A 57,671-nucleotide genomic window follows, 5' to 3' on the forward strand; every position below is an offset into this window, starting at 1 on the left:
CCGCGCGCGATGGGCGGCTTTTGCTATCTCAACAATGCCGCGATCGCGGCGCAGGCGATGCGCGATGCCGGGGTGGCCAAAGTGGCGGTGCTCGATGTCGACTATCACCATGGCAACGGCACGCAGGCGATCTTCTATGACCGCGCCGATGTGTTTTTTGCTTCGCTCCACGGCGATCCGGCCGTGGAATACCCGTTCTTTGCCGGCTTTGCCGATGAAACCGGCAGCGGCGCCGGGCAGGGGTGCACTCTCAACCTGCCATTGCCCTGGGGCACGGCGGCCGGGGCCTATCTGGCCGCGCTCGATACAGGCTGCGCGGCCATCGCGGCATTCGGCGCGCAGGCGCTGGTGGTGTCGCTGGGGGTCGATACCTTTGCCGGCGATCCGATCAGCCATTTCAAGCTGGAGAGCGCCGATTTCACGCGCATCGGCGCGCGGGTGGCGGCGCTGGGCCTGCCTACGCTGTTCGTGATGGAAGGCGGCTATGCCGTGGGCGACATCGGCACCAACGTGGCCAATGTGCTGGAAGGCTTTGCCCATGGCTGATGGGGCCGGCACGGGAACTGGGCTGCAGGGCCGATTGGGGTTCTGGCACCTCATCGGCTATGGCCTGGCGCTGATTGCGCCATCGGCGCCGCTCAACACGCTGGGCGTGGTCTGGGGCAAGGCCCACGGGCTGATCGCGCTGTCCTATCTCTTGGGCGGGCTGTGCATGGCGTTCACCGCCACCAGCTATGCCGTGATGGTGCGCGAGGTGCGCAACGCAGGATCGCTCTATGGCTTTGCCCGCGCCGCGCTGGGGCCGTTTGCCGGATTCATGGGCGGCTGGATGATCCTGCTCGATTACCTGCTCATCCCCTCGCTGGTCTATGTGATCATGGCCGTGGCGCTGGGCCAGTTGATGCCGGATGTCGACCGCGCGGTGTGGATCGTGGCGCTGCTGGCATTCACTACCGCGGTCAACTGGTTCGGCATTCGCTCGACCAGCGTGTTCAATGCGGTGAGCGTCATCAGCCAGATTGCCATCACCGTCCTGTTGGTGAGCGCGGGGATTGTCTTCCTGGGGCCGGAGCAGGCGTTTTCGCCGGCACCGGTCTGGGCCGATCCGCTGCCCTGGCGCGGGGTGCTGGCCGGCACATCGGTCTGTGTGCTGAGCTTCCTGGGCTTTGATGCGGTATCGACCCTGGCGGAAGATACCGCCGACCGCAGCGGGCGCACGCTGGGCCGGGCGATATTGGCGGTGCTGGCGCTGGCCACGGTGTTTTTCGGCCTTTCCACCTGGGTTCTGGGCAATGCCATGGTCGGGCGGCACTTTGCCAGCCTGGAGGCGGCCCATTACGATGTGGCGGGCATGCTGCTGGGTGGCTGGGCCAGGCCGGCGCTGGCCTGGTTCACTGCGCTGATGGTGGGCTTTACCAATGCCCTGCCGATGCAGGTGGGCGTGGCGCGCGTGCTCTATGCCATGGGGCGCGATGGCCAGGTGCCCGGCGCCTTTGCCCGGCTGCACCCGCGCCACAACACGCCCTGGGTGGCGATGCTGGCCACGACGGGCCTGTCGCTGGTGGTGGCGCTGGCGTTTCGCGACGCGCTGGATTTCCTGGCGACGCTGGTCAACTTTGGCGCGCTGACCGGGTTTGCCCTGCTGCACGTGTGCGTCTTCGTGCATTTCCGCAAGTCGGCGCGGCGCAACCTGGCGCTCCACGTGGTGTCGCCCGTGGTCGGTCTGGCGGTAATCGCCGCGATCCTTACGGGCATGGGCGCCTGGGCGCTGCTGCTCGGCTGCGGCTGGCTGATCTTGGGGCTGGCCTGGTGGCAAGGGGCAGCGCGCCATGCGCCGCCCCCGGCCAGCGATCTGGCCTATTCGGTATAGGCCTTGCGCAGCGCGGCGATATCGGCGGCGCTGACACCGGCCACCTTGTCCAGATACCCTTCGACCGAGCCATAGCGCGTGTCGATCTCGTCCAGCGCGCTGGCGAGGAACGTGCGGCCATCGGGATCGTGCAGCGGTTGCGGCCGGGCCATCGCCGGGTTGGCCTGATAGCCGGCAAACAGCCGGGCGACCGGATCGCTGGCGGCGGTGGCCGCGTCGATGCGGGGCATTTCCCATTCTGGGCGGCGCAGCGCGGTAGACAGGTCATAGTCCTGAAGGATCACCGCGCGCGGCGTGCCCAGCGCCGAGAGGATCAGCGCGGTCATGAACCCGGTGCGATCCTGCCCCGCCGAGCAATTGTATTCGATCGGGCCGTCATGGGCCTTGAGCCGGTCGAACACCAGGCGCACCTGCGGCGCCAGCAGGGTGGGGAACTGGCGATAGAGCGCCCCGCCATTGCCGGTGACCTTGCCGTGGTTGCCGGCAAACAGCGCCATCATCGAATAGGGCACCGCATCTTGGTGGATCTGGTCCGCCAGGCGGGTGGGCGCCAGGCGGCGTTCCTCGTCAGAGCGCAGGTCCACCATCGTGGTCAGGCCGAGGCCACGCACCATGGCGATATCGGCCGGCGATAGCAGCGGCGTGGCGCCCGACCGATAGATCAGGCCCCAGCGCACCGTCTTGCCATCGGCAGCCGGATAGCCACCCAGATCGCGAAAGTTCGATCCCTGTGCCAGGGGCAGCATGCGTTCGGCCACCGTGGTGACGCGACCATCGGACCGGTCGCGCAGCAGCACGTAGGGGCGCGGCGTGGCTGCGGCCCACACCTTCGCATGGCCGCTGCGCACCGCGCGCGCCACGGGCCGGGCGTTGGCCAGCGGAGCATCGGGGCGGGTCGCCAGATAGACATCGACCGGACCGCTGGCCTGCCAATCGACCAGCAGGGTGGCGGTATCGGTGCGACTGGCGATGGCATCGTGGGCGCGCGCCAGTGTCTGCGGGGCGAGCGCCGGGCTGGCCGCCAGGACCAGCCCGAGAGCCCAGACGCCAAGATGGGTGCGGCGCATCAGAACCGCACCTGTGCTTCCACGCCCCAGGTGCGCGCTTCGTTGAAGAAGCCATAGGTACCGACCAGCGCGCTCGCCGCCTTGTAGAACATATGCTGTTCGTTGAAGATGTTGCGGCCCCAGACCGAGACCTGCATCTTGGCGCCGTTTTCGCCCAGGGCAATGTCAGCCAGGCCGATGCGGCCATTGAACGTCACGCTGGCATCGCCCTTGGGCTGGGCCAGGGTAACGGCGCCCGTGGCGGTATTGAAGCCGGGATCGACGTAGTTGGCGTAGAACCCGCTGTCATAGTTGGCATCGAGATGCAGGCGCAGTTCAGCTGCAGCCACCGGCAGGGTGACGTCCACCGTGCCACTGGCGGCATGCTTGGGCGTATAGACCTGATAGATCGGGATCGGGGTGGTGATGATCACCCCGTTGGCCTGCGGAAACGGGTTCGATGTATTGGGAATCTTGACGCTGGTATAGGCATAGCTGGCGCCCAGCGTCAGCTGCGGGATGGGCTTGACCGTGAAATCAGCCTCGATCCCCTTGAGGCGGCCGGTGCCCGGCGCATTGTGGGTTTCGGTGGTGGTGCGGGTGGTGTTGAGCAGGTTGCCCTGGGCATCATACTGCAGATAGTTGGCGCTGAAATCGAGCTGGATGTTCTTGTAGGTGCCGGTGTAGGCGGCCACGTTGAAGCGGGCGCGCTTGTCCCAGAATTCGGTCTTGGCGCCCAGTTCGAACATCGAGACGGTTTCGGGATTGAACGGGGCATAGGTGAGCGAGCGGGAGTTGGCCCCGCCCGATTTGTAGCCCGTGCTCCACTTGCCATAGAGATGCACGTCTTCGCTGGCGTCGATCGCCAGGTTGATCATCGGATCGACGCGCGACCAGCTGGCGTCGAGCAGGCGCAGCGCGGTGACGCCGTTGACCGAAGGCGTGGCGCCGTTGACGGTGAACAGCGAACCTTCCTTCTTGTCGTGCGTCCAGCGCGCGCCCAACGTCAGGTGAAAGATGTCGCCGGCGAGATCGGGGGTATAGGTGCCCTGGCCGAACACGCCCACGCTGGTGGTGGTGACGTGGCTGGCGCGGTCGATGGTAATGCCATCATAGCTGACATAGGGGATCACCGTGGTGGCGCTGCCGGCGGCATCGGAGAGGGCCATGGTGTAGAACGCCTGGGCGTTGTCCTGGACCTTTTCCTGATACCACATCGCGCCGGCCACGAATTTCACGCGGTCATAATCGCCCAGCAGTTGCAGCTCTTCGCTCGCTTGGTTCTGACGGAACTGGGCCAGGCTGTAGCGCGAAAACTTGGCGCCGGTGAAGTTGCCGGTGGCGCTGATCGCGCTGGTCGTGGCCGAGCCATTGTCATACTGCGACTGGGTCAGTTCACGGTATGAGGCGATCGACTTGACCTGAAGGTGCGGGTCGAGGTGCCATTCCAGCAGCAGGCGGTGGCCATGGGTCTTGCCCACGCTGGGCTGCTGCGTCACCCCGACGGCGGCCGCGTCCACGCGGTTGGGTTCGAGCGGATAGGCCACCGGGCGCTTGAGCGTGCCGGCGCTCACCGTCTGGGCATAGAGCGGGCTCGATGCGTCGTATGACGTGTCATAGGCATAGTCGGCGCTGAAATCGGGCGTGGGCGTCCACAGCACTTCGCCGCGCAGGCCGCGCTTGGTGTAGAAGTTGAAATCGGTCTGCCCGGCCAGCGGGTTCTTGACCAGGCCATCGCGGTGCGACACCACGCCATCGATCTTGGCCGCCAGGTTGCCCCACTTGGGCAGATCGACATGCAGTTCGCCCTTGTAGCTGCCATAGTTGCCGGCGCCGACCAGGGCATTGGCGTGGAATTCGCCGCTGGGCTTCTTCGTCACGATGTTGATCGCGCCACCTTCGGTGTTGCGGCCAAACAGCGTGCCTTGCGGGCCTTTGAGCACTTCGATGTTCTCGATGTCATAGAGCGCGGTGCCCAGGCCCTGGGCGCGGCCGAGATAGACGCCGTCGACATAGACGCCCACGCCCTGGTCACGCGCGGGCTGGTTGCTGTCGGACAGCACGCCGATGCCGCGAATGTTCATGATCAGCGCCGAATTGCGCGAATAGAACGGGGCGACGCGCAGGCTGGGCACGCCGCCCGATTGCAGATCGACCAGCGACTGGATGTGGCGATCGGCCAGGGCCTGGGCATTGAGCACCGAGATGGCGATCGGCGTCTTCTGCAGGTCGGTCTTGCGCTTTTGCGCGGTGACGACGATCTGATCTAGCGTGCTGGTCAGCGTGGGGTCTGCCACGGGGGCAGGGGCCGGCTCCGGCGCCGGTTCGGCGGCGGCCGCATGCGCTAGGACGGGTAGGGCGGCGCCGGCAAGGCAGAGGGCAAGGGCGCTGGCCGTGCGCAGGGCATGCGGGCGCGCACCACGGCGCGTGGCGTTCTGGATAGGCATGGAATGGTTCCCTCACTGGTGTTGGCGCGGCCAGTACGGTGAGGGAATGTCAGGCAGGTGACGCTCTGTGCCGGTTCGTCACTGCGCTGCAACAAGCCGAAAATTTTTTGCAGTTGCGGGCTTTTGGTCCTGAATCTCGGTCAGGCGTGGCAATCAGGCGCGGGGTTGAAAGGCGATGGTCACCTGTTGCGGGGCGGTGCCATCCAGCGCTGCGGCGCTCGACCCGGTGCCCGTCAGCCCGGGCAGCGCCACGGTGCAGGCTTCCTGCCAGCGGTGCACATCGCAGCGCGCGCTGGCGACGGTATCGCTGGCCGCGCCGGCAAGGCGATAGCGCGCTACAAGCTGACCCTGGCGCACTTTGGCGGTCTGCACGCCATGGCGGATCATCGCCACCACGGCGAGGTGATCGCCATGCTGCACCACGCGCGGCGTCGCCACGACCACGCCGGCCGGCGGCGGCGCCAGGCTGACCACCGGCAGAATTGCTGCCGTCTGGGCCGCCACGGGCAGGGCGCCCGCGCCGAGCAGCAGGGCGGCCAGCGGGAGAAGGGCAGGGTGGGGGCAGCGGGGCAAAGCGTTCATGGCGGGTTCCACGGGGACAGGGGCAATCAGACCATTTCTTCCAAGCCGGACCGGCAGCGGGAGTCAAATTCGCTAACCACGTTGCAAACGCGCTGCACCGTTGCGGGACAGCGCGGCGGGTAATCGTTAGGTTGGATGCTCGTCGGTGTCTTCGTCTGCCCAGATCACGTGGGAATCGATTTCCAGCTTGATCAGGCTGCGGATTGCGGCGCTGCGCGCGGCCACTTCCAGGCGCGCCGCCTCGTGCGCCTGGCGGCGGGCGAGCAGGGCGTCGGCCAGGTCGATCGCACCCAGTTGCTGCCCGCGCGCGGTGCGCGTGGCGGCCTGCGCGGTGGAACGGGCCGATGCCGCGATGCCTTCCCACGCGCTGCGCCGGCCGCGCGCATTGGCGAGGTCACCATCGGCCATGGCTTCCACTTCGCGGCGCACATTGGCAAGGTCGAGCAGGCCGGCACTGGCCTGGGCGCCGGCTTCCTCGGCCAGGGCCTTGCGATAGCCACCACCCAGCGGGATCTGCAGCACCAGGCCGCCGCCGCGCTCCATCCCGCCGCGTTCGCTGAAGGCGCGAAAGCCCACGCTGGGATCGGCAGTGCGATCGCGCTCTGCCCGCCGCGCCAGGGTTCCCAGCCGCGCCGCCTCGCGATCGGCCGCGCCGATTTCGTGGCTGCGGGCGATGACCAGATCGCGCAGCGTGGCAAGGTCGTTGGCGGGCGTGGGCACCTCGCCCAGCGCGGGTGGCTGATCGGGCAGGGGCAGGTCGGGAAAGTTGGCAGCCAGCAGCGCGCGCGCCTCGTTCATGTCGGCCGCGCTCATCGCGGCGGTGCCCTGTGCCTGGTCGCGCGCGGCGCGGGCCTGGTCCACATCGAGCGCGGCGGCATCGCGCAACTGCTGGCGGCGGGTGACCGCAGCCAGGGCTTCATCGAGCACGGCGACATTGGCGAGATCGACGCGGTGCAACTCGCCCGCGGTCAGCCAGTCGAACCATAGCTGCGAGAGCAGCAGCGCGGCCTGGTGGCGGCTGTCTTCCATGCGGTTGTGCGCCACGTCCACGCCCAGCACCCCGGCCTCGCGATCGAGCGCAGCCTTGCCGGGCAGGCGGATGGGGCGCAGCACCTGGGTATCGAATTCGGCATAGCGGCGCTCGTTGGTAACGTCGCGCGTCTGGATCGTGCCGGTCACCAGCACTTCGTGGGTGCCCTTGGCCAGCGCGCTGGCCACCGCGCGGGCGGCGGAAACGCGCTGCCCGGCGGCCGAAACCGTGGGGTGGTTGTCCAGCGCGGCCACCACCACCGCTTCGGGCGGCAGGTTGGCCGGCGGCACTTCGGGCAGCGGCGCAGCCCAGGCCACAGTCGGCAGCATGACCGCTGGCAGCAGGGCGGCGGTGAGGAGAAGGCAAGCCAAGCGGCGCATCAGGCAATCCTGCCGTGGGAATGGAGGGGGACTGCATGCCAGCGCACCGGGGCGCGGCAGCGGGCAGCGCGCGCGGCATCGACCACGGCGGCGCAGCGGTCTTGCGCCACGATCAGCGTCAGCGCGGCGCGGCGCAGCAGGCCTTCGACCTGCTCGCCCGTGCCGGCGTCGGCATAATCGTGGCCCAGCACCATTTCGTCGGTGCGGTGCACTGGGGCTGCGGCGGCATCGCGCAGCGCCAGCGCCAGGCCTTCGGCATCGCTGCGCGCGCAGTGGAAGGTGAGCAGCAGATCAGCCATGGTGCGCCTCTGTCGGGAGGTCGGTCTGGTTGTCACGCTCGGCTGCGCTTTCGCCGAAGCGGGCAAACAGGATCGGTAGCAGCACCAGCGTGAGCAGAGTGGAGGTGACCAACCCGCCGATCACCACGATGGCCAGAGGTCGCTGGATTTCCGAGCCGGGCCCGCTGGAAAACAGCAGCGGCACCAGCCCGAAAGCGGTGATGCTGGCAGTCATCAGCACGGGGCGCAGGCGCCGTTCCGCGCCCTGCCGCACCACCTCTGCCATGGGCAGGCCTTCCTCGCGCAGCTGGCGGAAATAGGCGACCAGCACCAGCCCGTTGAGCACGGCAATGCCAAGCAGCGCGATGAACCCGACCGAGGCCGGCACCGAGAGATATTCCCCCGAGAGCCACAGCGACACGATGCCGCCGACCATGGCAAAGGGAATGTTCGCGAGGATCAGCCCCGAAGCGCGCAGCGAGCGCAGCGTGGCCAGCAGCACGCCAAAGATCAGCAGTAGCGCCATGGGAATGACCAGCATCAGCCGCGCGGCGGCGCGCTGCTGGTTTTCGAACTGGCCGCCCCATTGGATGCGATAGCCTGCCGGCAGCGGCACGGCTCGCGCCACTTGCGCCTTGGCATCCTCGACATAGCCGACCAGATCGCGCCCCGAGACGAACGCCTGGACCAGGGCAAAGCGTGAGGCATTTTCATGGTCGAGCTTGACCGGCCCGGCCGTGCGCGAGACGTGTGCCATATCGGCGACGCGCGCCACGCTGCCCGATGGGGTAACCATCTGCATGTCGGCAAAGCGGGTGGGATCGCTGCGCAAGCTGTCATCGCCACGGATCACGATCGGCACGCGCCGCTGCCCTTCGGCGACGATGCCGGCGGGCATCCCTTCCACCCCGGCACGCAGAGTGTCTTCCAGCTGATCGACCGGCATGCCCAGCCGCCCGGCGGCGACGCGATCGATGTTCAATTGCAGGTAATCAACATTGTCGTTGGCCACGGTCAGCACTTCGGTGGCGCCACGCACACCCTTGAGCGTTGCCTGGATACGCGTGGCCAGGTCGGCCAGCACGCGGGTGTCTGGCCCGAAGATCTTCACCGCCAGATCGCCGCGCGCGCCGGTGAGCATTTCGGACACGCGCATTTCGATGGGCTGGGTGAAGGTGGTCTGCACGCCGGGCAGGCCCTCGGTCGCCTTGCGCAGTTCCTCGACCACGAAATCCTTGTTGCCGCGCCATTCGGACTGCGGCTTGAGCACCACGAAGCTGTCGGTTTCATTGAGGCCCATGGGATCGAGGCCGATCTCGTCAGAGCCGGTGCGGGCGATCACGTCGGCCACTTCGGGCACGGTCTTGAGCGCGCGTTGCACTGCCATGTCGATCTGCGTCGATTGCGCCAGGTTGATCGTGGGCAGCTTGGTCAGCTGCACGATGACCGAGCCTTCATCCATCGTCGGCATGAAGGTCTTGCCCACCGCGCCATAGGCCAGCACTGCCACGGCGAGGCCACCGGCAGATAGGGCATAGACCAGACCCTTGCGGGCAAAGGCACCATCGAGCAGGCGGCGATAGCGTGGGGCCAGCCAGCGCATGATCCACGGCTCGCCATGGTGGCCCTGGCCCAGGCCGAACGAGGCCAGCACCGGCACCAGGGTGAGCGCCAGCAGCAGCGAGCCGACCAGCGCGAACACGATGGTCAGCGCCACCGGGGCAAACAGCTTGCCTTCCAGTCCCTGGAGCGAGAGCAGCGGCAGGAACACCAGGGCAATGATCACGATCCCGGCCGAGACCGGCACGATCACGTCGGCCGTGGCGCGGAACACCTGGTTGAGCCGGGGCAGGCTGTCATTCTTGGCCTGGCCGAGCCGCTCCACCACGTTTTCCACCACCACCACTGCGCCATCGACCAGCATGCCGATGGCGATTGCCAGGCCCCCCAGGCTCATCAGGTTGGCCGAGAGCCCGAACAGGTGCATGAGCAGGAACGTGATCAGCGCGGCCATCGGCAGCGTGGTCGCCACGATCGCCGCCGCGCGCCAATCGCCCAGGAACAGCACCAGCAGCACGATCACCAGGATCGTCGCCTCGACCAGCGCTTCTTCCACAGTGAACACTGCGCGGCTGACCAGGTCAGAGCGATCGTAGAACGTGTGGATGGTAGTGCCGGCGGGCAGGGCGTGTTGCAGTTCAGCCAGCCGGGTCTTCACCCCCGAAACCACCTTTTGCGCGTCGGCCCCGCGCAGGGCGATCACCAGCCCTTCGACCGTCTCTGCCTTGCCCCCGCGCGACACCGCGCCATAGCGGGTAAGGCTGCCGGTGCCGACTTGCGCCACATCGCCCAGACGCAGCACGCGCCCTTGCGGATTGGCGATGACCAGCGCGGCCAGGTCAGCCTCGGTCTGGATCGCGCCGACGGTGCGCACGATCAGCGCTTCCTCGCCGGTGACCAGGCGACCGGCGCCATCGTTGCGGTTGCCGCTTTCGATCGCCGCCTTGATCTGCGCGATCGACAGGTGCGCGGCGGCCAGCGCGGTGGGATCGGGGCGCACCTCGAACGTGCGGACAAAGCCGCCCAGCGCATTGACATCGGCCACGCCGGGCACGGTGCGCAGCGCGGGGCGGATCGTCCAGTCGAGCAGCTCGCGCTTTTGCTGAAGCGACAGGGGGCCATCGATGGTGAACATCAGCACGTCGGATAGCGGCGTGGAAATCGGCGCCATGCCGCCGCTGACCGAACCGGGCAGATCGGCCATCACGCCTGAAAGCCGCTCGGCCACCTGGTTACGCGCCCAGTAGATGTCGGTCCCGTCGACGAAATCGATCGTCACGTCGGCAATCGCGTATTTCGCGGTAGAGCGCAGCACAGCCTGGCCGGGAATACCCAGCATCTCGGTTTCGATCGGCGTGATCACCCGGCTTTCGACTTCCTCGGGCGTCATGCCCGGTGCCTTGAGGATGATCTTGACCTGGGTTTGCGCGATATTGGGATAGGCATCGACCGGAAGGCCGATGAAGGCCCAGGTGCCCAGGAGCGCCACGGCCAGCGCCAGCCCAAGCACGAGCAGGCGATACGAGAGCGAGAGCGCGACTAGCTTGCGCAGCATGGGGCGGGCCTGCTCAGTTCGCTTCGGCCAGCGCCTTCAAGGCGCTGGTGCCATGAACGACGACGGCCTCGCCGGCGCGCACGCCATCCCTGAGGATGACCTGGCCATCGGCCGCGCCCAGGCGGTGCACGGTGCGGCGCTGATAGCCACGCGGCGTGGCGACAAAGACCACCTCGTCCACGCCGATCGTGGTCACTGCGCCTTCGGGCACGCCAACCGCCCCGCCGCTGGCCGCACCCCACACGGTGATCGAGCCGACGCGCCCGGCCACGATGCCGGGATCGGCGGGCAATTGCGCCTTGAGCGTGGCGGAACGGGTGGCGGGATCGATCGCGTTGCCGACCGCCGTGACCGTGCCGGTCACGCTGCCACTGCCACCGGCCACTGGCAGGCGCACGGTCTGGCCCACGCGTACCTGGCCGATCAGCCGCTCGGGCAACTGGGCGGTTGCTTCATAGCGGCCGGCCGCGTCGATCACGAACGGCGCAGTGGTGCCATCGACCGGCATGCCGGCCTGGATATCGGCCTTGGTCACGCGGCCGGCGATCGGTGCGGTCAGCGTATAAGTGCCGCTGCTGCCGCGCGCGCCGACCAGCGCCAGGATGCGTGCCTTTTCGCTGACGTCGGCGCCGGCCTCGGCGGCCACGGCGCGGGCTTCGTCGGCGCGGGCCCCGGCGATGATGCCTTCGCGGTTCAATTGCGCCAGGCGTGCCGCGCTCGATTGCGCGACCCCGGCGCGGGCATGGGCGCGGGCGAGGTCGGCTGACAGCGTCATCACGTCGCGGCTGGCGACCACGGCCAGGGCCTGGCCCCGCGTTACCGCATCGCCTTCGACCACCAGGGTGCGCAGCACGGTGCCGGGCAGGGTAGCGGCCACGGCCACGCGGGCATTGGCCGGCGGCGCGATCATCGCCGGTAGATCAGCCAGCGGTGCCTGATCGGCCGCGCGGGCCGGTGCGGTGGCAATGCCAAGCGCCGCCGCCTTGGCCGGATCGACCACGAGCAGGCCATTGGCGGCTGGCGCGCTGGCCGGCGTCTGCGCCGTTTGCGACGTGGCCGGGGCAGGCGCCGGCGTAACCCACCAGGCGCCTGCCGCCGCCACAGCCAAGGCGGCCGCGCCGCCCAGAATCGCCCGTTTCAATGCCCTGTTCTGCATGGGGCCCGGTTATCGTCCCGGCCTGACGAAAACCTGACGGGGTAGCGTTTTGGTGGTGTTTTCTCAGGCCTCGTCAGGCAAATGCGCGGGAAAACGCAGGATCAGTGTGCGCGCTTCCGGCGCGGTGGCCAATTCTCCGCCATGGCCGGCCATGATCCGCTCGACGATGCTCAGGCCCAGGCCGGCGCCATCGCGGCTGGCATGATCGGCGCGGGCATGGCGCCGCGCCAGCCGGGCCAGCGCCTCGGGGGCAAGCCCGGGGCCTTCGTCAGCCACGCGCAGACAGCGGCCCGGCCCGGCCGCAACCCGCACCAGGCCGCCTGGCGGGGTAACACGCACGGCGTTTTCGATCAGGTTGCGCAGCGCGGCGGCCACGGCCTCGCGGTGGCCGTGCACGGTAGTCGCCGCCATCTTGGCTGGCTCGTCCAGCGCGATCTCGCGCCCCTGGGTGATGATCTGTGGGGCGAGCGCGGCCACCACGTCTTCGGCCACGCCGGCCAGGGTAAAGCTTTGCGTGGGTTGCGGGGTGGCGGCCTCCGCCTCGATCTGGGCCAGCAGCAGCAGTTGTTCGACCAGGCGCCGCATCGCCCCGATCTCGCGCCGCAGGTGGGCGCGGTCCAGTGGCTCGGGGCTGTCGAGCTGCATCGCCATGATCGCCAGCGGGGTGCGCAGTTCATGGGCAACATCGGCGGCAAAGGCTTCGTGCCGGGCAGCAGCATCGTCCAGCCGGGCGAGCAGCGCGTTGATCGAGGTGACGAAAGGCGCCACTTCCACGGGCAGCTCGGCATGCGGCAGGCGCAGCCCGCGCCGGGCCGGGGCATGGGCGATGCTTTGTGCGGTACGGTCCAGCGGCCTGAGCGCACGGTTGATCACCCAACTGGTCGCCAGCAAGGTTGGCACGATCACCACCAGGATCGGCAGCAGCACGTGATCGCGTATCTCGCGCCAGGCCGCTCTGGTGTTGGCGCCGGTCAGATCCTGCGGCGTGATGTCGTATTCCCAGAACAGCGCAAAGATCAGCGTCGCCACGGCAAACACGCAGATCACCGCCAGCCCGGCCGACAGCCGCAGGCGGATCGAGCCGCGCCCCTGGCCTAGCGCGGCGATCATCCCTGCTCATCCTGCAACAGATAGCCCAGCCCACGAATGGTGTGGAGCATGCTGCCCAGGCCCTTGTCATCCAGCCGGCGGCGCAGGCGCGAGGCAGCGGCATCGACCGCGTTGGGCGAAACCGCATCATCGAAGTTGTAGAGCGCGTTCTCGATCTGGCTGCGCCGCACCACGCTGCCCGCGCCGCGCATCAGCAGTTCGAGCAGATCCGCCTCGCGCCGGGCCAGGTCGAGCCGCTGGCCAGCGACGCTGGCCACGCGGCTGGCGGTGTCAAAGCGCAGCGGCCCCACCTCGATCACCGGATTGGCGCGCGGGCCGGGGCGGCGCAGCAGGGCGCGCAGCCGCGCCGCGATCTCGGCGGTTTCGGCCGGCTTGACCAGGTAATCGTCGGCCCCGGCATCCAGCCCGCCGATGCGATCATCCAGCCCGCTGCGCGCGGTCAGCACCAAGACCGGCAGCGCCAGCCCCTCGGCTCGGCGCCGTTCCAGCCAGGCGCGGCCATCGCCATCGGGCAGGCCCAGATCGAGCAGCAGCGCATCGAACTGCGCGCAGGCGAGCGCGACGTCGGCATCATCCAGACTGGTCGCGCGATCGCAGACGATGCCGGCGCGCGACAGCCCTTCGCCCATCAGCCCCGCCAGCCGCACGTTGTCTTCCACGATCAGCACCCGCATGGCCGGCGTGTTTAGCCATTAGGCGCCGCCAATGCCATGGTCCTGCAACAATTCCCTGCTGGAGCGGGCCGGCAGGGCACATTCCACTCTGCGATTAATCGCGTGGTGCGTATGACCAATTCTTGACGATTCGCCTGCGCAACCTCTAGCGGGCGCGAAGACTTGCTATGCAACCGGAGTGCGTCCCGTTCGCCAAATCGCTGCCTTGCCCTATCGCACCATCGGTGATGGCCTTTCTGCGCCCATCGAAGTGCTCCTCGTCACCTCGCGCGGGACGGGCCGCTGGGTCATACCCAAGGGCAATTTCGGCAAGAGCGAAGCCGCCCATGCCGCCGCCGCCCGCGAGGCGGAGGAGGAGGCCGGTGTGATCGGGGCGATCTGCCCCGCCGCGCTCGGCCGGTTCGAATACCGCAAGACCCTGCGTTCCGGCGCGTCGGTGATGGTCCAGGTCCAGGTTTTCCCCCTGGCCGTGACCGAGGAACTGCCGCACTGGGCCGAAGGGGAACAACGTACCCGCCAATGGTTTTCGCTTGCTGCTGCCGCCGACGCGGTGGACGAGCCAGACCTGCAGGCATTGATTCGCAGCTTCCGGGCCACGGAATTCCGGGCCCTTGCCACCACCGCACCGCTTGTCCGCCGCTTGGGCAGCGTGAAAGAAAGACTGGGCATGTTTCACTGGTTCCAGAACCTGTTGCCGCGCCAGGGCAACTTCTTCGAACTGTTCGAGGCGCACGGCCAAACCCTGATCGCCGGCAGCAATGCCTTGGCGCGCCTGCTTCAGGGCGGGCCGGGCATGGCCGATCACGTGCGCGAGATTGCCGAGCGCGAGCACGATGCCGACGCGATCACCCGTGAAGTGCTGGTGACCGTGCGCCGCACGTTCCTGACGCCGTTCGATCGCGGGGCGATCACCTCGCTGATCAGCGCGATGGACGATTCGATCGACCAGATGCACCAGACCTCCAACGCGATCTCGCTCTATGAAGTGACCGCGTTCGAGCAGGAAATGGCCGACATGGCCGCGATTATCGTGGAATGCGCGCGCGTGATTGCCGAGGCGCTGCCGCTGCTGCGCTCGATCCACGCCAATGCCGCCCGCCTGCATGAGTTGACCGAGCGACTGGTGCGCCTGGAAGGCAAGGCTGACGAGATCCACGACGCCGGCCTGTCCAAGGCGTTCAAGGCCCACGGCCAGACCGCGCCGATGCAGTTCTTCGTCGCCCGCGAAATCTACAGCCACCTTGAACGCGTGGTCGACCGCTTCGAGGATGTCGCCAACGAGATCGACGGCCTGGTCATCGATCACGCCTAAGGAGCCGGGTTCATGAACCATGTGGCCGTGGCGCTGCCCCTGATCATCGCACTGGTGATCATGGCCTTGGCGTTCGATTTCATCAACGGACTGCACGACGCGGCAAATTCGATTGCCACGGTGGTGTCCACGCGCTTGCTCACGCCGGTGCAGGCCGTGCTGTTTGCCGCGTTCTTCAACTTCGCCGCCTATTTCACCTTCGGCCTGAAAGTGGCCGAAACGGTGGGCAAGGGCATCATCGACAAGGACGTGATCACCCCGCAGGTGATCTTTGGCGCTCTGGTCGGCGCGATGACCTGGAACGTCATCACCTGGTGGCGCGGCATCCCCTCCTCGTCCAGCCACGCGCTGATCGGCGGGTTGCTGGGCGCGGGCACGATGCATGCCGGCACCAGCGCGATCGTGTGGAAAGGGGTGACCTCCACCACCTCGGCGATCGTGCTCTCGCCAGTGGTTGGCCTGGTCGTCTCGATGGTGCTGATGCTGCTGTCGTCTTGGCTGTTCGCCAAGGCCTCGGCGCGCACGGCGGAAAGCTCGTTTAAGAAGCTGCACCTCATTTCTGCGGCGGCCTATTCGATCGGCCACGGTGCCAACGACGCGCAAAAGACGATGGGGATCATCGCCGTGCTGCTCTATTCGCAGGGCATGCTGGGCGGCACGTTCCACGTACCCGGCTGGGTGGTGATCTCTTGCTACATCGCCATGGGCCTGGGCACGCTGTCGGGCGGGTGGAAGATCATCGAAACGATGGGCAGCCGCATCACCAAGCTGTCGCACCACCAGGGCTTCTGCGCCTCGGCCGGCGGCTCGATCATGCTCTTCGCGGCCAGCGCCTTTGGCATTCCGGTCTCCACCACGCACACCATCACCGGCTGCGTGGTTGGCGTGGGCGCGGCGCGCCGTGCCTCGGCCGTGCGCTGGAGCGTGGCGCAGCGCGTGGTCGTCGCCTGGCTTGTGACCATCCCGGCATCGGCCCTGGTGGGCGCGATCTTCTACGAGATTGCCAAGGTTTTTTGAGCGGCTAAGGAGCCGACCGGCTCCCATGGCGTTGCCTGGCCATGATGTATTTCGAACACGCCGTGGTCGCGCTTGCGCTGCAGTTCCTCATTCGCCGCTGCGGCGGATCGTGGTGGCTGGGCGCGGCGATCGCATCTGCCTATTTCATCGGCCGGGAAGTGGCCCAGGCGGAATATCGCTGGATCGAGATGTTCGGCCAGGGCCGGCGGGCCAATATGCCGTGGTGGGGCCCGCTTGATTTGCGCGTATGGCCCAAGCTGGACCAGTGGATTGACTGGATTGGGCCGCTCGTGGCGACCAACGGGCTGGCGCTGATCATGCAGCTGTGGCCGCGCTGGCGCTGAATCCCGGTCGGAACGGTTTCGATCCGCTATTGCGAAGTGTGCGGCGAACGCTATCGCAAACCGTTATGCACCAGCACTCTACGTTGGCGGAGCCAAGCGTGCGAACGTGCGGTCGGAGTTTTGCGTGCCCCCTCGTGAAAAACTTTACCTACCCGAAGTCACTCTCTGCGCCGCCACGTCTGTCAACGTCGCAGCGACCGTGTCAGCCTTGCGGGCAAGCCTCGATCAAGTCGCGGTAGCGGACTGTGTGCTTCTCACGGATGCCGATGTCGATCCGGGCGACAGCCGCATTCGCGTTGCCCGCATCGCCCCGCTGCGATCCTCGGCGGCATACTCCGATTTCATCCTGACCAAATTGCTCGATCATGTTTCCACCAGCCACTGCCTTGTCGCGCAATGGGATGGGCATGTGCTGGACGCACGGCGCTGGCAGCCGGCATTTCTGGATTTCGACTATATCGGCGCCAGTTGGCCGCAATTTGCCGATGGGCATGATGTGGGCAACGGCGGCTTTTCGCTGCGCAGCCGGCGGCTGATGCAAGCATGCCGCGCGGCGCAGTTTAAGCAGGTTCATCCTGAGGACACGGCCATCGGGCGGGTCAACCGGGCCTGGCTGGAGCAACAGGGCATGCGCTTCGCCCCGCGTGAAATGGCCGACCTGTTTGCGGCCGAACGCGCCAGCGATCCCCAGTGCACGTTCGGCTATCACGGGGTTTTCAACATGCCTCGCACACTGGGCGTGGCCACGTTCTGGGATATCTATCAGTCGCTCGATTACCGCGGCACGATCCGGCCAGATTTTTGGCCCCTGGTGCGTGCCGTTAGCGCAGGACGCGGCGGATTGCGGCGCGGTTGGCGCATGATATCCGATCGCTATATCGCGGGCCACTATGCCTGAGCGGTGCAGAATCGAATCTGATGCCGATGGCGCGATGACCACAGGCGTCACCAGGTTGCCGCTGCATCGGCGCATCGCGCGCCGTGTCATGCTGTCTTGGCTGACTTTTCGCGTGTATTGCGACGCGTTCCTGGCTGAGCCAAACCGGTTTGCCACCGCAATCAAGTGGCGCATCCTGGGCAAGCGCGTAAGGGCGCGCAGCCAGCTTGCAGCGCTGCTCGGCCTGTCGCCACGGGCGTACCGACTGTGGGTGCTGCGGCGGGAAACGGGGACGCCCGCCGTGCAAGCCCCGCATTCGTCGCCGCAGATCGTGGCACTCGTGGATGCGGCCGGCGCGCACGACGCGCCTGCCTTGCGTGCCACGTTGGATTGCCTGCAGGCATTGGGCGTTTCTGCCTACCTGGTTGGTTCCGAAGCACATCCTGATCTCGAAAGTGTCGCTGCAGATATTGCGTGGGACCAGCAGCCATGGCTCATGCCGATGCGCGTGGGAGACGTTTTAGCTCCAGACGCGCTGGAGCATTATCGCCATGCTATCGCCCAAGGCAGTCCTGCGGTCATCTATGCCGACGATGACATCATACCGGCAGGATCGCACCATCGTCACGATCCACATTTCAAGCCGGCCTGGAATGCGCCGCTGTTCGCGCATTGGGATTTCGTGAGCGGTGCGTGCGTGGTGCAAGCCCGGCCTGAGGATCTGCGGGCGGTGACAACGACCCCGGATTGGGTATCGGCCTTGGTGGCGCGGATCATTGCCAGCGCAGCAACAGAACCACTTCACCTGCCTGCCATGCTGCACCACCGGCGGATGCGGCCACAACCGGTGCTGCCGCCGCAACCAGTCAATCCGCCGCGTGATCTCCCCTCGCTATCGGTGATAGTCCCGACCCGTAACGGCCTTGATCTGCTGCGCACGTGTCTCGATGGCCTGGCCAAGACTCGCTATCCGGATATGGAAGTGATCGTCGTGGACAACAACAGCGACGACCCTGGAACGCTGGAGTATTTGGCCCAGCTGGACCCAAGTCAGTATCGCGTTTTGCGCCATCCTGGTCCATTCAACTACTCGGCGATCAACAACCGTGCTGTCGAACAGGCGCGCGGAACGCTGATCTGCCTGCTCAACAACGACATCGAAATCACCGATCTTGATTGGCTGGCCACCATGGCCGCCACGGCTATCCGGCCCGACGTGGGGGCGGTGGGTGCGCGGTTGCTCTATCCCGATGGGCGCATCCAGCACGCGGGCGTCGTGCTTGGCGTCGGCAAGGCGGCGGGCCATGCGCACAAACTGCTGCGCCCCGAAGAGCGCGGCTATCACTGGCGCCACGCCCTGCCGCAATTCACCTCGGCCGTGACAGCGGCCTGCCTGGTGGTGATGCGCGAGCGCTTCATGGCCGTAGGGATGCTGAACGAGGTTGATTTTCCAGTTGCGTTCAATGATGTCGATCTTTGCCTGCGCCTCAACGCGCGGGGCTGGCAATCGTTTTACGAGCCGCGTGCGACATTGATCCATCACGAATCCGTGTCGCGCGGGCATGATCACGATCCTGTCGGCGCCGCGCGCTTTGCCGGTGAGTTGGCCGCGCTCAAACGCCTGTGGAGAACAGACGCTCTGTGTGACCCGTACCACCATCCCCAGCTCAGCGACGCTAGTGAACGTTTCGCCATCGCGCTCTAAACTGATCGCCGCACCTTGTGGGCATCTGGGCAAAGCTGGCTGCTGAGACACGCCGAAGTCGAAAAGGAAGCACACGTTGCACAACCCATTGCCTGGAATCCCCTTGGTGGAATCGCCGCTGTTTCCGCAATTGAAGGCGACGATGGCGCTGACGGATACGGAGATGGCGATCGCCGATAGCCTGGCGACGCGCGGATTTGCCGTGTTCGACTTTCCCGATGCCGCGCTCGACGCACGCATCGACCGGATCAAGGCCAATCTCGGGCCGCGGTTCGGGATCGCCTTCGAAGATGCCCAGAGTGACAAGACGGGCGGCGAACGCCGCGTTCAGGATGCGTGGCAGTTCGACGCCGATGTGCGTGCCATTGCCACGAACCAGGCGGTGCTGGACCTGTTGACCAAGCTCTATGGCCGCCAGGCGTTCCCGTTCCAGACGCTCAACTTTCCAGTCGGCACGCAGCAGGATGCGCATACCGACATGGTCCACTTCTCCAGCCTGCCGGAGCGGTTCATGTGCGGGGTGTGGCTGGCCATGGAAGATATCGGTCCCGATGCCGGCCCCCTGTTCTACCTGCCAGGTTCGCATCGCTGGCCAGCGCTGAACAACGGCATGATCGGCCGCCGCGGTTTCGGCAGCAAGTTGTCGTCTGCGCAGGATCCGTTCGCCGAGGCATGGCGTGCCCTTGTCGAGGCGAATGGCGCTGCGCCCGAGACGTTTCTCGCGCGCAAGGGGCAGGCCCTGATCTGGACGGCAAACCTGTTGCATGGCGGCAGCGTGCAAAACGATCCGCGCCTGACGCGCTGGTCGCAGGTGACGCATTACTATTTCGACGATTGCATCTATTATACGCCGGCGTTCTCCGATGAGTTTCTGGGGCGCCTGGATGTGCGCCGCCCTTATGCGATCACCGAAGGGGCGATGCGGCAGGGCAGCTACCTGGGGGTGCCATTGCCCCGGCCCGCAAAGCGCGGATGGCGCGGTGTGCTGCGGCGGTTACGGGGCAGAAAGTGATCGGGCAAAACTGATCGGGCAGGGGCAGGGCGGTGGCGTTTGCCGCGCGATGCCGCTTGCCCATTTGTTTGTATCGAAAGGCCCTTTCGGATCGTCGGGTTTATCGGGGCCGAGGTGTTCCCAGACTTGCGCTGCCCTGTGGCATGCCCTAGCGATACGCCGTTTAATGGTGAGAGCGTTTGCGCGCTTGCACCTACTCGTTTGATGCAGGTAATATGAGCGCTGAGACGGCCATGTCGGCAGATATTTTGACTTCACCGCAGGGTTCGCGCGTCTCGAGCTGGGCGAAGCGGAATAAATGGTTTGTAATTTTCGTCATCATACCGACTTTGTTGACGGCGATTTACTACGGTTTTTTTGCTGCTGATATCTACGTTTCAGAATCGAGATTCGTCATCAAGTCTCCGGATGACAAAAAGCCGCAAATGTCATCGCTGGCGAATCTGATTCAGACCACAGGGTTGTCCGCGGGTCAGGAGCAGGCGAACGAGGTGCTGGATTATGTGCGTTCACGCGACGCGCTTGCCGCCCTGGATCGGCACATGGCCGTCCGCCAGCGCTTTGCCAATGGTGGAGACATCTTCACGCGCTTTCCCAGTTTCATCACTGGAAACTCGTTCGAATACCTCTATCGTTATTATTCCAAAATGGTCGATGCCAGTCTGGATCCGCAGACCGGTACGGCCGTGGTGAAGGTGAAGGCATTCACGCCTGAAGATGCCTACCAAATCAATCGCAGCCTGCTCGGGCTCAGCGAAGATCTGGTCAATCGATTGAACGCGCGCGCGCGCGACCGGGGGATCGCCGAGGCGGAGCGCCAGGTGCAGATCGCCACCGAGCGCACCCGCAAGATCACCGCTGCCTTGACGGGATATCGCAACCAGGTTGCCTTGATCGATCCTGCCAAGCAAGCCGGCGGCGTGATCGAAATTGCCAACCAGATGGTTGCGCAGCGCTCGGCGTTGCAGGCGCAGTTGGAAACCATGGAGCGCGAAACGCCACGCAACCCGGCCATTCCTGCTCTACGCAACCGCATTGCCGCAATCTCGTCGCAGATCGCCCAGCAGAATGGCAGGGTAGTTGGCGGCGCCAACACGATCGCATCCAAGTTGGGTAACTACGACGACCTGCTGGTTGAGCAGAAGTTTGCGAACGAAAATCTTACTGCCGCGAATGCCGGCCTGGTCCAGGCGCGTTCCGAGGCCCAGAAGCAGCAGTTTTATCTCGAGCGGGTCGTGGAGCCCAACCGGCCGGACACCGCACTGTTGCCGCATCGCTTGCTGGGCATCCTGACCGTGGCTGCGTCGTTGCTATGCCTTTATTTCATCGGCTGGATGCTCGTCATCGGCATTCTAGAGCACGCGCCTGAGAATTAATGCGATGAGCAGCGTCAAGCCGTCTCGTCTTCGCCAGGGCCTGAAGGTTCAGGGCCGCGTGATCCACGCGCTGATCATCCGCGAATTGATTACGCGGTTCGGCCGTGAAAACATCGGCTTCCTGTGGATGATGGTCGAGCCTTTGCTCTTTGCCGGCCTCGTCGCCATCATCTGGCGAATGATGCGCGGCTCGGAGGAGCATGGCGTCAGCATCGTGGCGTTCGTGGTGACGGGTTATATCCCGCTCACTCTGTTCCGCCACGTTGTGGGGAGGAGCGTGGCAATTTTCCAGGCCAACAGCAGCCTGATGTATCACCGCCAGATTCAGATCCTTGATTTCGTCATCGTCCGCTTTCTGATCGAAATGCTGGGCACGATGATGGCATTCGTGTTCATCGCCACCATTCTCATCTGCTTCGATGCCTTTCCCATCCCTGCCGATCCAGGCCTGATGATTGCGGGATGGCTCGTATACTGTGCGTTTTCGTTTTCGTTGTGCTTGATGATCGCGCCGCTGTCGGAAATGTCCGAAGTTCTGGAAAAATTTCTTCCGGTAACTACCTACATCATGATTCCGTTTTCAGGCTCGTTCACGATGGTTTCCTGGTTAAGCCCTGGGCTTCGGCAATACATCTTGTGGTCGCCATTTGTGAACGGCGTCGAAATGATGCGTGGCGGCATTTGGGGGGAGCATCTGGTTGTCTATTATGACGTCTGGTATCCGCTCGGCGTATCGATGATTTTCTCTGCGATCGGACTAGTATTGATTCGCCGCGTTCGCCGAAAGATTGTTGTCGAATGATCGTGTGCGAAAATCTTAGCAAGTCCTATCCCATGGGTCATGGGCGCAAGCACGTGCTGCGGGACTTGAGTTTGCGCGTCAATCCGGCTGACAAAATTGCTCTGCTCGGGCGTAACGGCGCGGGCAAGTCAACGTTCATCAAGCTGCTCGGTGGCGTGGAACTGCCGACGTCTGGCACCATCCGCCGGACGATGTCGATCTCCTGGCCGCTCGGCTTCAACGGTGGCTTCCAGGGCAGTCTGACCGGCTACGATAATGCGCGCTTCATTGCGCGGATTTATGGCAAGCCGTATGATTGGATGAAGGACTTCATCGAGGATTTCACCGAGCTCGGCCGTCAGCTCAACATGCCCGTGAAGACCTACTCCTCGGGCATGCGAGCGAGGTTGGCGTTTGGCTTGTCGCTGGCGATCGATTTTGATTGCTATCTCATCGATGAAATCATCCTCGTTGGTGACGCCAATTTTCGTGAGAAATGTCATTACGAGCTTTTCGAACGCCGCAAGGATCGGACGCTGATTCTGGCCTCGCATGATATGGGCGCAATCCGCGATTTCTGTAACCGCGCTGTGGTGTTCCGAGATGGCCAGGCCACCGAGACGGATGATGTGGCGCGGGCAATTGAAGAGTATGAGCGGCTTTAATCACTGCGTCATTTTGGGGGATGCGGTGATTGTCCGAGAGGCATGGGCAGGGTGTTTGGCCGTATGGGGATCGCAGGCCGATGTGGCACGGTGAGATGCTGCTTAAGTCTATGCTTAGAAGCGAAGGTCGCCAGGCGAAAGCAGAGATGTGGGTTGATCCAGCACCTTGACGGATGCGAGGCATTCCATCTAGACCTCCGGGCGATTGCGCGATGTTGAAGCGAGATGGCTGTTTTGGACATTCGAAATTGTCAAACTTGACGATAATGTTGACGACACCTGAATTTCGCCTTTGGCGCTGCACAAGTAACTAGAAACGGATTGCATATTCTGTGACCAATCAAAAGATATTGTTTGTCTCGGACAGTCTTGGCACTCCGATTCATGCTCGCGGCATTTTCAATTTTAGTTACGGTATTGTGCAGATTCTCAAGGATCTGTCATTTTCCGTTGACCTGTTGGTCGAGCCTCCGACGGCCGGCGTGTACAATCGCGTGGCACGGGGCGCTATCGACACCCTAAGCACAATTCAAGCCAAAGCTGTTCTGGCAGATCTCTTCAAGCACTTCCAGGGTGATCGTTTCAGCTTTGAGTGGCACTATCCCAATCGTGCCTTTCAGCGCCTGTGCGACGAATTCCCCGATCTTGCCAATCTTCAGCTGACCATAGATGATGGTCGTCGCGTTGAGGCGCAGAAATATCTCCCAGCAGATCAGGATATATTTCGCGAGTTTCGTGGAAATCTGCTGACAGATCATCTGTTGCTGTTTGATGGGTTCGTGATTTCTCCGCGTGTTTACGGGGAGTCGTTTCGGCGCGCTATTCATGGTGTGCGGTCTAATATTGTCGATGCCGCGGGGTATGACTACGTTTTTGTCGATACGCCCCATTGCGTTGATTTCATCAATATTCCGCAGGAAAAAATCATTTTTGTTGTCCACGATGTGATTCCGCTCATCGAATGGATGGCGTATGATTGGCGGGAAATGTTTGTGAACAAGCTTTCTGCAACTGCGAAAGCCGGACGCAATGGTATCTTTGTTTCTGAAACTACCCGCTCATATTTCGAAGAGCTTTATCCTGCTCTTGAGCTTACTTCTAGCACGATCATCTATCCGCCGGTGCGAAAAGAGGTTGCAAACGCTGCTCAAATTATCGGGCGCAAGCTGAAAGCGGACTATATCCGCGATATTGCCGACAACAAAGCGGCTGAGTTTGCTGGTTACGCATTGAAGTCAAGCGATCAACCTGCAGAGGTTGAGCGTACGCGTTGGCGTGCAAATAAGCCTGCCGCATCAGCAATGCCCACCTGGAATGGCGATCTTCCTTATTTCTGCACAGTGCTATCGGACGAGCCAAGAAAGAATATTACTGTGCTTGTCGAAGCGTCTAAGATGCTCGTTGGGCGTGCTAATATTGTTGTGATGGGCCAGATCAATGGCAATGCGCATATGAACGAGCGGCCGGAGCTTTTCCCGAATCTTCATTTTACCGGCTACGTTTCCAACGGGCAGAAGTTTGACTTGTTGAGTGCCTGCGAGGCATTCATTTTCCCCAGCTTCTCAGAAGGTTTCGGGATTCCGATCATCGAAGCAGCGTTGTTTGGCGCGCCGATCATTTGTTCCGACATTCCGGTTTTCCGTGAGGTGACGGACGGCAAGGCAGCGTTCTTCCCTCCATCTGACGCGGACGCTCTCGTGGCGCAGATTGAGCGCTTTCTGAACGACCCTGCAGAACGGGATACCGGCGGCGCGCTCAAGTCTTTTGCTCAGGAAGCATTCGTGCAGTCATCCCTGAAAGGCCGGCTCGCCAGTATTTTTGCGCACGAGGAAGTATAAGATGAGCGCCGTTACCCATCTCAACCAAGTCGGTTTTCCGGCGCTCCTTGATACGCTACGCGCTTCTTTCCCTGGAGCTATAGCCATTGATTACCCCGCAGTATGTGGGTTCTCGGCTGACAAGCTGCTAACGGATGATCAAGCGATGGCGATCAACCGTCTTGGAATGGCGCTTGGCATGCTGATAGATCTCAAGTTGGCGCGAGGACACTTTTACGAGTCCCAGGATGCGACATATTACTGGGATTATCACCTAACTCCGGCAGGGTATCGCGCGCTTTCCATGCGCGCCGTTGTCACCGAGGCCACGTTGCAGGGAGTGCTTGCGGCACTGGCCGAGACCGTGCCGGAAAGAGCTTGAGCATATATGTCATCGGTTGGGTTTAATCGCGTGCGCTTTACCAAAGGGGCGGGTGATTTCTCACCGGTGATATATTTGGATATCGTCGATCTCTTGGCCTATGTGCGGTCGAATATCACAGTAAGTGGTATTCAGCGCGTTGTGGTTAACTTAATTGCCGACGGTGAGGCTGCGGCAGCGCGGAATGGCGCAAGTTTCGTGCTTGTTGCACCAGAGTATGATCGGAAGTTAGTATACGCGGTTGACAGCACTGCTGTGCAGAAGATGCTGTCGGCGCTGGATGATGCTCGGCTAGATCGCACCGCGCTCGATCGCGCAATTGATGCGGTCTATTCGAGCCGTGAATTGGTGTTTCCCGCTGCAGACGATGTGTTTGTCATTGCTGGCGCATTCTGGATTTACAGCGATTACGACATCCTGATGGCCATGCGGCGGCGGGGTGTGCGAGTGGTTGCCTTCATTCATGACCTCATCCAGATTAGCCACCCCGAATTCGTGCATGTCGACGCGACAGAGCGGTTCCGCCGCGCGTTTGTGGACATCGCATCCAGTTCTGCGGGATTGCTGACGAATTCCCATTATGTTGCCCAGGACACAAAGCGTTTTCTGGCTGAGCGCACTACCATGACCTTGCCGGTCAGCGCTGTACCCTTGGCGACCGAACTGCCAGCGCGCTCATTTGCTGCAATGGATCGCACTACCTCCGATCCGCGGATCGCACGTTTGCTTGCCACGCCTTATGTGCTTTCGGTTTCAACCATCGAAATCCGGAAAAACCATAGTTACATGGTAAAGGTTTGGGAGGAGCTAATTGCGTCAGGCGATACGGCGGTTCCTGATCTTGTATTTGTAGGGAAAATTGGCTGGGATATTGATCCCTTCATTTCGGATCTGGCGCGGCACGAGAACCTCGGCGGCAAGCTGCATATTCTAAGCGATGTTGGCGACGAGGATCTTGCCACGCTTTACCGCCATGCCGCCTTCACGATGTACATGAGTTTCGTCGAAGGGTTCGGTTTGCCGGTTGCAGAAAGCCTGGCTTACGGTGTTCCTTGCATTGCATCTGATCGATCGTCGATGCCCGAGGTTGGCGGCGATCTGGCACGCTATCTCGATCCTCACGATATCTCGGGTGGAGTGGCTCTGGTTCGCCGACTGCTGATGGATCCAGACGAGTTGGCGCACTGGCGCGCTCAAGTCGTCGCGCACTTCCGCGTTCGTACCTGGGCCGAATTCACCGATGACTTCGTTGCTGCAGCACTGTCTGTTCCGGCACCGCGGGCAGAAGTCTGTAACGCTCGTTTCGCGTCGGGTGAAATTCACGGCATGGGCCGTTGGGAGGTCGCCCGGCGAGATGCACGCGGAGAGTCCCTGGGATATCTCGCGGCCAGCCGTCTCCACGGTTGGGGGGGCAATGACGATTGGGGCTGCTGGGCTGAAGGGGCAAATGCCACGCTTGTGCTTGCCACCGATCTTGCGCCAGGTGATCCAGTCACTGTTCAGATTTTGGTAAAGAGCGCCGCGGGAAAGCCAATGAGGCTGGGCGTGCGTTTCGGTGAGGATGCTGGCGGTGACATGGTTGATCTGGGTGATCTGCCCAACCGCGCGGTTTGGCGTCGATGCAACGGTACGATAGGTCGCAACGGCACACTTGCGCTTCGCTTTGATTGTGATGGCGATTGCGGGCCGGCGGGCTATTTTGCTCTTCTAGCTATCGCATTTGCCCGCAGTGATGACATCGAGGGCCGCATGGCGATCGTCGAGACACTAGCCCTTGATCGACACCGCATGGCATCGCCGGCGCGGCTTCCTCGCCGCAAGGCACGCGTTACGCCCATATCCCGTGAATGGGTGGATCCGGTGTGGTATCTGGAAACATACCCAGACGTGCAATTGCTCGGCATGTCTGCAGAGGCGCACTTCGAATGGTTGGGCCGTCGCCTTGGTCGCAGACCCAATGGGTCCGTCGATTAGTTTAGCGCTTGCGGCCCTCATCCATTCCATGACGTAGATAATGGATCAGCGGATCGAATTTTGCGGCGGCAACATCAGCATAACGGCGCAGATAGGCGGCGCTATCAAACAGGTCGGCAGTATCTGCCAGTTCTTCTGCTCGGCCTTTCCCGAGCAAGGATCGCAGGGACGTTCGCTGTGCGCGCGGCTTTAGCAGCAGTAGAGCGAGCCGCCGCAGCCAGTTGTTCAATTCTGCCTTCTCAGCAGCATCAGCCTCAGCCAGCCGCAACATTTCGGACAAGGTAGCAATCTCTAAGCTCGCCTGCGCGATGCGCCGCTCAAGTGCGCGGATAGTGGCAGCGGCGTGATCATCGCCAGCAGCCACATGATTCCCGCTCCTCGTCGAAGCGGATGCATCAAAAACCGGGGTTCCGCTCGACATTCTAACCAATAATCCCTTGAGATTTTAACGCTCCCCTTGGCGGGGCCCGTAACAGATGTATGTGCTTTTGTGCAGCGTCGTGCAACTGTCGCGCGGTAAGGCAAGGCGGTCTGTGCACGTCGAGGTCAGCAGCGTGACGGACGTATCGTGGGAGGCACCCGCTTGTCCGAACCCCGGACCTGCTTCCCAATGAACATTTATTCCGCACTTACACGCTAACTGTGGGGCGTGGCCCTCAGATAGGAGGGCAGGCCGATCACATCGGCCCACCCCGCAAGACTTCCAGCCACCGGTTTCCCACGGCTGCGGGTGAATAGACGGCCTCGATGTGCTGCCTGCCTCGGTTAGCCAAACCGTCCCGCCAGGTGTGGTCGTTAGCCACCCGCTGCATCATCTTGGCGGCCGCTACGACATCAGGCTCGGCCCACTGCTGGCCCGCGCCGAACGGATATTCTCCCGCAGCCACAGCGCAGAGCTTTACTGGCACCAGGGCGGCTGTGTCGGATTGGGTGAAGTCCAGGTTGCCCGAGTGGGCTGTGACGATCACCGGAAGGCCGAGCGCCATCGCTTCGGCGATGTTGCGTCCAAAACCTTCGGCGCGGTGGAGCGACATGAAGCAATCGCAGGCGCGGTAGAGATCGAGCAGGGCGCCGCGTTCCAGCGATTGATCGATGAGAAACAGCCGATGATCGTCAGCGGCCCGCCTTTCGAGCGCGGCCCATGCTGGTGAGTCTTGTGCCCGAATCCCCTTGATCACCAGGCCCACGCTGCGATCGTCGCGGGCAAATGCGCGGTCGAATGCGGCGAGGCATGCCTCCGGGTTTTTGCGCGCGCTGTGGGACAGTGCGTCATAGGCGAACACGAACAGGAACCGATCGTCGGGCAGGCCGAAGTCCTGCCGGCGAAGTCCGGCGGTCTCATCGACACTGACGGCCATGGGCATGTGCTGCACCGGGATCGGCGAGGATCGTAGATAGGCGTCGCGGGTGTAAAGTGTCGATGCCCACACCTCGTCGACAAATGCATAGGCTTGTCGCCACGCATCAGGAAACTCTGGCAACTCCCATGGCCAGAAGCCGATGAGATGCTGCCCTTCGAATGCACGCTTTCCAATGGCGTTGACGGCCTGGATCGTATCGATCCCTGTCGTGCAGAATATGGTGTGACGGAAAGGGAGGGTATTGGAGATGACGCCTTCCAGGCTGTCGTCCTCGTTGCGAATCTGCACACCGTTCGAAATGTCGTAGATTGTGAAGGGGACGTCTGCCGCGGCGAGCGCGCGCGCAGCCATGCGCACGTCTTCACCGATGCCGAAACGACCGCGGGGATAGCCGACCAGATTGACGCCGAAGGGACGCGCTGGATCGGGGTGGGGGCGCCCGCCCTGTGCCAAGCCTATGCGGGGATCAGCGAGCAGGCTCCATCGAATTGCACCACGCTGTTGCAGCCACGCAGCGAACCCGGGGTTACGCGGGCTGCCAAACTGCTCATGTAACGACGGCAGCGCATCCCAGGCCCAGCGCATGATCAACGGAATTCCGGTTTCGCTGTCTTGCCGCATCAACGCCTGTGCCTGGGCGTCGGTGAGCAGGGCCGACCAGTCGAATTTCTCGATCCCGTCCAGGAAGTACCAGCGCGCTACACGCTCTTGCCCGTTCGGCGTTACCATGTCGGCCGGTGCGAAACCTTCGCGCAGCGCAGCTTCCCGCATCAGCCAGGTTATGGGCACAGGCCCGTGTTGCGGCACGCGCGGGTGAGGGCGGTGCCAAGGCGTTAGAGCGTCTCGCGTTGCCTCGTCGACGACAAATCCCGTTTCGCGAAAGCCGTGAAACAGGAACCACATCAACAGGGCGTGCCGGCCGGATTTCCGTGACAGATCGAAGGCGGCTTGCAGGTCCGGGCGCTCGGCCCAGGTCTGCCGCGCGATGGCCGGCAAACGCAAGCGCGCGGGGCGTTTTCTCCTGCCGATCCGTCCGACGCGAGAAAGTAGTTTACGCAAGTATGCCCCGCCTTTGCCGCCGTTCTGGATGCAGCGCGCCAGTTTTAGAGTTGGTTGCCGCAGTGGGCGCTGGCCGGGGCATATCAGTTGCCACCTACGAGTCAAAGCAGCGCGGCGGCATGACGGTGGACCGCGCATGGATCGTGTCGGTGGTCTTGGGTGGCTGCGCACCACGCATCGGTTGGCGGGTCGCTTGCTTCCCGGGCAAAGGCCAGTAAGACGGTGCGCGCCTGCCACCCGGTTGGTGCCTGACATGCTTTTCATTTCAGTAAGCTATAGGGCACGAGCCATGTGCCTGGTCGCCTGGTTGCCGATTGCGCGGATGAGTTTTATGCACACGAAAAGCTTCGGGATCGCCGGCCCCAAACTGTTCCAACCGCGTCGTTTTGCCGACGCCCGCGGGTATTTTTGCGAGACGTTTCGCGCGGACGTTTTTGCTGCCCACTGCGGCCAATTCGATTTCGTGCAGGACAATGAATCGCTGAGCGAGACCGTGGGAACGATCCGCGGCCTGCATTTCCAGACGCCTCCGCATGTGCAAGGCAAGCTGGTGCGCTGCACTGCCGGTGCAATATTCGATGTCGCGGTTGATATTCGCGTGGGCTCTTCCACCTACGGGCAATGGGTTGGCGAAACCCTGACTCCGGCGAACGGCATGCAGATGTGGGTCCCCCCCGGATTTGCACACGGTTTCTGTTCGCTGGAACCCAACTCGGTAATAGCTTACAAAGTGACTGGTTATTATAACGCGGCATGCGACCAGGGCTTGGCCTGGGATGACCCCGCGATCGGAATTTTGTGGCCCGATGTTGCGGATCGGACCACGCTTTCTGCCAAGGATCGCACGCATCCCGTGTTGGCAGACCTGCCAGCCTACTTCGGCACCGAACGCGTTGCTTGAGCGGGCATATACGTGCGTTAAGGAGCGTCCTGCAGTTCCATGCGTGTGATGGTTACCGGCGGTGCCGGTTTTATTGGCTCGGCGCTGGTGCGCTATCTGGTGCTGAACAAGCGCTACGATGTCCTTACGGTGGATGCGCTGACCTATGCCGGCTGTCGCGCCTCTCTGCGCGCCGTCGAAGGCAAGGAGAATCATCGCTTTCTTAAAGCGGATATTCGTGATGGCGCCGTGATGGCCGATGCCATCCGCTCGTTCTGTCCCGATCGGATCATGCACCTGGCCGCCGAAAGCCACGTAGATCGCTCGATTACGGGGGCGGCCGATTTCATCCAGACGAATGTTGTCGGGACATTTGCATTGCTGGAAGCTGCCCGCGCATACTGGAACGACCTGGATGCGCCGGCGCGTGCCCGCTTCCGATTCCTTCACGTGTCCACCGACGAGGTTTATGGGTCTTTGGGTGACGAAGGACTGTTTACCGAAACAACCCGTTACGATCCCTCATCGCCCTATTCGGCTTCCAAGGCGGCGGCTGATCATCTTGCCAAGGCTTGGCAGCGTACCTACGGCCTGCCGGTGATCGTGTCGAACTGTTCCAACAATTACGGCCCTTATCATTTTCCCGAAAAGCTTATTCCGCTAACTATCCTCAATGCACTCCATCGACAGGCGCTGCCGGTGTACGGTGAAGGCAAGAATATTCGTGACTGGCTTTTTGTCGACGATCATGTTTGCGCACTCGACCTGATTGCGGCGCGCGGACGGATTGGGGAAACCTACAATGTCGGCGGGCGCAACGAGCGGCGTAACATCGATGTCGTGCAGCGCGTCTGTTCCATTCTCGACACGATGTTGCCCGGGCAGGCACCGCATCAGAATCTGATTACCTTTGTGACCGATCGTCCTGGGCACGACGCGCGCTATGCGATCGACGCTGCAAAGCTGGAAACCGAACTTGGGTGGCGGGCGCAGGAAACGTTCGAAACCGGCATTGAAAAGACCGTCCGGTGGTATCTCGACAATGAATGGTGGTGGCGACCTTTGCGCGATCGGTATGATGGCGTGCGCCTGGGTTTGGAACTGCCATCGTCCAAGGCGGCGTCATGAGAATCGCGGTTACTGGCCGAACAGGCCAAGTCGTTTCCAGTTTGATGGAGCGCGGACCGGCAGCCGGGCACACGATCGTCGCCGTTGGGCGCCCCGAGATGGATCTTGCCGATCCCGATTCGATCGTTCGTGCGCTTGAAGCGGCTGCACCCGATCTGGTCGTTTCTGCAGCAGCCTATACCGCGGTGGACAAGGCCGAGCACGAGCCGGGTTTGGCGACTGCCGTAAACGTCCTCGGTGCGGAAGCGGTGGCGACCGCGGCGGCGCGGTTAGGCGTGCCGATCATTCATCTTTCAACCGATTATGTCTTTGATGGCAGGGGCAAGTTGCCTTACGTCGAAACCGACATGATCGGTCCAACCACAGTATACGGGATGTCCAAGCTGCTGGGTGAAAGAGCCGTACTGGCGGCGCATCCGGGGCAGGCGGTCGTGCTGCGGGTTGCCTGGGTCTACAGCCCGTTCGGCAAGAACTTTCTCAGGACCATGCTTGGGCTGGCGACGACGCGCGAGGAAATCGCGGTGGTGGACGATCAGTTTGGTAATCCCACCAGTGCGCTGGATATCGCCGATGGCATTTTGACCGTAGCCGCCAATATCGTGGCGCGCCGTGATTCGGCCCTGCGGGGGGTCTTCCACATGACCGCGCAGGGACATGCGAACTGGGCCGAATTCGCCACGCGCATTCTGGCTGAGGCATCTGCACGTGGCTGGCCGACGGCGCGCGTCAGGCCCATTGCCAGCGCTGCGTATCCCACACCGGCAGCGCGCCCGGCCAACTCTCGGCTGGATAGCGGGTTGATCGCCAGAGTTCATGGGATAGCGCTGCCCGCGTGGGAGGATGCTTTGACGGCTGTGATGGATCGTCTGCCTGCCGATGGGATGGGCGCGGCGCGGCTTCGGACAGGGGAGCGGTGCCAGTGAAGGGCATCATTCTGGCCGGAGGCAGTGGAAGCCGGCTCTACCCCATGACACTGGCGACATCCAAGCAACTGATGCCGGTGTATGACAAGCCCATGATCTACTACCCGCTGAGCACGCTGATGCTGGCCGGTATCCGGGATGTCCTGATCATCTCTACGCCGCGAGACCTGCCAGCCTTCCGGGCCTTGCTGGGGGACGGATCGGACTGGGGCATGCAACTTGAGTATGCCGAACAGCCCAGTCCCGATGGACTGGCCCAGGCCTATGTGATCGGCGCTGACTTCGTGCATGGGCAATCTTCTGCGTTGGTTTTGGGCGATAACATTTTCTATGGTCATGGCCTGCCCGAACTGCTCGCATCGGCCGCAGCGCGCCCCAGTGGGGCGACCGTATTTGCCTATCACGTCAATGACCCCGAACGGTATGGCGTGGTTTCGTTCGATGCCGGGATGAAGGCCACGTCGATCGAGGAAAAGCCAGCGCGCCCCCGTTCGAATTTTGCGGTGACGGGCCTGTATTTCTATGATTCCCAGGTGGTCGACATTGCGGCCGACCTGAAGCCATCGCCGCGCGGGGAGCTCGAAATCACCGATGTGAACCGGATATATCTGGAGCGTGGTGCTCTTTCGGTCGAAATCATGGGGCGTGGCTACGCCTGGCTCGACACGGGGACGCCCGATAGCCTGCTCGACGCTGCCGAATATGTGCGGATCTTGGAAAAGCGCCAGGGCTTCAAAATCGCCAGTCCCGAGGAAATCGCGTTTCGGAGCGGCTTTATCGATGCTGGCGGTTTGGAAAAGGCGATCGATAAGCTGGGCAAATCAGATTATGGGCGCTACTTGCGCGCTGTGCTGGCTGACGCTGAGAGGCGATGACCAAGAGGGCGGGTTGTTATGTTTCATCGGCTGCACCGATAAGCGCGATATATCTTACGGAATCCATTCATGAAGCTTCACACGTCACTCTCGTTGAGCACGGCCCTTTTGCTGTGTGGTTGTGCTACGCTGCCCTCTAGCGGTCCGACCGGAAACGAGGTCAGCAAAGGGGTGGCGCGGGACACTCAGCTTGGCCTTTCTCTGGTGGAAGTCGACAGCATGGCTGCCATTCCGTCGCCGCCTGCCGCTGCCGTTTCGCGTTTGAGCGATCGTCCCTCGCCCCCAACCGACATGGTCGGCCCTGGCGACGTATTGAGCGTGGCGATCTACGAGGCCGGCGTTACGCTCTTTTCTGGGACCCCCGCGATTGGTGGGGCCGGCGCTGCCATGGATGCGGGCGCGCGCGCGCAAACCCTGCCCGAACTGCGCGTGGACGATTACGGCGATATCACGATTCCCTACGCCGGAAAGTTGCGGGTGCTGGGCAAGACCCCGGCAGAAATCCAGGCCCAGATCCGCCAGGCGCTGCGGGGTTACTCGCAGAATCCGCAAGTATTGGTGACGCGGCGGGAAGTGATCACCAACTCGGTGATCGTCGGCGGTGAAGTGGTCAAGCCGGGTCGGCTGGTGCTCAACACCAACCAGGAATCGCTGTCTGATGTGGTTGCCCTGGCAGGGGGGTATCGCGGCAAGGCGAGCGATCTGGTGGTGCGGATCAAGCGGCGCGATGAAACCGCAGACTATCGGCTGAGCGCATTGCTGGAAAATCCCGCGCTCGACGTGCGTGCCTATCCTGGAGACCGTTACACCCTGGTCTATGACCCCATGTCATTCTCCGTCCTGGGGGCAGCAGGGCGCATGGACCAGATCCCGTTCGTGACATCGTCGATGACGCTGGCGCAGGCCGTGTCTGCGGCAGGGGGGCCGAACCCCAATCTGGGTGACCCTGCGGCGATCTTCGTGTTCCGCTATGTGGACGATACCGATCATGTCGGACAGCGCAAGCCCGTGGTTTATCACATCAACATGATGAACCCCGGCAGCTTCTTCCTGGCCCAGAATTTTGCCATGCGGGACAAGGATGTTCTGTACTTCGGCAATGCCCGGGCCAACCAGCCGAGCAAGGTGGTGCAGTTGATCAGCCAGCTGTTCTCGCCGGTGGTTGCGGTGACCAGTGCTGTTTCGGTTGTGAAGAACTGATCTCCCGGCAGGCCCCGGTCGGTGCCGGGGCCTGCGCGGATCAGGCTGCCTTCACCACCGCGTCGATCGCCAGCAGCCGCTTCCACAGTTCCTCGAAATCGGCGAGGGGGAGGGCGTTGGGGCCGTCTGACAGGGCCTTGTCCGGGTCCGGGTGGGTTTCCATGAACACGCCCGCGACGCCGGCGGCCACGGCGGCGCGGGCGAGCAGGGGGACGAATTCGCGCTGGCCGCCCGAGCGCTCGCCCAGGCCGCCGGGCTGCTGGACCGAGTGGGTGGCGTCGAACACCACCGGGCAGCCGGTATCGGCCATGATCGCCAGGCCGCGCATGTCGGACACCAGGGTGTTGTAACCGAACGAGGTGCCGCGTTCGCACAGCAGGAAAGCATCGGGATCGTGCCCTGCGGCGCTGGCGGCATTGCGGGCCTTGTTGACCACCTGCTGCATGTCGGCCGGCGCCATGAACTGGGCCTTCTTGATGTTGACCGGCTTGCCGCTGGCCGCGACCGCGGCGATGAAATCGGTCTGCCGCGCGAGGAAAGCGGGCGTCTGCAAGACGTCGACCACGCTGGCGACCGCCGCTACCTGCGCCGCCTCGTGCACGTCGGTGATCACGGGAAGGCCGGTCTGCGCGCGGACCTTTTCGAGGATGCGCAATCCTTCGTCGATGCCGAGGCCCCGGAACGATTTGTCGGAACTGCGGTTTGCCTTATCGAACGAGGCTTTGAAAATGAGCAGCAGCCCCAGCCTGTCCGCCACCCCGGCAAGCGTTTCGGCGATGGAAAGCGTCATTTCCTCGCTTTCGATGACGCAGGGTCCCGCAAATGCGAATAGGGAAGACTGCGGTCGAATCGTATGGCCACAAAGGTGCATATGGGAGAGCTCGCCTGCCGAAAAATTGTGTAATTCACTGCCGGATCGGATGCAGTTTACACGGCCCGAACACAATAGTGATTTCACAACCCTTGGCGGGTATTGAAAATTCTGGCAACAGGTGGGTGATGATATGGCAGCCAATTCCCCCTGCGCACACCGCCATAGCGTGCACGCGAGACCTGCATTGAACGATATGCCCAACAAGCTGATCGACGTGCGCTATGCCGCATCTGCGTTGAAGACGATCGACATCGAACTGGACGCGCTGGAGACCTTGCGCGATGCCCTGCGCGCACCGCAGCTGCGCGAGGCGGTGGAGCAGGCGATCACGGCCCTGGCCACCACGCGTGGCCGCGTTGTCGTGACCGGCATGGGCAAGAGCGGGCATATCGCGCGCAAGATCGCCGCGACCATGCGCTCTACCGGCACGTCAGCCGTCTATCTCCACCCGGGCGAGGCAAGCCATGGTGACCTGGGCATGATCACGCCCGAGGACATCGTGCTGGCCATCACCTGGTCGGGCGAGACCAGCGAGCTCAACGACATTTTTCACTACTGCAACCAGTATGGCGTCACGCTGATCGTGGCGACCTCTTTCCCCGACAGCACTGCGGGCCGGGCCGCCGATATCTGCCTGTCGATGCCCCCGGTGCGCGAGGCATGCCCCAACGAACTGGCGCCGACATCGTCCACCACCACGCAACTCGTGCTGGGCGATGCGCTGGCTGTCGCGCTGATCGAGGCGCGCGGCTTCACGCCTACCGATTTCCGCGTGTTCCACCCCGGCGGCAAGCTGGGTGCGCAACTGTGCGTGGTGGGCGACATCATGGGCACGGGCGAGGCGGTGCCGCGCGTGACCAGCGACGAATCGCTGAGCAACGCCACGCTGGAGATGAGCCGCAAGCGCTATGGCTGCACCGCGGTGGTCGATGGCACCGGCCGGCTGATCGGCGCGTTTACCGATGGCGACCTGCGCCGCTGCATCGCGGCCTATGACCTCAGCGACCAAATCGGCCTGCACATGTCACCCAATCCGCTGCGGGTGGCGCCCGATACTCTGGCATCGGACGCGCTGCGCCTGCTCAACGAGAATGCCGTGTCGGTGCTGTTTGTCGTCGAAGGCGAGATCTTGGTGGGCATTGTCCACATGCACGATATCGTCAGGGCCGGCGCCGCCTGATAAGCGGCAGGCATGTCTTCGTCTTCCTCTGCGCTGATTGTCGTTCCCGCGCGCCACGGTTCGACGCGCCTGCCGGGCAAGCCCTTGCTGACCATTGCCGGCCGCACGCTGCTCGAACGCGTACACGCCGTGGCCAGGGCTGCCGCCGAACTCGCCGGGAATTGCGCGGTGGTGGTTGCCACCGATGACGCGCGCATCGCGGCGCATGCCCAGGCGATCGGTGCGGCCGTGACGATGACCGACAGCGCGCTCGATTCGGGTTCCTCGCGCGCCTATGCCGCCGCCGCCGCCTGGCCGGATCGGCCTGACCTGGTGATCAACCTGCAGGGCGATGCGCCGTTCGTGCCGCCAGCGGTGGTGGCCGGGCTGATCGCCACATTGCGCGGCGGCGAAGCAGACGTGGCGACGCCGGTCTATCGGCTCGATTGGCAGCGGCTGGACCGCTTGCGCGCGCATAAGCAGACCGCGCCGTTCAGCGGCACGACCTGCATCCGCGACGCGCAGGGCCGCGCCTTGTGGTTTTCCAAGACGATCCTGCCGGCCATGCGCGATGAGGCCAAGCTGCGCGCCAGCGAGCCGCTGTCGCCGGTGTGGCAGCATCTCGGGCTCTATGGTTATCGCTTGGCGGCGCTGGAATGGTTTGCCCAGGCGCCGCAAAGCCCGACTGAGCGCCTGGAAGGCCTGGAACAGTTGCGCTTTCTCGAAGCCGGGCGGACGATCGCGACGATCGCGGTCGATCCGCCGCTGCATGCCATGTCGGGTATCGATACGCCGGCTGATCTGGCCCTGGCCGAGGCGGCGATCGCCCGGCTGGGCGATCCCTATCCGCTGTGACCATGGGTAGCGACCTGCGCGGGGCAGCCGCCCGTTTCGTAATCGTGCGCCATGGCAACACCTTTGCCCCTGGCGAAGTGCCACGCCGCATCGGCGCGCGCACCGATCTGCCGCTGACCCCAGCCGGCGAGGAACAGGGCGCGGCGCTTGGCCGCCATTTTGCCGCGCAGGGCTGGCACTTTGCCCGCGCGCTGGTATCGCCCCTGGCGCGCACCCGCGCCACGGCGGCGGCGATCCTGGCCTGTCAGCCCAATGCGCCGGCACTGGTGCCCGAACCGTGTGATTGGCTGCGCGAGATTGACCATGGCCCGGATGAGAATCAGGGCGAGGACGCCGTGATCGCGCGCATCGGCGCCGAGGCCCTGGCCGCCTGGGACGCGCATGGCGCGGCGCCGCGCGATTGGCAGGTCGATGCGGAAAGCCGCCTGGCAGCCTGGCACGCGTTCCTGGTCACGGCCACCGGCCCGGCACTGCTGGTAACCAGCAATGGCGCGGCGCGGTTTGCGCTGCTGACGATCGGCGCGGTGGCTGATCGCCCGCTCAAGCTGGCGACGGGCGCCTATGGCGTGATCTGCCGCGATGCCGACGGCACGCTGCGGGTGGAAAGCTGGAACGTTCGGCCATGAGTGCAGCGCCCCTGTTGCGTGCACCGCCCTTTCCCTGGGCAGACGCTGGCGTAAGCGGCGAGAGCGTCGCGTCGCCCTCGGCTGCGGCCATAGAGGAAGCGCGCGCCTTGTTTGCCGATATCCGCGCCGCGCGGGTGGGGGGCTGCTTCTGGGGCGCGCCGGTTGAAGCGCCTGGGCCGTGGCCCGTGGTCTTGCGCCCGCGCGATCAGGCAGAGATGGCGGCGCTAGCCGGCCGCGCGCCGGATCAGGCGCTGTGGCTTGTGGCCGATGAGGCCGCCGCGCTCGATCCCTGGTCCGTGCTCGATCGGGCCGCGCGGCTGGTGGCGCATGGTGACGATGAATGGATCGCCTTGGCGCGGTATGCCGGCGTGGCGGTGGACGTGCTTTCGCCTGGCCGCTTTGGCGCGCCGGGCGATGGAGACGCGGCGCTGGACCATCGGGCGGCGCTGGCCCTCGCCAGCATGCGCTATCGCGATCCGTTCACCGGCGGGGAAGCCGGGCTGGCCGCAACCATCGACGTTCTGGCCACCTGGCGCGCGGCGCTCGACGGCAATCGCGGCATTGCCGTGGCGAGCGGCATGGCCTGGTGGAAGCGCGCAGAGATCCGCCGCTTCCTGTGGCATCCGGCGCGGCGCCTGCGCTTCTTCCGCAATCCGCGTCTTGCCCTGGCCCGGGCGCAGCGGGCCCAGGGCGCCGTGGCGATCTGGCCGTCGCGCGTTTCGCCGCAACTGATCGCGCGGGCGCGGCAGCGCGGCGTGACGCTGGTGCGGGTGGAAGACGGCTTCGTCCGCTCGGTCGGATTGGGGGTAGACCTGGTGCCGCCTTCGTCGGTGGTGGTCGACGCGCAGGGTATCCATTTCGATCCGGCGGCGCCCAGTGACCTAGAAACGCTGCTGGCAACGGCCGCTTTTCCCCAGCGCCTGCTCGATCGCGCGCGCGCCCTGCGCGCCACGATCGTGGCCGCCGGGATCAGCAAGTATGCCGCCGATACCGGCGCCAGCGTGCCGGCCCGGGCCGCGCCAGACCGCCGCCTGGTGCTGGTGCCGGGGCAGGTGGAAGACGATATGTCGGTCAAGGCCGGCGGCCATGGTCTTGCCTCCAATCTCGAACTGGTGCGGCGTGCGCGCCTGGCCGAACCCGATGCCGAAATCTGGTTTCGGCCCCATCCCGATGTCGATGCCGGGCATCGCCGCGGCGCCGTGCCCGATGCGGCGATCCTGGCCCATGCCGATCGCGTGGTGCGCGGCGGCGGCATGGCGCCCTTGCTCGATGCGGTCGATGCCGTGCATGTTCTCACCTCGCTGGCCGGGTTCGAGGCGCTGATGCGCGGGCGCGCGGTGGTGTGCCATGGCACGCCGTTCTATGCCGGCTGGGGGCTGACGCGCGATCTGGCGCCGGTGCCCGATCGGCGCGGGCGCGCGCTGTCGCTCGATGCGCTGGTGGCGGGCGTGCTGATTCTCTATCCGCGCTATCTAGATCCGGTGACCGGCCTGCCATGCCCGCCGGAGGTTCTGGTCGATCGTATGGCCAGCGCCCGCGCCACCAACCGCCTGCGCTGGATCGCCCCCTTGCGCCGCATCCAGGGGCGGATCATGGCAACCCTGCGATGACCCAGATGATCCTCGACGTTTCCCGGCTCATTTCCCGGATGCACTATTCGACGCCATCGGGCGTCGATCGCGTGGAAATGGCCTATGTGCGCGGCCTGCTGGCGCGGTTCGGCCATGGGCTGGACTTTGCCGCCGTCCATCCCACCGGCCTCTATGGCCGCCTGCGTCGCGATGCGATCCTGCCCTATTTCGACGAGTTGGAACGCCGCTGGTCGCGCGAGGAAAACAGCCCGAACCGGCGCTCGGTCATTTCGAACCTGCCCCTGCTGTTCCAACTGCTGCCCCGGCGGGCGCGGGGCAGGGAAGAGCGCGCGGTCTATATCCAGGTTTCGCCGCACCATCTGGCCAAGGCCGGCAAGATCCGCCGCATCCTGGCGCAGGAGAACGCGCAGTTCGCCTGCCTGGTGCACGATCTCATTCCCATGGAATTTCCCGAATACGCCCGGCCCGATGGCGCGGCACTGCACCAGCGTCGGATCGAGACCGTAACCAGCCTGGCTGATCTGGTGATCGTCAATTCGGCCGCGACCGGGCGCGCGATGCAGCCGTGGATCGCGCGCTCGGGCCGGTCGATCGCGATGGCGGTGGCGCTGCTCGGCACCGTGCCGATGGCGCCGGCGACGCCGTGGACGGGCGATGGCCGCCCCTATTTCGTCTGCCTGGGCACGATCGAGCCGCGCAAGAACCACCTCCTGCTGCTGCATGTCTGGCGGCATCTGGCCGAAACCTTGCCAGCCGACCGCGTGCCCAAGCTGGTTATCATCGGCCGGCGCGGCTGGGAAAACGAGCAGGTGGTCGACCTCCTGGAGCGCTGCCCGGCGCTCAAGGGCCATGTCGAGGAATGGAGCGGTTGCCCCGATCGCCAGCTATCGGCGGTGCTCCGCGGCGCGAAGGGGCTGCTGATGCCCTCGTTCGCCGAAGGCTATGGCATGCCGGTGGCCGAGGCACTGGCTGTAGGCACGCCCGCGCTGTGCAGCGATATCGCCGCCTTGCGCGAGGTGGGCGGCCCCGTGGCGGACTATCTCGATCCGTTGGACGGGCCGGCCTGGACGCGGGCCATCGTGGATTTTGCCGAAGATGGGCCGATGCGCCAGGCACAGCTGCGCCGCATCCCTGGCTGGCACAATCCCACCTGGGACGAACACCTCGACACCGTCGTCGCGGCACTGGCGCGGCTCCCGGGCTGATGCATGGCTAGTCTGCGCAACGGCAGCGGCGGTCTGATCTCTTGAAAATTCACACGAAGACACGAAGGCACGAAGAAGTGCCCTTTCATCCTTCCTTCGTGCCTTGGTGTGAATCTTGAAGCCGGTGCGAGACTTTGCCGCAGTGCGAGGCTTTAAGAAGAAGCGGGACCCCGGATCAAGTCCGGGGTGACGACGGAAAGAAACGAATACATCTGCTTATCGTCACCCCGGACTTGATCCGGGGTCCCGCTCAATGCTGGAAACTCGCCCGGCGCAGCAGGCTCAGGCCGGCTGATTGGCGCGGTTGGCGGCCTGGCGGTTGATTGCGCGGGTGATGTCCTTGACGAAGCGCGAGTGGCGCACCGCCTTGAGGAAGATGTTCTGAATGAGATTGCCGGTAAAGCGGCAGGGGCGCTTGATCTGGATCAGCAGGATATAGCGATCCTCGTCGGTCTCGTTCCACACCTCGTGGTTGAACATGTCATCGAACAGGAAGGATTGGCCGTCTTCCCAGTGGAGCACGTGCAGTCGCTCGCCCTCTTCGAGGTTCATGCGGCACTTCTCGCGCTCGCGCGGGGCCTTGAGCGCGAGGTGATAGGTCAGCATGCCCTTGGTCATGCCGAAATGGCGGGGAATGTGGCCGCCTGCCTCCATGACCGAGAAATTGGCGGTGACGAGGCCGGGAACCGCTTCGATCAGGCGGGCGGTGATTGGCGCGCGCGCGGCGTTGGCGGCCATGCGATAGCCATAGCCCTTCAAGAAGAACGTGCGCCAGCGGCGGTCCTTGGCAATGCGGCCATGGTCGAACGACAGATCGCCAAGCGATGGGATGTCCTTGGCGCGGATCGCCAGGGCTTCGTCGCGAATGGCTTCCCAGTGCTGTTCAAGCTGCGCGATCCAGGGGAAGAATGCCTTGTCCTGCACCGCCGAATCCGGGATCAGCGAATTGCGCATTATTAGCGCATCGACCTTGGGCCGCAGCTCCTTGCCGATCTGATAGAGCGACTTGCCCAGCAGCGGTATTTTCCAGCCGCGCGCGTTGACGGTCTGCTGCCACTGCGAAGGTTGGCGTTCACCTGCCATGTGCGTCACTTCAGCGAGTTGATCCTGGTGGCGAACACCCGATCCCAGAAGATCGCCGAGACGGCATAGTTGCCGTGCCCATCCACGAAGTGGTGGCGCATGTGGTGCCGCTTGAGCGCCATGGCGATGCGGCCGCGCATCGGCCACTGGTGGCAGGCATAGTGCAGCGTGTCATAGACCACGTAGCCGCTGATAAAGCCGAGGAACAGCCAGCTGCCCGCCAGTCCGATCGCCAGCCACGCGGCCAGCCACAACACGCCCGCCACCGGCAGGCTAGCCGGCAGCGGCATGAGATCGCGCAGCCCGTCGTTGGGATTGTCGTGGTGGTTGCCGTGGATCAGGAACACGAATCGCTGCACCGCCGCGACATTGACATGCCAGTGGAACAGGAAGCGGTGCATGGCATATTCGAACAACGTCCAGCCCAGCAGGCCGGCACCGATCAGACCCAGCGCGTGAAGCGGGCTGGCCGTGCCCCAGGCAACCCAGGCAATTCCGGGCAGAATCATCGCCCAGGCGAGAGCGAACGTGCGCCACGAAATCAGCGTCAGGCGCTCAAGGCCGTCACTGCGAAACAGCCTGATGCGCTGCGGTATGTTTTCGGAAGAAAGCATCTTGATGATGCTGGACATCATCGCCCATGCATTGTCAAGCATTGATGCTGCTAAATGCTACTTCATTGCGACGACCGGAAGCCGTTACAAAAAGGACATAATACCGGTGGTTAATTACTCCAAATCGGTTTTAATTGTCGGGGCGTCGGGGGGATTGGGCACGGCCATCGCACAGCGTCTTGCCGGGCCCGATACCCTGCTTGTGCTGTGGGGCAGAGACCTTGCGCGCCTGCAAAATACTGCAACATTGTGCAGTGCAGCAGAAGCCGTAACGCAGACGCGTTCGCTGGACCTGCGCGATATTGCCGCCGCCCTGGCCGCGATCGCGGCAGACGATGCGGCCACGCCGTTCGACATGGTGGTCTTTGCCCAAGGGCGCGGTGACATTCGCGCCGCTGATGACCGTGTGGAGCAGCCTGGCCTGGTGACAGAGCTGGCCTTGGTTAATTTCACCGGCCCGGCCACGCTGGCTGCCGCGATGGGCCAGGCCATGGCAGCACGGGGCAAGGGGTGCATCGTCGTGATCGGTTCGGCCGCCGGGTTTCATTCCCTGCCCTTTGCCACGGCCTATGCCGGGACCAAGGCAGGCCTGGCGCGGTTTGCCGATGCACTGCGCCTGGCGCTGCGCGGCCATGGGGTCAGCGTCACGCTGGTATCACCGGGTTTCATCGATACGGCGGCCGGGCGCCAGGTGCCCGGTCCCAAGCCGATGCTGATGGCGCCCGACGTGGTTGCCGATCGCATCGTGCGCGCGGCCGAGCAGGGGCGCGCGCATCTCGTGCTGCCCTGGCCCTTCGTGGTGCTGCGCTGGTTGGATCGGCTGTTGCCACGGGCCTGGCGCGACCGGTTGCTGCTGTCGCTCGCGCCGCCGGCTTGAGTGCAAGGTGCGCTAGCGCGCGGGTTCCAGCATCATGTCGAGGATGGCGTGGTGCAGGCCGGCAGGCGTCAGGTCTGCCGCAGTGTCATCGCCGCGCATCGGCTGCCCTGCATCGTCGAACCGCATGATGACAAAGGGCGTGTGGCGCTTGCCCGCCGGCGTGGTGGCGCCGGGAATGCTGGGGCAGTGATCGCCGAAGAACACCAGCGCAGCCGGCTTTCCGCGTTGCCTTGCCAGTGCGGCAAGGCCATCGGCCAGGCGCGCCAGCATGGCATCGCTGTTGCGGACCAGGCGCAGATAGCCCGGCACCAGTTCTTCCTGGCCTTCGCCTGCCCAGGGGCCGTGGTTCTCGATCGTCACGGCATAGAGCAGCGTCGGCGCGCTGGCGGCCTGCAACGTGTCGAGGATCACGTCGGTCATTTCGGCATCGGTCACATAGCGGCCCTGATCCGGCGCGGGCGGGGCGAAGTGCGTCTCTCCCACCAGGCGGGCAAAGCCGCCTGCGGGCATGATGCGGTCGCGCCCGTAAAAGCGCATGTCGTGCGGGTGCAGAAACGCGCTGTCCCACCCGGCCGGGCGCAGCCGTGCCGGCAAGGCCCACGATCCTTCGCCCTGTGCGGTGAGGAATGGATCGAAGCGGCGAAAGCCCAGTTCGGCCTCTTCCCGCCCGAACAGCACGCCATATTCGGTGCGCATGGTATAGGCGCCAAAGCCGCTGACATGCAGGCGGCCGTGCTGCCAGGCCAGGCCGCGCGCCGCGTCGAGCCCGGGCAGCGCCAGCGCCGCATCATCGAACAGATCGGCCGGATCGGCAAAGCTTTCGCACTGGATCACCACCACCAGTTCGGGCGCATCGTCGCGCGCCGGGCGGCCTGACGCGGGGCAGGGCGGCGGGTCGCGCGTGTCGCGCCAGCGCCGCCAATAGAGCAGCAGCACCGGCACCAGGCCATGGCGGGCCACGTCGCCATGCGGGTCGGGGGTGGCGGCAATGGCCCGGAACGCTGGGCTGCGCGGGAGGATGGCGAGCATGCCGATCGCGCCCAGGGCTAGGGCAAGGCCGGCAAGATGCATCACCCCGTCGGCCCGGAACAGCAGGCAGAGCAGGGCGACCAGTGCGAGCGCGACCAGGCTGGCCACCGCGCGCTGCCACGGCGCCACGGCGGAGAGATAGAACTGCGGATGGCGAAACACCGCGCCGATCAGGGCGAGATCGGAAAACAGCAGCGGTTCGCCCAGCATGGTGTTCTTGGCGTTGGAGGCAACGGTGAACAGGGCGCCCAGCCCGAGGCTGAGCGCGCAGGCCACCAGGGGATTGCCGCAAAGCGCCAGGATCGCCCCGAACACGCCAAGCAGCACGCCAGCGTTGATCACCAGCCCGGGCACGCTGCGCAGGCCATGGCGCGGCCGCGGATGGACCAGCGCATCGAGCGCAGCGCCGCCGCAGACCAGCGCCAGCGCTGCGACAACAACCTGAAATATATGACTGTGCAACGTCACGCCTGTTCCATATCCGCGGCGTCACGGACTTACCCGGCTGCGCCGGCGCGGCTCATAGCCGGGGCGGCGCCGGCTGTCATCCACCACGCCGGGACGAATCGATCCGGTGTGGTGGCGGGAACTTGTGGTTGGCCATTCGCGCGGGTAACGCTTCGGGCAGAGGATCGGGGCGGGCGGCGAAGATGGCCGTGCCGCCGCGGCGGTCATCGGCGCGCCGGGTCTTCTCGACGGAGTATCGCTTTCGAATGCAAGAGTTGCCCATTGCGCCCGACACGGTCCGGGCTGCCGATATCACGCCCGATCACGACGGGGCGCCGCGCACGATCCTGCTGCTGCAAGGCCTGATGGGGCCGCTGTTCCACGAACTGGGCAAGGCCTTGCTGCGTGCCGGGCACACCGTGCACAAGATCAACTTCAACGGCGGCGATCGGCTGTTCTGGCGCCTGCCCAACGGCGTGGACTATCGCGATTCGCTGGAGCGCTGGCCGGCATTCTTTGCGCAGTTCCTGGCTGACAAGGGCGTGACCGACGTGGTGCTGTTCGGCGATTGCCGCGATCATCACCGCCCCGCCACCGGCATCTGCAAGGAGCGCGGCGTGCCGGTCCACGTGTTCGAGGAAGGCTATGTCAGGCCCGATTGGGTCACGCTGGAACTGGGCGGGGTGAACGGCAATTCCCGGCTGCCGAGCGACCCGGCGTGGTATCGCGCCACCGCTGCGACGCTGCCGCCGGTGCCACCCCATGCCCAGGTGCCATCCTCGTTCCGCCGCCGTGCGGCCGAGGGGCTGCTCTACAACTGCGCCGACGTGTTCACGCGGTGGCACTATCCGCACTGGACCAATCATCGCCCGTGGCATCCGCTGGTCGAGGCGATGGGCTGGTGGCGCAAGCTATCGCGCCGCAAGCTGCGCCAGCGCGAGGCCGATGCCCTGCTGCACCGCCTGGAAACAGCGGGAGAGCGCTATTTCCTGTTTCCGCTGCAACTCGATTCCGATGCGCAGATCCGCCTGCATTCACCGTTTGCCGGCATTGCCGACGCGCTGCGGCTGATCCTCGAATCCTTTGCCGCCAACGCCCCGGCCGATGTGCGGCTGGTGGTCAAGGAGCATCCGCTCGACAATGGGGTGCGCGATTGGCAGCAGGAGACGGCCGACCTGGCGCGCCTGTTCGGCGTGGCTGACCGGGTCGATTACCTGAGCATGGGCGATATCGTGCCGGTGACCCGCAGGGCGCTGGGCGTGGTGACCATCAACAGCACGAGCGGCACCCTGGCCCTGGCCGAGGGCATCCCCGTCGTGGCGCTGGGCCACGCGGTCTATGACATGCCCGATATCACCTATCAGGACGGCCTCGACGCGTTCTGGACCAACCCGGTGCCGCCCGACGCCACCACGTTCGCCGCGTTTCGCCGCGTGCTGATCGAGCGCTGCCTGATTCCGGGCGGGTTCTTTTCTGCGCCGGCGCTGCAAAAGGTGGTGCGCCACGCCGTAGCCCGGTTGGAGCGTCGACCGATCGCGCCGGAATAAGCCCCGGATTAAGCCGATGCGTTCCGTGCAAGTGACGCATGGGGAAAGCAGGGCGGGCTGCCTGCTCTCCTGCCCAAGCTGCACGACGCGGTGATCTGCCCATCGCTTCGCCGCTGTTAACGATCACTATGGCCGTGAAGCGTGCAAAAAAAAGGCCGATCTTGCGACCGGCCTTGGAAAGTTTGGGAGAGGATGCCTGAAAGGCCTGCTCTAGATGGGCCAGATCGCCGGGGCTGACAAATGCGAATAACGGCGTTGCAGTTGCATTTCGCGCAATTGTCATATTTATAGACAGTGTTTGCGGGGCTTGGGTTCCGGCAGCAAAGTCGGCTAGAGTGCGCAAGGCGATGGAAGGGAGCGCTTGAGCCATGACCGAAAGCCTGGCCTGGCCCAGCCTGCGGCAGTTGCGCTGCCTGGTTGCCTTGGCCGATTGCGGCAATTTCACCCGGGGCGCGGCGGCGATGGGTGTGTCGCAGCCCTCGTTCTCGCAACAGATCCACCTGCTGGAAGGGTTGCTGGGCGGCGCCGTGGCCGAACGGGGCGGGCGCATGGTGCTGACGCCGCTGGGCCGCGAGGCGGCGGCGGCGGCGCGGCGCGTGCTGACCGAGGCCGAAGGCTTTGCCGATCTCGCCCGGCGCCATCGCCAGGGCGAACTGGCCGGCACGCTGCGCCTGGGCGTCTCGCCCACGCTCGGGCCCTATATCCTGCCGCAACTGGTGGCGCGGCTGCACGCCACGCATCCCGATCTCAAGGTGCACGTGCGCGAAGGATTGCCCGATGCCCTGCTCGACCATCTGGGCGATGGGCGCCATGATACCGTGCTGGTGCAACTGCCCGTCACCGACGCGCGCTTTCATATCGAGCGGCTGTTTCGTGAACCGATGTTTCTGGCGATGGCGGCCGACGATCCCATGGCGGCGGTGCGCGTGGTGCGGCCCGAGCATCTCGCCGGGCGCGGTCTCTTGACCATGCAACCCGAATACCGGCTGAGCCAACAGGTGGCAGCCCTGGCCGAACGCTGCGGCGCGCAGGTCTTGCGCGATTACGAGGGAACCAGCCTCGATGCGGTGCGGCAGATGGCCGGAATGGGCATGGGGCTGGCCCTTTTGCCCGAACTCTATGTGCGCCAGGAAATCGCCGAGGGCGGTGACGTGGTGGTGCGCCCCTTTGCCGGCGGGCGTCCCTATCGCGAGATCGGGCTGATCTGGCGCATCGGCGCGGGTCGGTCGGGCGACCTCATGCTCCTCGCCGAGACATTGCGGAGCATTGCCCAGCGATAGGAAAAACCTATCGGATCGATAGGTGACCACCGTATTGGCGGATCACGCGGCGATCGTCATCTTGATGGGCACACCTTTAGCCCGCCAAGGAAAGCCGCCCGTTCATGGACGCCCGCGACCATACCGCCGCCCATTCGCCACACCATCACGGCGCCCACCATAGCCACCGTCCCACCATGCGCGACCTGCGCCGCTGGGCCAGCCTGGTCATGGCGCCCGACAAGGCTTTTATCCGCCTGGCGCTAGTATTCGGCGCGGCGATCTCGCTCTTGTCGCTGGCCACGCCGATCTCGGTGCAGCTGCTGATCAATGCAGTGGCCAACATCGCGCTGCCCGCGCCGCTGTTCACGCTCGCCCTGGTGCTCTTTGCCCTGCTGCTGCTAGCAGGCGCGCTGATGGCGCTACGCGTGGCGGTGATGGCGCGGTTCGAGCAGCGCTTCTTTGCGCGGCTGATGGCGGAGATCACCACGCGGGCGATCCACGCGCAGAACCCGTTCTTCGTCGATGCACGGCACGGCGATCTGTTCAACCGCTTCTTCGACATGGGCACGGTGCAAAAGGCGCTGACCAGCCTGGTCATCGGCGGCTTTGCCATCGTGCTGCAAAGCCTGGTCGGGCTGGTGGTGACGAGTTTCTATCACCCGTTCTTCCTGGCGTTCAACGTGGTGTTGGTCCTGGTCGTGCTGGTGATCTGGCGCGCCTGGCTGCTGCCCTCGCTCGACAGCGCCGTGGCCAAGAGCCACGCCAAGCATGCCGCCGCGCACTGGCTGGAAAGCCTGGGCGCCTCCAACGGGTTCTACAAATCCGGTCGCCATATCAGCTTTGCGATCGACCGCAGCGAGGCGATGACCGCCACTTATGTGGCCGCGCACCGCCGCCATTTCCGCCACACCTTCAGCCAGACGCTGTGCCTCCTGCTGCTCTATGCGCTGGCCAGCGCCGGTCTGCTCGCGATGGGTGGCTGGCTGATCCTGCAGGGCGAGCTTTCGGTGGGGCAATTGGTTGCGGCCGAACTGATCCTGTCGGGCGTGTTCTATGGCATTGCCCAACTCGGCGGCTATCTTGAAGTGTTCTACGACTTGGCCGCAGGCCTGGAGGAACTCGCTCTGTTCTGGGACGTGCCACAGGAAGCGCCGCCGGCAGCCGATGCCATCGGCCCGGCCCACGGCGCGATCCGCTTCCAGGGCGTGGTCCTGGGCAATCATCGCCTCGACTTTGCGATCGACAGCGGCGAGCACGTCGGCGTGCTGGCCGCGCCTGGGGTGGAGCGCAGTGTCGCCACCCTGCTCAAGCGGCTGACCACGCCCGAGCGCGGGCTGGTGCGCGTGGGCGGCGCAGACCTGGGCAGTTTCGACATGGTGCGCCTGCGGGCCGATGTGATCGTGCTCGATCGACCGACGATCGTGGAAATGACCGTGCGTGATTACCTGCGGCTATCGGGATCAGGGCGTGCCGATACGCAGTGGCAGGGCGGGGCGATGCTCGACGCCTTGGCGCTGGTCGGGCTGGAAGAGCGTGTCAGCGCTTTGCCCCAGGGCCTCGATACCATGCTGTCGAGTTCGGGCTGGCCGCTGGCGGTAGGGGAAACCATGCTGCTCAAGCTGGCCGGCGCAATCCTCGCCAGCCCGCGCGTGCTGATGCTCTCTCCGCTTTACGACATGCTCGACCCGGCGCGTCTTTCCCGCGTGCTGAACGCCTTGCGCCCGCAGGGCACCACCGTGCTGCATTTTACCGACCGGCCGGGTGGGCCAGCCCACGATGCCTGGCTGCGCCTAGGCGAAACCGCGCAGCAGCGCAGCGCTGATCGCCCCGCTGTTGAACCCGTCGCCCCGCCCACTGCCGGCAAGGAGGATTGAGCCATGGCCAGCCATGCCCAAGACATGACGCGCTTTTCCACGCTGGCCAGCCTGCGACCCCCGCGCACGGCGGTGGCGGTGGCCTGGATGATCGGCATTGCCATTCCGCTGGTGGTGCTGGGCCTGCTGCTCGTGCCTTGGGTGCAGACGGCGCCGGGCACGGGGCAGATCGTCGCGCTCGATCCGGCAGACCGGGTGCAGCAGGTGACCGCGTTGGTGCCCGGCCGGGTCGAGCGCTGGTACGTGACCGATGGGCAAAGCGTGAAAGCCGGAGACCCGATCGCGCGGGTGGTGGACAACGATCCTGGCCTGCTCGAACGCCTGGCGGCAGAGCGCGCGCAAGTGTTGGCGCAGATCGCCGCCAGCGAACAGGCCATGGCCGTGGCGCGGATCGATGTGGGCCGCTCTGCCCAGTTGCTGGCCGATGGCCTGGCCGCGCGGCGCGATTTTGAAAACGCGCAGATCAAGGTCGCCGAACATGGCGCCAAGCTGGCCGAGGCGCGCGCCAAGCTCAGCCGCGTCGACATTGCCCGCACGCGCCAGTCGGCGCAGCTGGTGCGCGCGCCGCGCGATGGGCGCATCCAGTCGCTCAATACGGCGGCCGGTGCCACGCTGGTAAGCGCGGGTGATTGGCTGGCCACGGTGGCGCCGGAAAGCGCGGTGCGCGTGGTGGAACTGATGGTCGATGGCCGCGATGTGGCGCTGGTGCGGCGCGGCCAGCCGGTGCGGCTGCATTTCGAAGGCTGGCCAGCGATCCAGTTCAGCGGCTGGCCCTCGGTGGCGCAGGGCATGTTCGATGGGCGCGTGCGCAGCATCGATCCTTCGGCCCAGGCCAGCGGCCTGTTCCGCGTGCTGGTGGAACCGATGCCGGGCAAGCCGGCCTGGCCCGGCAACCAGTTCACCCGCCTGGGTTCGCGCGTGCGCGGCTGGATCCAGATGGAAACCGTCTCGGTCGGTTATGAACTGTGGCGCCAGCTCAACGATTTCCCGCTGGAATTCCAGCGCCCGGTGGAAACCGGCCCGCGCAAGGGCGCCGGCAAAGGCCTGGCCGACAAGGACGCGGCCAAGAAGGCCAAGCCCGCCAAGGATAGCACCAAGGACGGCGGGGAGGAAGAAAAGTGATCCGCACACTGCTCGCTGTTGCCGCTCTGCTGTGCAGCCAGGCGGCCTGGGCCGGCGAACTCACCCTCGATACCGTGCTGCGCGCCTCGGCCCGGCATCAGCCGCTGGTGCTGGAAGCCATGGCCCGCCAGCGCGCGGCCGATGCGCGCACGCTGGCTGCGCAAGGCCTGTTCGACATGGTCTTCGATGCCGAAGTGCAGGCGCGCCCGCTGGGCTATTACGACAATGCCCTGGCCGAGGCGAAGCTGACCCGGCCGTTCGCTACCAATGGTGGCCAGGTCTATGGCGGCTATCGCGTGTCGAGCGGGCGCTTTGCCGTCTATGACGGCAAGAACGTGACCAATGCTCTAGGCGAAGTGCGCGCCGGCGCCGTGTTTTCCCTGCTGCGCGATCGGCTGGTGGATGAACGCCGCACCAAGCTGGCGCAGGCGCAGGCCGATGCTGAGATCGCCGGGCTGGACCAGGCGATGGTGATGATCGGCGTGCAGCGCCGCGCGGCCGATGCCTATCAGCAGTGGGTGGCGGCTGGTCTGCGCATGCGCACTTATCGCGATCTGCTGGCCCTGGCGCGCGAACGCCAGGCCTCGATCGAGCGGCAGGTGACGCTGGGCGCGCGCCCGGCGGTGCTGGCTGTGGAAAACCGCCAGAACATCGTGCGCCGCGAAGCGCTGCTGGTGCGTGCCGAACAGGATCTGGCCGTGGCGGCACAGGCGCTTTCACTGTTCTGGCGCGATGATCTGGGCCAGCCGGTGGTGGCCCAGCCGGAAGACTTGCCCGCGGCCTTTCCCGAAGGAGTGGCGCCGCGCCTGGCGGATACCGCCACGGTCCTGGCTGGCCGGCCCGATCTGCAGATCCTGCTGAACCGGGCCGAGCAGGCGCGGTTGCGCGGTGACCTTGCCGGCAACGATCTGCTCCCCCGGCTCGATCTGCGGGTCGAGGCAGCCAAGGATTTCGGCAATGGCAGCCCCACGCGCGCGCCGGGCGAGGTGATGTTCGGGGTGCGCCTGTCGATGCCGCTGGAACAGCGCGCCGCGCGCGGCCGCCTGGCCGAGGCACAGGCCGATGCCGACGCGCTCACGCACCGCCTGCGCCTGGCCGAGCAGCAGATCACCGCCGATCTTGCCAGCCTGCGCGTGCAGGTCAGCGGAGCCGAGCGCCTGGCCACGCTGGCCGGCGACGAGGCAGGCCTGGCCCGCCGCATGGCCGAAGCCGAACGCCGCCGCTTTGCCCTTGGCGCCAGCGATTTCCTGCCGGTGAACCTGCGCGAGGAAGCCGCCGCCGACGCACAACTGCGCCAGATCGACGCCCAATACCGCCACGCCGCTGCCCGTGCCGAACTCGCCGCCAGCCTGATGGACAGCGCCAGCCTGGGCCTGGATTGACCGGTTGCTCGGCTTTCCACCGAATAGCGGTAGCTTCAAGGCCTGGGTCCACTATGATCGGCCCAATGGCATATCGATGGCGATCGTGCCACGGATCGCGGAGTGTAGGCCGATCGTGCGTGTGCGGACAATCGATCTCAGCGTCGGGTATTTCGGGCTGCAGATCGCGTTCGGTATCCAGAGTGCCAGCCTGAGCCGGGTTTTCCAGGGCCTGGGCGCGTCGGTCGATCAACTGGCCATCCTGTGGTTGGCCGGGCCAGTGACCGGGTTGCTGGTGCAGCCGGTGGTTGGCGCGCTGAGCGATCGGGCGCCCACGCGGTTCGGGCGGCGGCGGCCCTATATCCTGCTGTCGGCGCTGGTGGTGATCGCGGCACTGGCCGCCTTGCCGCTGGCATCGTCGCTGGTGGTGGCGGTGGCGGCGGTGTGGCTGCTCGAAGCGGCGATGAACGCGCTGCATGCGCCCTATCGCGCGCTGGTGGCCGATACATTGCCGCCCGACGAACACGCGCGAGGCTATGCGATGCAGACCGTTTTCATCGGGCTGGGCGCGCTGGCGGGCGCCTGCGCACCGATCCTGCTGGCCTGGGGCGGCTGGTCCAATGTTGCGCTGCCGGGCCAGACCGCACCCTCGATCCGCGTTGCATTCGTTGCCGCTGCCATCGCCGTGGCGCTGTCGGTGGGCTGGACTGTGGCGCGGGTGCAGGAACCCCCGGCCAGTGGCGCCGGGGATGACAAAGCGAGGGCCGCGATGGGCCGCAAAGCGGAAGTCGCCGCGCTGTGGCACGCGCTGCGGCCCGTGGCGGTGATCCAGTTTTTCAGCTGGTTCGGGCTCTATCTGTTGTGGGTCTATGCCACGCCGGTAGTCGCCGCGCAGCTTTATTGTGCCACGTCGCCATTCGACGCGGCCTATGGCAAAGGGGCAGACTTCGTGGGCGTGCTGTTCGGCACCTACAACGGCGTTGCCGGGGTGTTTGCCTTCCTGCTGCCCAGGCTGTTCCGCCGCTTTGGCGTCACCCGTGTGCATGCCGCGGCGCTGGCGCTGGGGGCAGCGGGGCTGAGTGGTTTGGCGTTGCTCACCCATCCTGCCGGGCTGATCGGTTGCGCGGTCCTGATCGGCATCGCCTATGCCTCGATCCTCAGCGCGCCGTTCGTGCTGGCTGGGCGGGCGGTATCGAGTGCGACGGCGGGCATGTTCATCGGGGTGATGAACATCTTCATCGTGGTGCCGCAGCTGTTTGCCGGGGTGAGCATGGGCTGGGTCATCGCGCATCTGCTCGGCGGACTGGCCTGGCCGGTGCTGCCCTTGGCGGGAGGCTTGATGGCGACCGGTGCACTGCTGAGCCTGTGTCTGTCAGGCATGGACGAGCGCGATGCCACAGCGTAATGCAAGTTAATGCAAATTCTGGGCAGATCATGGCGCGGGTAAAGCGCGGCGGGCCAACGCTGGGCGGTGTTGCCGCAGAAGCAGGTGTATCGGTGGCGACCGTATCGCGCGTGCTGACCGGGCACAGCGCGATCAGCGAAGAGACGCGCGAGCGTGTGCTGAGCACCGCTGACCGGCTGGGCTATGTTCACGTGCCGCAGCGGGTGCGCCGGCATCAAACATCGCTGTCAGAGCAGATCTCCCTGGTCGTGCCGGTGGCAACCGCGCACGGCAGCCAGTTGGCCAACCCTTTCGAACTGGCGCTGATCGGCGGTGTTGGCACTGCGCTGCGCGAGCGGCGGCGCGATGTCTCGATCGTGTGGCAAACACCCTATGACGATGCCACGCTGGCGCAGTTTTTGGACCAGAGCGCCTATGCCGGGACGATCTTCCTGGGTCAGTCGCAGTTTCACGATACGCTCAACCGGTATGCCACCATGGGCAAGCCGCTGGTGGCCTGGGGGGTGGAAGTGGCGGGGCAAAGCTATTGCTCGATCGGCAGCGACAATCATGAGGGCGGTTTCCAGGCCACGGCGCATCTGTTGCGCAAAGGGCGGCGGCGCATCGCCTTTATCGGTGCAATGCCGCCCATCCCTGCCGCCCGCACGCCGTTTTCGCAGATCGCGATCCGGCTCGACGGCTATCGCGCGGCACTGGCTGCGCACGATGTGCCGTTTGATCCCGACATGGTGCAGACGCCGACGGCCGGGCAGTTTGAGGGGGCAGAGGCGGTCGACAATCTGCTCGAGCGGGGCATCGCATTCGATGCGATCGTTGCCGCATCTGACCTGGTGGCGCTTGGCGCGATCCAGACGCTGCGGCAGCGCGGCATCCGCGTGCCCGATGATGTTGCGGTGATCGGCTATGACGATATCGACGCAGCCGCGCTGTCGACGCCCGGGCTCACCACCATCCGGCAGGATGTGATCAAGGCGGGCAATCTGCTGGTGGCCAAGCTGCTGCGCATCATCGACGGCCATCGCGCCAAGTCGGAGCGGTTGCCGACGAACTTGATGATTCGGGAATCCTGCGGGCGCTGAGCATCTGTCGTTTGTGCAAAATAATGATGATGTTCATGCTTAAGGCGCTGGAAAAGTTACCATAAAATCAGATATTATGTGCCTCGCCGTGTAAATTGCAATCGTTTGCAGAAAATATTTGCATAAGTTTGCAAGTCGGGTCACTTTCCCTCGCATCAGGTGTGCCGCCCAGCAGAGGCGTCTAGGAGGGGATTATCATGCGTGCATGTCGTTTGGCATTGATGGCTTCGGTTGCGTGGATGGGGCCGATGACCCCCGCGCTGGCGCAATCCGCCCCGTCTTCAGCAACTCAGTCTTCGGCTACCCAGTCTGCCGCTGCCGCCGACGCGCCCGCCGCCGGCGCGGCACAGGGCAGCGACCTTGGTCTCAACGAGATCATCGTGACCGGTACGCGCACGGGCACCCGCAAGTTCGAAACATCGTACGCCATCACCACCATCGATCCGCAGGCGATCGCGCAGAAGGCGCCGCTCGGGATTGCCGATCTTATCGCCTCGACGCCGGGTATCTATGTCGAAAGCTCGGGCGGGGAAGTTGGCAACAACGTCTATTCGCGCGGTCTGCCGGCCGACAACTATCGCTATCTGCCGCTGCTCGAAGATGGCCTGCCGGTGTGGGAGGAAGGGGCAGGGGCCTTCACCAATGCCGACGAGTTCTTCCGTGTCGATGCTACGATCGACTCGCTCCAGATCGTGCGCGGCGGCTCGGCCTCGATCACCGCGTCGAATGCCCCGGGCGGCGTGGTCAACGTATTGACCAAGCGCCCGACCCGCACATTCCAGGGCATGGTCAAGAGCGAGATCGGCGATTGGGATCATTATCGTCTCGATGCCAATGTCTCGGGCCCGCTGACCGATCGCCTGTCGTTTGCGATCGGCGGGTTCTATCGCGAGGACAATGGCCTCAGGGACCCCGGCTTTACCGGCAACAAGGGTGGCCAGTTCCGCGTTGGCCTGCAGTATGACTTTGTCGATAGCGGCTCGCTGTTCGTCAGCTATCGCAAGCTCAACGACAAGAACATCTTCTATACCGCCATTCCGCTGGCCAGCCCCAGCCAGGGCCTGCCGGGCCTTGATGCCGGCACGGGAACGCTGGTCAACAATGCCTTTGGCCGGCTGACCGTGCCCGATGGCAACGGCGTGTTCGACAAGAATGTCGATCTCACCCAAGGCATCCACACCAACACCGACACTTTTACCGCCATCTTCAACAAACCGCTGGGCGATGGCTGGGAGATCAACGACCGCGCGCGCTACACGTCTGGCACGGTTGATTTCAACGGACTGTTCAGTTCCGGCGTCGCCACCAGCCAGGGCTTTCTGGCGAACGCGCTGACCCGCTTGCAGGCCGCGCGGCCCGACACCGTATCGGCCGTCTATCGCGATGCCAGCAATGGCCAGACGGTGGCGGCATCGGCGCTGGGCAATCAGCTTGCCCTGACCGAGAGCATTTTCAACACCGTGGTGAACGTCAAGAACGTGATCAACGATCTGACCATCACCAAAAAGCTCGACACCGGCATGGGCCAGCATACCCTGACCGCTGGCTATTACTTCAGCCATTTCAACCAGACGCAAAACTGGAACTGGAACGATATCCTGGTCGAAGGCGTCAACCGTCCGCGCTATTTCGACGTGGTCGGGCTGAACGCCGCGGGGCAGCAAACCGTGGCGCTGACCAAGGACGGGCTGCTCAATCTGCACAGCAATTTGCAGCGTTTCCATGATGATGTGACGGTCAATGCGCTGTACCTGACCGATGCCTGGCAGGTTACCAACAAGCTGCGCATCGATCTGGGGGCGCGGTATCACCATGTCGCCAAGGAAGGCACGATTGCGCAGACCACCAGCGCCAACCTGGGTGATCCCTCGACCATTGCCGATGACAACGTGCTGGTCTTCACCGGCGCCAACACGCAATATCGGTTCAAGACCGGGCAATGGGCCTTTTCTGCTGGCGCCAATTATGAGTTCAGCAAGCGCGTTGCGGCCTTTGCCCGCTATAGCCGCAGCTTCCGCGTGACGCCGGAGTTCGTTCAGTGGTTTGGCGGCGTGCCGGTGGAAAACCGTATCGACCTGGTCGAAGGCGGCGTGAAATACGCAACGCGGCCGTTCTCGGCCTTTGTCACGCTGTTCTATAACCGGTTTCCCAACGTCGCCTTCCAGACGACCGTTGCCGGGCCGAATGGCCAGGCGCAGACCATCAACCAGAAGGCAGCGGCGGAATCGCGCGGTATCGAGGTCGAACTTTCGCTGCGTCCGGCCGATTTCTTCGAACTGGCAGCCAGCGGCAATTACCAGAAGATCACCTATACCAGCTTTGCCGGACAGGACGCGAACGGCCCGTTCGATTTTAGCGGCAACCAGATCGTGCGCCAGCCAGAGGTGCAGTTCTCGATCCGGCCAACGCTGCACCTGCTGCGCGACCGGGTGAACATCTTTGGGGAGGCGGCCTACACCGGCAAGCGTTATGTCGACGTGGCCAATACCATCGTCCTGCCGCACTATACCGAGGTGCGGCTGGGTGCGAACTGGAAGATCACCGACGCGCTTCAGGCCCAGGTGGTGGCGACCAACCTGTTCAACACCGTTGGCTTGACCGAGGGCAATCCGCGCGCCGGCTCGATCGTCGGGGTACAGGAAACCGCGTTCCAGGGTCGCCCGATCTTTGGCCGCCGCGTTCGCGCCAGCCTGACGTATAACTTCTGATGGAACAGCGGCTTGGCATGATCGCCGGGATCGCGGCGCTGGTCGTGGCCACTCCTGCCCTGGGGCAGGAGTGGCATACGGTCACCTCGCCCGATGGCCGGATTGTGGTTGACCTGGCGGTCGACCATGGCGAGGCGGTGTACCGTGCGCGGTATAACGGCAAACCGATCCTCGATCGTTCGCGGCTGGGCTTCCGGTTCAAGGATGCCGCGCCGATCGATCATGACCTCGCGCTGGTGGCGAGCCGGGCGACCGAACTTGACCGGCCCTGGACCCAGCCATGGGGCGAACGCCGGCAGATGCGCGAACACTATCGCGGCCTGGTTGCCACGCTTGCCGCGCCAGACGGCCGCAAGCTGGGCGTCGAAATCCGCGTGTTCGATGATGGCTTCGGTTTCCGCTATACCCTGCCAGGCTCGGCGCAGCAGCCGCTGGTGATCAGCGACGAGGAGACCGAGTTCCACTTCGCGCAGAATTACCGCGCCTGGTCGATCCCGGCCTATCGCGAGAAATACAGCGAGTACGAATACAGCCGCTCGGCGCTGTCCGCGATCCAGACTGCGCAGACGCCGCTGA

49 protein-coding genes (2 of these 49 cut by a window edge) are annotated in these 57,671 nt (G+C 64.5%); 34 read left to right on the plus strand and 15 right to left on the minus strand.

Annotation, left to right across the window (positions count from 1 at the left end):
- Both C8K14_RS11425 and C8K14_RS11430 read left to right on the plus strand, forming a co-directional pair.
- Positions 1-546, plus strand: the 3' portion of a protein-coding gene (locus C8K14_RS11425) for a histone deacetylase family protein (protein WP_107716751.1). It extends 486 nt beyond the left edge of the window; the window shows 546 of its 1,032 coding nt (coding positions 487-1,032); its start codon lies beyond the left edge, outside the window; it ends in the stop codon at positions 544-546.
- Entirely contained in the window at positions 539-1,870 is a 1,332-nt protein-coding gene (locus tag C8K14_RS11430) for an APC family permease (RefSeq protein WP_107716752.1), read from the plus strand. Before C8K14_RS11425 ends, C8K14_RS11430 begins: the two co-directional genes overlap by 8 nt.
- Here the strand turns inward: C8K14_RS11430 and C8K14_RS11435 are convergent.
- The 9 genes from C8K14_RS11435 to C8K14_RS11475 form a co-directional block, all read right to left on the minus strand.
- Positions 1,858-2,937: a tyrosine-protein phosphatase gene (locus C8K14_RS11435; RefSeq protein ID WP_107716753.1), complete on the minus strand. Its 1,080-nt coding sequence runs from the start codon at positions 2,935-2,937 to the stop codon at positions 1,858-1,860. The genes C8K14_RS11430 and C8K14_RS11435 overlap by 13 nt on opposite strands.
- A complete protein-coding gene (locus C8K14_RS11440) occupies positions 2,937-5,363 on the minus strand; it encodes a TonB-dependent receptor (protein ID WP_107716754.1) in 2,427 nt (808 codons plus the stop codon). The genes C8K14_RS11435 and C8K14_RS11440 overlap by 1 nt, the downstream gene beginning before the upstream one ends.
- 153 nt (positions 5,364-5,516) lie before the next feature.
- Entirely contained in the window at positions 5,517-5,945 is a 429-nt protein-coding gene (locus tag C8K14_RS11445) for a hypothetical protein (protein ID WP_107716755.1), read from the minus strand.
- Positions 5,946-6,071: 126 nt separating this feature from the next.
- Positions 6,072-7,355 carry a TolC family protein gene (locus tag C8K14_RS11450; RefSeq protein WP_107716756.1) on the minus strand — a complete coding sequence of 428 codons (1,284 nt, stop codon included), beginning with the start codon at positions 7,353-7,355 and terminating at the stop codon, positions 6,072-6,074.
- Entirely contained in the window at positions 7,355-7,654 is a 300-nt protein-coding gene (locus C8K14_RS11455; RefSeq protein WP_107716757.1) for a DUF3240 family protein, read from the minus strand. The genes C8K14_RS11450 and C8K14_RS11455 overlap by 1 nt, the downstream gene beginning before the upstream one ends.
- Entirely contained in the window at positions 7,647-10,748 is a 3,102-nt protein-coding gene (locus tag C8K14_RS11460) for an efflux RND transporter permease subunit (RefSeq protein WP_107716758.1), read from the minus strand. Before C8K14_RS11460 ends, C8K14_RS11455 begins: the two co-directional genes overlap by 8 nt.
- Before the next feature lie 13 nt (positions 10,749-10,761).
- Complete coding sequence (locus C8K14_RS11465) at positions 10,762-11,889, minus strand: efflux RND transporter periplasmic adaptor subunit (protein ID WP_233251047.1); 1,128 nt, start codon at positions 11,887-11,889, stop codon at positions 10,762-10,764.
- A gap of 78 nt (positions 11,890-11,967) precedes the next feature.
- Entirely contained in the window at positions 11,968-13,014 is a 1,047-nt protein-coding gene (locus tag C8K14_RS11470; protein ID WP_107716760.1) for an ATP-binding protein, read from the minus strand.
- Positions 13,011-13,688, minus strand: a complete 678-nt coding sequence (locus tag C8K14_RS11475) for a response regulator transcription factor (protein WP_107716761.1) — start codon at positions 13,686-13,688, stop codon at positions 13,011-13,013. Before C8K14_RS11475 ends, C8K14_RS11470 begins: the two co-directional genes overlap by 4 nt.
- Before the next feature lie 178 nt (positions 13,689-13,866).
- Here C8K14_RS11475 and C8K14_RS11480 point away from each other — a divergent pair, with 178 nt between their 5' ends.
- The 12 genes from C8K14_RS11480 to C8K14_RS11540 all read left to right on the plus strand — a co-directional run bounded on the left by C8K14_RS11480 (position 13,867) and on the right by C8K14_RS11540 (position 26,950).
- Positions 13,867-15,000: a DUF47 family protein gene (locus tag C8K14_RS11480; protein WP_231627533.1), complete on the plus strand. Its 1,134-nt coding sequence runs from the start codon at positions 13,867-13,869 to the stop codon at positions 14,998-15,000.
- A gap of 12 nt (positions 15,001-15,012) precedes the next feature.
- Entirely contained in the window at positions 15,013-16,017 is a 1,005-nt protein-coding gene (locus tag C8K14_RS11485) for an inorganic phosphate transporter (RefSeq protein ID WP_062787327.1), read from the plus strand.
- A gap of 41 nt (positions 16,018-16,058) precedes the next feature.
- Entirely contained in the window at positions 16,059-16,361 is a 303-nt protein-coding gene (locus C8K14_RS11490; RefSeq protein WP_054130755.1) for a hypothetical protein, read from the plus strand.
- 247 nt (positions 16,362-16,608) lie between these two features.
- Positions 16,609-17,259 (plus strand): DUF5672 family protein, encoded by a 651-nt coding sequence (locus C8K14_RS11495; RefSeq protein WP_233251048.1) that lies wholly within the window; start codon positions 16,609-16,611, stop codon positions 17,257-17,259.
- 34 nt (positions 17,260-17,293) lie between these two features.
- Positions 17,294-18,943 (plus strand): glycosyltransferase family 2 protein, encoded by a 1,650-nt coding sequence (locus C8K14_RS11500; protein WP_107716810.1) that lies wholly within the window; start codon positions 17,294-17,296, stop codon positions 18,941-18,943.
- Positions 18,944-19,019: 76 nt separating this feature from the next.
- A complete protein-coding gene (locus C8K14_RS11505; RefSeq protein WP_233251049.1) occupies positions 19,020-19,955 on the plus strand; it encodes a phytanoyl-CoA dioxygenase family protein in 936 nt (311 codons plus the stop codon).
- A gap of 215 nt (positions 19,956-20,170) precedes the next feature.
- Positions 20,171-21,331: a capsule biosynthesis protein gene (locus C8K14_RS11510; protein WP_062787336.1), complete on the plus strand. Its 1,161-nt coding sequence runs from the start codon at positions 20,171-20,173 to the stop codon at positions 21,329-21,331.
- 4 nt (positions 21,332-21,335) lie between these two features.
- Complete coding sequence (locus C8K14_RS11515; protein WP_062787339.1) at positions 21,336-22,133, plus strand: ABC transporter permease; 798 nt, start codon at positions 21,336-21,338, stop codon at positions 22,131-22,133.
- Complete coding sequence (locus C8K14_RS11520) at positions 22,130-22,777, plus strand: ABC transporter ATP-binding protein (RefSeq protein ID WP_107716763.1); 648 nt, start codon at positions 22,130-22,132, stop codon at positions 22,775-22,777. Before C8K14_RS11515 ends, C8K14_RS11520 begins: the two co-directional genes overlap by 4 nt.
- A 332-nt stretch (positions 22,778-23,109) precedes the next feature.
- The gene (locus tag C8K14_RS11530; protein ID WP_133726798.1) at positions 23,110-24,615 is read left to right on the plus strand and encodes a glycosyltransferase; all 1,506 of its coding nucleotides are present in this window, start codon (positions 23,110-23,112) and stop codon (positions 24,613-24,615) included.
- Between the two features lies 1 nt (position 24,616).
- Positions 24,617-24,976 carry a hypothetical protein gene (locus tag C8K14_RS11535; protein WP_062787351.1) on the plus strand — a complete coding sequence of 120 codons (360 nt, stop codon included), beginning with the start codon at positions 24,617-24,619 and terminating at the stop codon, positions 24,974-24,976.
- 30 nt (positions 24,977-25,006) lie between these two features.
- Positions 25,007-26,950: a glycosyltransferase family 1 protein gene (locus tag C8K14_RS11540; RefSeq protein ID WP_158272930.1), complete on the plus strand. Its 1,944-nt coding sequence runs from the start codon at positions 25,007-25,009 to the stop codon at positions 26,948-26,950.
- A 1-nt stretch (position 26,951) separates the two neighbouring features.
- Here C8K14_RS11540 and C8K14_RS22375 read toward each other — a convergent pair whose 3' ends face one another.
- Positions 26,952-27,371 carry a hypothetical protein gene (locus tag C8K14_RS22375; protein ID WP_133726799.1) on the minus strand — a complete coding sequence of 140 codons (420 nt, stop codon included), beginning with the start codon at positions 27,369-27,371 and terminating at the stop codon, positions 26,952-26,954.
- Between the two features lie 256 nt (positions 27,372-27,627).
- Positions 27,628-29,370, minus strand: coding sequence for a glycosyltransferase family 4 protein (locus tag C8K14_RS11550; protein ID WP_158271897.1), 1,743 nt, complete (start codon positions 29,368-29,370; stop codon positions 27,628-27,630).
- Positions 29,371-29,701: 331 nt separating this feature from the next.
- Between C8K14_RS11550 and rfbC the strand changes: the two genes are divergently transcribed.
- The 5 genes from rfbC to C8K14_RS11575 all read left to right on the plus strand — a co-directional run bounded on the left by rfbC (position 29,702) and on the right by C8K14_RS11575 (position 34,376).
- On the plus strand, positions 29,702-30,271 hold the full coding sequence (rfbC, locus tag C8K14_RS11555; RefSeq protein ID WP_107716812.1) for a dTDP-4-dehydrorhamnose 3,5-epimerase: 570 nt from the start codon (positions 29,702-29,704) through the stop codon (positions 30,269-30,271).
- Between the two features lie 39 nt (positions 30,272-30,310).
- Complete coding sequence (rfbB, locus tag C8K14_RS11560) at positions 30,311-31,378, plus strand: dTDP-glucose 4,6-dehydratase (protein WP_107716767.1); 1,068 nt, start codon at positions 30,311-30,313, stop codon at positions 31,376-31,378.
- Positions 31,375-32,301 carry a dTDP-4-dehydrorhamnose reductase gene (rfbD, locus tag C8K14_RS11565; protein WP_062787366.1) on the plus strand — a complete coding sequence of 309 codons (927 nt, stop codon included), beginning with the start codon at positions 31,375-31,377 and terminating at the stop codon, positions 32,299-32,301. The genes rfbB and rfbD overlap by 4 nt, the downstream gene beginning before the upstream one ends.
- Positions 32,298-33,176 carry a glucose-1-phosphate thymidylyltransferase RfbA gene (rfbA, locus tag C8K14_RS11570; protein ID WP_062787369.1) on the plus strand — a complete coding sequence of 293 codons (879 nt, stop codon included), beginning with the start codon at positions 32,298-32,300 and terminating at the stop codon, positions 33,174-33,176. Before rfbD ends, rfbA begins: the two co-directional genes overlap by 4 nt.
- Before the next feature lie 219 nt (positions 33,177-33,395).
- The gene (locus tag C8K14_RS11575; protein WP_369974052.1) at positions 33,396-34,376 is read left to right on the plus strand and encodes a polysaccharide biosynthesis/export family protein; all 981 of its coding nucleotides are present in this window, start codon (positions 33,396-33,398) and stop codon (positions 34,374-34,376) included.
- Between the two features lie 40 nt (positions 34,377-34,416).
- Here the strand turns inward: C8K14_RS11575 and kdsA are convergent, their stop codons facing one another.
- Positions 34,417-35,247, minus strand: coding sequence for a 3-deoxy-8-phosphooctulonate synthase (kdsA, locus tag C8K14_RS11580; protein WP_107716769.1), 831 nt, complete (start codon positions 35,245-35,247; stop codon positions 34,417-34,419).
- A gap of 196 nt (positions 35,248-35,443) precedes the next feature.
- Here kdsA and C8K14_RS11585 point away from each other — a divergent pair, with 196 nt between their 5' ends.
- From C8K14_RS11585 to C8K14_RS11605, 5 genes are read left to right on the plus strand one after another with little or no spacing between them, the layout of a single operon-like run.
- On the plus strand, positions 35,444-36,430 hold the full coding sequence (locus C8K14_RS11585) for an SIS domain-containing protein (protein WP_107716770.1): 987 nt from the start codon (positions 35,444-35,446) through the stop codon (positions 36,428-36,430).
- Positions 36,431-36,442: 12 nt separating this feature from the next.
- Positions 36,443-37,264 (plus strand): 3-deoxy-manno-octulosonate cytidylyltransferase, encoded by an 822-nt coding sequence (kdsB, locus tag C8K14_RS11590; RefSeq protein ID WP_107716771.1) that lies wholly within the window; start codon positions 36,443-36,445, stop codon positions 37,262-37,264.
- A 2-nt stretch (positions 37,265-37,266) separates the two neighbouring features.
- Positions 37,267-37,890 carry a histidine phosphatase family protein gene (locus tag C8K14_RS11595; RefSeq protein WP_107716772.1) on the plus strand — a complete coding sequence of 208 codons (624 nt, stop codon included), beginning with the start codon at positions 37,267-37,269 and terminating at the stop codon, positions 37,888-37,890.
- The gene (locus C8K14_RS11600) at positions 37,887-39,500 is read left to right on the plus strand and encodes a beta-3-deoxy-D-manno-oct-2-ulosonic acid transferase (protein ID WP_107716773.1); all 1,614 of its coding nucleotides are present in this window, start codon (positions 37,887-37,889) and stop codon (positions 39,498-39,500) included. The genes C8K14_RS11595 and C8K14_RS11600 overlap by 4 nt, the downstream gene beginning before the upstream one ends.
- Positions 39,497-40,687: a glycosyltransferase family 1 protein gene (locus C8K14_RS11605; protein ID WP_107716774.1), complete on the plus strand. Its 1,191-nt coding sequence runs from the start codon at positions 39,497-39,499 to the stop codon at positions 40,685-40,687. Before C8K14_RS11600 ends, C8K14_RS11605 begins: the two co-directional genes overlap by 4 nt.
- 282 nt (positions 40,688-40,969) lie before the next feature.
- Here the strand turns inward: C8K14_RS11605 and C8K14_RS11610 are convergent, their stop codons facing one another.
- Together C8K14_RS11610 and C8K14_RS11615 are read right to left on the minus strand one after the other, a co-directional pair.
- A complete protein-coding gene (locus tag C8K14_RS11610) occupies positions 40,970-41,770 on the minus strand; it encodes an aspartyl/asparaginyl beta-hydroxylase domain-containing protein (RefSeq protein WP_107716775.1) in 801 nt (266 codons plus the stop codon).
- A 5-nt stretch (positions 41,771-41,775) separates the two neighbouring features.
- Positions 41,776-42,402, minus strand: coding sequence for a sterol desaturase family protein (locus C8K14_RS11615; protein WP_233252672.1), 627 nt, complete (start codon positions 42,400-42,402; stop codon positions 41,776-41,778).
- An 88-nt stretch (positions 42,403-42,490) separates the two neighbouring features.
- Between C8K14_RS11615 and C8K14_RS11620 the strand changes: the two genes are divergently transcribed.
- Positions 42,491-43,261 carry an SDR family oxidoreductase gene (locus tag C8K14_RS11620; RefSeq protein ID WP_233251051.1) on the plus strand — a complete coding sequence of 257 codons (771 nt, stop codon included), beginning with the start codon at positions 42,491-42,493 and terminating at the stop codon, positions 43,259-43,261.
- A 12-nt stretch (positions 43,262-43,273) separates the two neighbouring features.
- On the opposite strand, the gene C8K14_RS11625 is transcribed toward C8K14_RS11620, so the two are convergent.
- On the minus strand, positions 43,274-44,758 hold the full coding sequence (locus C8K14_RS11625) for an LTA synthase family protein (protein ID WP_233251052.1): 1,485 nt from the start codon (positions 44,756-44,758) through the stop codon (positions 43,274-43,276).
- Positions 44,759-45,003: 245 nt separating this feature from the next.
- Between C8K14_RS11625 and C8K14_RS11630 the strand changes: the two genes are divergently transcribed.
- The 9 genes from C8K14_RS11630 to C8K14_RS11670 all read left to right on the plus strand — a co-directional run.
- Positions 45,004-46,284 carry a capsule biosynthesis protein gene (locus C8K14_RS11630; protein ID WP_199223724.1) on the plus strand — a complete coding sequence of 427 codons (1,281 nt, stop codon included), beginning with the start codon at positions 45,004-45,006 and terminating at the stop codon, positions 46,282-46,284.
- A gap of 368 nt (positions 46,285-46,652) precedes the next feature.
- Positions 46,653-47,564 (plus strand): hydrogen peroxide-inducible genes activator, encoded by a 912-nt coding sequence (locus C8K14_RS11635; RefSeq protein ID WP_107716777.1) that lies wholly within the window; start codon positions 46,653-46,655, stop codon positions 47,562-47,564.
- A 176-nt stretch (positions 47,565-47,740) separates the two neighbouring features.
- Complete coding sequence (locus C8K14_RS11640) at positions 47,741-49,420, plus strand: ABC transporter ATP-binding protein (protein WP_107716816.1); 1,680 nt, start codon at positions 47,741-47,743, stop codon at positions 49,418-49,420.
- A gap of 3 nt (positions 49,421-49,423) precedes the next feature.
- Positions 49,424-50,542 (plus strand): efflux RND transporter periplasmic adaptor subunit, encoded by a 1,119-nt coding sequence (locus C8K14_RS11645; RefSeq protein ID WP_107716778.1) that lies wholly within the window; start codon positions 49,424-49,426, stop codon positions 50,540-50,542.
- A complete protein-coding gene (locus tag C8K14_RS11650) occupies positions 50,539-51,924 on the plus strand; it encodes a TolC family protein (RefSeq protein WP_107716779.1) in 1,386 nt (461 codons plus the stop codon). The genes C8K14_RS11645 and C8K14_RS11650 overlap by 4 nt, the downstream gene beginning before the upstream one ends.
- 115 nt (positions 51,925-52,039) lie before the next feature.
- Entirely contained in the window at positions 52,040-53,308 is a 1,269-nt protein-coding gene (locus tag C8K14_RS11655; RefSeq protein WP_158271898.1) for an MFS transporter, read from the plus strand.
- A gap of 29 nt (positions 53,309-53,337) precedes the next feature.
- Entirely contained in the window at positions 53,338-54,387 is a 1,050-nt protein-coding gene (locus C8K14_RS11660) for a LacI family DNA-binding transcriptional regulator (protein ID WP_158272931.1), read from the plus strand.
- Positions 54,388-54,635: 248 nt separating this feature from the next.
- On the plus strand, positions 54,636-57,095 hold the full coding sequence (locus tag C8K14_RS11665) for a TonB-dependent siderophore receptor (protein ID WP_158271899.1): 2,460 nt from the start codon (positions 54,636-54,638) through the stop codon (positions 57,093-57,095).
- A protein-coding gene (locus C8K14_RS11670; RefSeq protein WP_107716783.1) for a glycoside hydrolase family 97 protein crosses the window boundary here: on the plus strand, positions 57,095-57,671 show its 5' portion. It continues 1,436 nt past the right edge of the window; the window shows 577 of its 2,013 coding nt (coding positions 1-577); its start codon is at positions 57,095-57,097; its stop codon lies off the right edge, out of view. The genes C8K14_RS11665 and C8K14_RS11670 overlap by 1 nt, the downstream gene beginning before the upstream one ends.

The sequence above is a fragment of the Novosphingobium sp. GV079 genome (genome assembly GCF_003058045.1).
Taxonomy (GTDB): domain Bacteria; phylum Pseudomonadota; class Alphaproteobacteria; order Sphingomonadales; family Sphingomonadaceae; genus Novosphingobium; species Novosphingobium capsulatum.

Bases quoted from the DNA above. Each gene is read 5' to 3' on its own strand.
- C8K14_RS11640 (WP_107716816.1), top strand. From the start codon at position 47,741: ATGCGCGACCTGCGCCGCTGGGCCAGCCTGGTCATGGCGCCCGACAAG.
- C8K14_RS11460 (WP_107716758.1), bottom strand. From the start codon at position 10,748: ATGCTGCGCAAGCTAGTCGCGCTCTCGCTCTCGTATCGCCTGCTCGTG.
- C8K14_RS11630 (WP_199223724.1), top strand. From the start codon at position 45,004: ATGCAAGAGTTGCCCATTGCGCCCGACACGGTCCGGGCTGCCGATATC.
- rfbB (WP_107716767.1), top strand. From the start codon at position 30,311: ATGCGTGTGATGGTTACCGGCGGTGCCGGTTTTATTGGCTCGGCGCTG.
- C8K14_RS11610 (WP_107716775.1), bottom strand. From the start codon at position 41,770: ATGGCAGGTGAACGCCAACCTTCGCAGTGGCAGCAGACCGTCAACGCG.
- C8K14_RS11470 (WP_107716760.1), bottom strand. From the start codon at position 13,014: ATGATCGCCGCGCTAGGCCAGGGGCGCGGCTCGATCCGCCTGCGGCTG.
- C8K14_RS11635 (WP_107716777.1), top strand. From the start codon at position 46,653: ATGACCGAAAGCCTGGCCTGGCCCAGCCTGCGGCAGTTGCGCTGCCTG.
- C8K14_RS11450 (WP_107716756.1), bottom strand. From the start codon at position 7,355: ATGCGCCGCTTGGCTTGCCTTCTCCTCACCGCCGCCCTGCTGCCAGCG.
- C8K14_RS11600 (WP_107716773.1), top strand. From the start codon at position 37,887: ATGAGTGCAGCGCCCCTGTTGCGTGCACCGCCCTTTCCCTGGGCAGAC.
- C8K14_RS11440 (WP_107716754.1), bottom strand. From the start codon at position 5,363: ATGCCTATCCAGAACGCCACGCGCCGTGGTGCGCGCCCGCATGCCCTG.
- C8K14_RS11645 (WP_107716778.1), top strand. From the start codon at position 49,424: ATGGCCAGCCATGCCCAAGACATGACGCGCTTTTCCACGCTGGCCAGC.
- C8K14_RS11435 (WP_107716753.1), bottom strand. From the start codon at position 2,937: ATGCGCCGCACCCATCTTGGCGTCTGGGCTCTCGGGCTGGTCCTGGCG.
- rfbC (WP_107716812.1), top strand. From the start codon at position 29,702: ATGCACACGAAAAGCTTCGGGATCGCCGGCCCCAAACTGTTCCAACCG.
- C8K14_RS11665 (WP_158271899.1), top strand. From the start codon at position 54,636: ATGACCCCCGCGCTGGCGCAATCCGCCCCGTCTTCAGCAACTCAGTCT.
- C8K14_RS11515 (WP_062787339.1), top strand. From the start codon at position 21,336: ATGAGCAGCGTCAAGCCGTCTCGTCTTCGCCAGGGCCTGAAGGTTCAG.
- C8K14_RS11605 (WP_107716774.1), top strand. From the start codon at position 39,497: ATGACCCAGATGATCCTCGACGTTTCCCGGCTCATTTCCCGGATGCAC.
- C8K14_RS11445 (WP_107716755.1), bottom strand. From the start codon at position 5,945: ATGAACGCTTTGCCCCGCTGCCCCCACCCTGCCCTTCTCCCGCTGGCC.
- C8K14_RS11575 (WP_369974052.1), top strand. From the start codon at position 33,396: ATGGCTGCCATTCCGTCGCCGCCTGCCGCTGCCGTTTCGCGTTTGAGC.
- C8K14_RS11615 (WP_233252672.1), bottom strand. From the start codon at position 42,402: ATGTCCAGCATCATCAAGATGCTTTCTTCCGAAAACATACCGCAGCGC.
- C8K14_RS11430 (WP_107716752.1), top strand. From the start codon at position 539: ATGGCTGATGGGGCCGGCACGGGAACTGGGCTGCAGGGCCGATTGGGG.
- C8K14_RS11475 (WP_107716761.1), bottom strand. From the start codon at position 13,688: ATGCGGGTGCTGATCGTGGAAGACAACGTGCGGCTGGCGGGGCTGATG.
- C8K14_RS11585 (WP_107716770.1), top strand. From the start codon at position 35,444: ATGCCCAACAAGCTGATCGACGTGCGCTATGCCGCATCTGCGTTGAAG.
- kdsB (WP_107716771.1), top strand. From the start codon at position 36,443: ATGTCTTCGTCTTCCTCTGCGCTGATTGTCGTTCCCGCGCGCCACGGT.
- C8K14_RS11490 (WP_054130755.1), top strand. From the start codon at position 16,059: ATGATGTATTTCGAACACGCCGTGGTCGCGCTTGCGCTGCAGTTCCTC.
- C8K14_RS11520 (WP_107716763.1), top strand. From the start codon at position 22,130: ATGATCGTGTGCGAAAATCTTAGCAAGTCCTATCCCATGGGTCATGGG.
- C8K14_RS11510 (WP_062787336.1), top strand. From the start codon at position 20,171: ATGAGCGCTGAGACGGCCATGTCGGCAGATATTTTGACTTCACCGCAG.
- kdsA (WP_107716769.1), bottom strand. From the start codon at position 35,247: ATGCACCTTTGTGGCCATACGATTCGACCGCAGTCTTCCCTATTCGCA.
- C8K14_RS22375 (WP_133726799.1), bottom strand. From the start codon at position 27,371: ATGTCGAGCGGAACCCCGGTTTTTGATGCATCCGCTTCGACGAGGAGC.
- C8K14_RS11535 (WP_062787351.1), top strand. From the start codon at position 24,617: ATGAGCGCCGTTACCCATCTCAACCAAGTCGGTTTTCCGGCGCTCCTT.
- C8K14_RS11485 (WP_062787327.1), top strand. From the start codon at position 15,013: ATGAACCATGTGGCCGTGGCGCTGCCCCTGATCATCGCACTGGTGATC.
- C8K14_RS11595 (WP_107716772.1), top strand. From the start codon at position 37,267: ATGGGTAGCGACCTGCGCGGGGCAGCCGCCCGTTTCGTAATCGTGCGC.
- rfbD (WP_062787366.1), top strand. From the start codon at position 31,375: ATGAGAATCGCGGTTACTGGCCGAACAGGCCAAGTCGTTTCCAGTTTG.
- C8K14_RS11455 (WP_107716757.1), bottom strand. From the start codon at position 7,654: ATGGCTGATCTGCTGCTCACCTTCCACTGCGCGCGCAGCGATGCCGAA.
- C8K14_RS11500 (WP_107716810.1), top strand. From the start codon at position 17,294: ATGACCACAGGCGTCACCAGGTTGCCGCTGCATCGGCGCATCGCGCGC.
- C8K14_RS11660 (WP_158272931.1), top strand. From the start codon at position 53,338: ATGGCGCGGGTAAAGCGCGGCGGGCCAACGCTGGGCGGTGTTGCCGCA.